The 54963-nt window shown below is 65.3% G+C and carries 56 protein-coding genes (2 of these 56 running past the window's edge); 18 read left to right on the plus strand and 38 right to left on the minus strand.

Translation table 11 applies throughout. The features are described from left to right. Window positions 1–1063, minus strand: the 5' portion of a protein-coding gene (locus ACIPXZ_RS06445) for an MFS transporter (RefSeq protein WP_400591494.1). The gene continues 167 nt to the left of window position 1, outside the view; 1063 of the gene's 1230 nt are visible here — the first part of the coding sequence; it begins with the start codon at window positions 1061–1063; the stop codon falls past the left edge of the window. Window positions 1064–1104: 41 nt separating this feature from the next. Then, a complete protein-coding gene (locus tag ACIPXZ_RS06450) occupies window positions 1105–1551 on the minus strand; it encodes a MarR family winged helix-turn-helix transcriptional regulator (protein WP_400591496.1) in 447 nt (148 codons plus the stop codon). 194 nt (window positions 1552–1745) lie between these two features. Between ACIPXZ_RS06450 and cycA the strand changes: the two genes are divergently transcribed. From cycA to ACIPXZ_RS06480, 6 genes are all read left to right on the plus strand, one after another. Beyond that, a complete protein-coding gene (cycA, locus tag ACIPXZ_RS06455) occupies window positions 1746–3200 on the plus strand; it encodes a D-serine/D-alanine/glycine transporter (protein WP_400591498.1) in 1455 nt (484 codons plus the stop codon). A 96-nt stretch (window positions 3201–3296) separates the two neighbouring features. Continuing rightward, on the plus strand, window positions 3297–4976 hold the full coding sequence (gene ptsP, locus ACIPXZ_RS06460) for a phosphoenolpyruvate--protein phosphotransferase (RefSeq protein ID WP_400591500.1): 1680 nt from the start codon (window positions 3297–3299) through the stop codon (window positions 4974–4976). A 63-nt stretch (window positions 4977–5039) separates the two neighbouring features. Further along, window positions 5040–5318: an HPr family phosphocarrier protein gene (locus ACIPXZ_RS06465; RefSeq protein WP_400591502.1), complete on the plus strand. Its 279-nt coding sequence runs from the start codon at window positions 5040–5042 to the stop codon at window positions 5316–5318. A 92-nt stretch (window positions 5319–5410) separates the two neighbouring features. Further along, window positions 5411–5830, plus strand: a complete 420-nt coding sequence (locus ACIPXZ_RS06470) for a helix-turn-helix domain-containing protein (RefSeq protein ID WP_400591504.1) — start codon at window positions 5411–5413, stop codon at window positions 5828–5830. 46 nt (window positions 5831–5876) lie between these two features. Further along, window positions 5877–6299, plus strand: a complete 423-nt coding sequence (locus tag ACIPXZ_RS06475; protein ID WP_400591506.1) for a hypothetical protein — start codon at window positions 5877–5879, stop codon at window positions 6297–6299. A 93-nt stretch (window positions 6300–6392) separates the two neighbouring features. After that, window positions 6393–6710 (plus strand): hypothetical protein, encoded by a 318-nt coding sequence (locus tag ACIPXZ_RS06480; RefSeq protein WP_400591508.1) that lies wholly within the window; start codon window positions 6393–6395, stop codon window positions 6708–6710. A gap of 28 nt (window positions 6711–6738) precedes the next feature. Here the strand turns inward: ACIPXZ_RS06480 and ACIPXZ_RS06485 are convergent, their stop codons facing one another. Then, a complete protein-coding gene (locus ACIPXZ_RS06485; protein ID WP_400591509.1) occupies window positions 6739–7959 on the minus strand; it encodes a PucR family transcriptional regulator in 1221 nt (406 codons plus the stop codon). A 231-nt stretch (window positions 7960–8190) separates the two neighbouring features. On the opposite strand from ACIPXZ_RS06485, the gene ald reads away from it, so the two are divergent. Beyond that, window positions 8191–9300 (plus strand): alanine dehydrogenase, encoded by a 1110-nt coding sequence (gene ald, locus ACIPXZ_RS06490; protein ID WP_400591511.1) that lies wholly within the window; start codon window positions 8191–8193, stop codon window positions 9298–9300. A 482-nt stretch (window positions 9301–9782) separates the two neighbouring features. Continuing rightward, window positions 9783–11465, plus strand: a complete 1683-nt coding sequence (locus ACIPXZ_RS06495) for an ATP-binding cassette domain-containing protein (protein WP_400591512.1) — start codon at window positions 9783–9785, stop codon at window positions 11463–11465. A gap of 91 nt (window positions 11466–11556) precedes the next feature. Here the strand turns inward: ACIPXZ_RS06495 and ACIPXZ_RS06500 are convergent, their stop codons facing one another. From ACIPXZ_RS06500 to ACIPXZ_RS06525, 6 genes are all read right to left on the minus strand, one after another. Next, entirely contained in the window at window positions 11557–12618 is a 1062-nt protein-coding gene (locus ACIPXZ_RS06500) for a Gfo/Idh/MocA family oxidoreductase (RefSeq protein WP_400591514.1), read from the minus strand. Between the two features lie 96 nt (window positions 12619–12714). Then, complete coding sequence (locus ACIPXZ_RS06505; RefSeq protein ID WP_400591516.1) at window positions 12715–14442, minus strand: ABC transporter family substrate-binding protein; 1728 nt, start codon at window positions 14440–14442, stop codon at window positions 12715–12717. Window positions 14443–14614: 172 nt separating this feature from the next. Further along, window positions 14615–16339 carry an ABC transporter family substrate-binding protein gene (locus ACIPXZ_RS06510; protein ID WP_400591518.1) on the minus strand — a complete coding sequence of 575 codons (1725 nt, stop codon included), beginning with the start codon at window positions 16337–16339 and terminating at the stop codon, window positions 14615–14617. A 55-nt stretch (window positions 16340–16394) separates the two neighbouring features. Further along, window positions 16395–18611 carry a dipeptide ABC transporter ATP-binding protein gene (locus tag ACIPXZ_RS06515; RefSeq protein WP_400591520.1) on the minus strand — a complete coding sequence of 739 codons (2217 nt, stop codon included), beginning with the start codon at window positions 18609–18611 and terminating at the stop codon, window positions 16395–16397. After that, the gene (locus tag ACIPXZ_RS06520; protein WP_400591522.1) at window positions 18608–19594 is read right to left on the minus strand and encodes an ABC transporter permease; all 987 of its coding nucleotides are present in this window, start codon (window positions 19592–19594) and stop codon (window positions 18608–18610) included. The genes ACIPXZ_RS06515 and ACIPXZ_RS06520 overlap by 4 nt, the downstream gene beginning before the upstream one ends. Beyond that, the gene (locus ACIPXZ_RS06525) at window positions 19594–20577 is read right to left on the minus strand and encodes an ABC transporter permease (protein ID WP_400591524.1); all 984 of its coding nucleotides are present in this window, start codon (window positions 20575–20577) and stop codon (window positions 19594–19596) included. The genes ACIPXZ_RS06520 and ACIPXZ_RS06525 overlap by 1 nt, the downstream gene beginning before the upstream one ends. 386 nt (window positions 20578–20963) lie before the next feature. Between ACIPXZ_RS06525 and ACIPXZ_RS06530 the strand changes: the two genes are divergently transcribed. After that, window positions 20964–21383: a universal stress protein gene (locus tag ACIPXZ_RS06530; protein ID WP_400591526.1), complete on the plus strand. Its 420-nt coding sequence runs from the start codon at window positions 20964–20966 to the stop codon at window positions 21381–21383. Between the two features lie 145 nt (window positions 21384–21528). Here the strand turns inward: ACIPXZ_RS06530 and ACIPXZ_RS06535 are convergent, their stop codons facing one another. From ACIPXZ_RS06535 to ACIPXZ_RS06555, 5 genes are all read right to left on the minus strand, one after another. Then, complete coding sequence (locus ACIPXZ_RS06535) at window positions 21529–21984, minus strand: GNAT family N-acetyltransferase (protein WP_400591528.1); 456 nt, start codon at window positions 21982–21984, stop codon at window positions 21529–21531. A 42-nt stretch (window positions 21985–22026) separates the two neighbouring features. After that, entirely contained in the window at window positions 22027–23592 is a 1566-nt protein-coding gene (locus ACIPXZ_RS06540) for a dihydrolipoamide acetyltransferase family protein (RefSeq protein ID WP_400591530.1), read from the minus strand. 23 nt (window positions 23593–23615) lie between these two features. After that, on the minus strand, window positions 23616–24596 hold the full coding sequence (locus tag ACIPXZ_RS06545) for an alpha-ketoacid dehydrogenase subunit beta (protein WP_400591532.1): 981 nt from the start codon (window positions 24594–24596) through the stop codon (window positions 23616–23618). A gap of 2 nt (window positions 24597–24598) precedes the next feature. Then, window positions 24599–25810, minus strand: a complete 1212-nt coding sequence (pdhA, locus tag ACIPXZ_RS06550; RefSeq protein WP_400591534.1) for a pyruvate dehydrogenase (acetyl-transferring) E1 component subunit alpha — start codon at window positions 25808–25810, stop codon at window positions 24599–24601. A gap of 163 nt (window positions 25811–25973) precedes the next feature. After that, window positions 25974–27104 (minus strand): histidinol-phosphate transaminase, encoded by a 1131-nt coding sequence (locus ACIPXZ_RS06555; RefSeq protein WP_400591536.1) that lies wholly within the window; start codon window positions 27102–27104, stop codon window positions 25974–25976. 153 nt (window positions 27105–27257) lie between these two features. Here ACIPXZ_RS06555 and ACIPXZ_RS06560 point away from each other — a divergent pair, with 153 nt between their 5' ends. After that, window positions 27258–27689 (plus strand): phage holin family protein, encoded by a 432-nt coding sequence (locus ACIPXZ_RS06560; RefSeq protein WP_400591538.1) that lies wholly within the window; start codon window positions 27258–27260, stop codon window positions 27687–27689. Here the strand turns inward: ACIPXZ_RS06560 and ACIPXZ_RS06565 are convergent. Both ACIPXZ_RS06565 and ACIPXZ_RS06570 read right to left on the minus strand, forming a co-directional pair. Next, on the minus strand, window positions 27640–29229 hold the full coding sequence (locus ACIPXZ_RS06565) for a hypothetical protein (RefSeq protein WP_400591540.1): 1590 nt from the start codon (window positions 29227–29229) through the stop codon (window positions 27640–27642). The genes ACIPXZ_RS06560 and ACIPXZ_RS06565 overlap by 50 nt on opposite strands. Before the next feature lie 7 nt (window positions 29230–29236). After that, window positions 29237–29611, minus strand: coding sequence for a hypothetical protein (locus ACIPXZ_RS06570; RefSeq protein WP_400591542.1), 375 nt, complete (start codon window positions 29609–29611; stop codon window positions 29237–29239). A 165-nt stretch (window positions 29612–29776) separates the two neighbouring features. Between ACIPXZ_RS06570 and purB the strand changes: the two genes are divergently transcribed. Continuing rightward, window positions 29777–31207 (plus strand): adenylosuccinate lyase, encoded by a 1431-nt coding sequence (purB, locus tag ACIPXZ_RS06575; RefSeq protein WP_400591544.1) that lies wholly within the window; start codon window positions 29777–29779, stop codon window positions 31205–31207. A 117-nt stretch (window positions 31208–31324) separates the two neighbouring features. Further along, a complete protein-coding gene (locus ACIPXZ_RS06580; protein WP_400591546.1) occupies window positions 31325–31543 on the plus strand; it encodes a hypothetical protein in 219 nt (72 codons plus the stop codon). A 71-nt stretch (window positions 31544–31614) separates the two neighbouring features. Here the strand turns inward: ACIPXZ_RS06580 and ACIPXZ_RS06585 are convergent, their stop codons facing one another. Together ACIPXZ_RS06585 and ACIPXZ_RS06590 are read right to left on the minus strand one after the other, a co-directional pair. Then, the gene (locus ACIPXZ_RS06585) at window positions 31615–31911 is read right to left on the minus strand and encodes a MoaD/ThiS family protein (protein WP_400591548.1); all 297 of its coding nucleotides are present in this window, start codon (window positions 31909–31911) and stop codon (window positions 31615–31617) included. Continuing rightward, complete coding sequence (locus ACIPXZ_RS06590) at window positions 31912–33024, minus strand: WD40/YVTN/BNR-like repeat-containing protein (protein WP_400591549.1); 1113 nt, start codon at window positions 33022–33024, stop codon at window positions 31912–31914. A 287-nt stretch (window positions 33025–33311) separates the two neighbouring features. Here ACIPXZ_RS06590 and ACIPXZ_RS06595 point away from each other — a divergent pair, with 287 nt between their 5' ends. Beyond that, the gene (locus ACIPXZ_RS06595) at window positions 33312–33638 is read left to right on the plus strand and encodes a metal-sensitive transcriptional regulator (protein ID WP_400591550.1); all 327 of its coding nucleotides are present in this window, start codon (window positions 33312–33314) and stop codon (window positions 33636–33638) included. A 26-nt stretch (window positions 33639–33664) separates the two neighbouring features. Continuing rightward, a complete protein-coding gene (locus ACIPXZ_RS06600) occupies window positions 33665–33907 on the plus strand; it encodes a heavy-metal-associated domain-containing protein (RefSeq protein ID WP_400591552.1) in 243 nt (80 codons plus the stop codon). Between the two features lie 93 nt (window positions 33908–34000). On the opposite strand, the gene ACIPXZ_RS06605 is transcribed toward ACIPXZ_RS06600, so the two are convergent. After that, complete coding sequence (locus ACIPXZ_RS06605) at window positions 34001–35026, minus strand: EamA family transporter (RefSeq protein ID WP_400591553.1); 1026 nt, start codon at window positions 35024–35026, stop codon at window positions 34001–34003. Window positions 35027–35096: 70 nt separating this feature from the next. Here ACIPXZ_RS06605 and ACIPXZ_RS06610 point away from each other — a divergent pair, with 70 nt between their 5' ends. Beyond that, on the plus strand, window positions 35097–35636 hold the full coding sequence (locus ACIPXZ_RS06610; protein WP_400591555.1) for a CGNR zinc finger domain-containing protein: 540 nt from the start codon (window positions 35097–35099) through the stop codon (window positions 35634–35636). A 27-nt stretch (window positions 35637–35663) separates the two neighbouring features. Here ACIPXZ_RS06610 and ACIPXZ_RS06615 read toward each other — a convergent pair whose 3' ends face one another. From ACIPXZ_RS06615 to dnaB, 5 genes are all read right to left on the minus strand, one after another. Beyond that, window positions 35664–36557: a cytochrome b/b6 domain-containing protein gene (locus ACIPXZ_RS06615; RefSeq protein WP_400591937.1), complete on the minus strand. Its 894-nt coding sequence runs from the start codon at window positions 36555–36557 to the stop codon at window positions 35664–35666. A 176-nt stretch (window positions 36558–36733) separates the two neighbouring features. Then, the gene (locus tag ACIPXZ_RS06620) at window positions 36734–37039 is read right to left on the minus strand and encodes a hypothetical protein (protein WP_400591556.1); all 306 of its coding nucleotides are present in this window, start codon (window positions 37037–37039) and stop codon (window positions 36734–36736) included. A gap of 104 nt (window positions 37040–37143) precedes the next feature. Beyond that, complete coding sequence (locus ACIPXZ_RS06625; RefSeq protein ID WP_400591940.1) at window positions 37144–37752, minus strand: hypothetical protein; 609 nt, start codon at window positions 37750–37752, stop codon at window positions 37144–37146. A 61-nt stretch (window positions 37753–37813) separates the two neighbouring features. Continuing rightward, window positions 37814–39148, minus strand: a complete 1335-nt coding sequence (locus ACIPXZ_RS06630) for an MATE family efflux transporter (RefSeq protein WP_400591557.1) — start codon at window positions 39146–39148, stop codon at window positions 37814–37816. Next, a complete protein-coding gene (gene dnaB, locus ACIPXZ_RS06635; protein WP_400591942.1) occupies window positions 39148–40497 on the minus strand; it encodes a replicative DNA helicase in 1350 nt (449 codons plus the stop codon). Before dnaB ends, ACIPXZ_RS06630 begins: the two co-directional genes overlap by 1 nt. A 545-nt stretch (window positions 40498–41042) precedes the next feature. Here dnaB and ACIPXZ_RS06640 point away from each other — a divergent pair. Continuing rightward, complete coding sequence (locus ACIPXZ_RS06640; RefSeq protein ID WP_400591558.1) at window positions 41043–41588, plus strand: hypothetical protein; 546 nt, start codon at window positions 41043–41045, stop codon at window positions 41586–41588. A gap of 62 nt (window positions 41589–41650) precedes the next feature. Here the strand turns inward: ACIPXZ_RS06640 and ACIPXZ_RS06645 are convergent, their stop codons facing one another. Then, the gene (locus tag ACIPXZ_RS06645; protein WP_400591945.1) at window positions 41651–42280 is read right to left on the minus strand and encodes an FMN reductase; all 630 of its coding nucleotides are present in this window, start codon (window positions 42278–42280) and stop codon (window positions 41651–41653) included. Between the two features lie 111 nt (window positions 42281–42391). On the opposite strand from ACIPXZ_RS06645, the gene ACIPXZ_RS06650 reads away from it, so the two are divergent. Beyond that, window positions 42392–42814 carry a DUF1801 domain-containing protein gene (locus ACIPXZ_RS06650; protein WP_400591559.1) on the plus strand — a complete coding sequence of 141 codons (423 nt, stop codon included), beginning with the start codon at window positions 42392–42394 and terminating at the stop codon, window positions 42812–42814. Window positions 42815–43002: 188 nt separating this feature from the next. On the opposite strand, the gene rplI is transcribed toward ACIPXZ_RS06650, so the two are convergent. From rplI to rpsF, 4 genes are read right to left on the minus strand one after another with little or no spacing between them, the layout of a single operon-like run. Then, a complete protein-coding gene (rplI, locus tag ACIPXZ_RS06655) occupies window positions 43003–43455 on the minus strand; it encodes a 50S ribosomal protein L9 (RefSeq protein WP_400591560.1) in 453 nt (150 codons plus the stop codon). Between the two features lie 17 nt (window positions 43456–43472). Beyond that, complete coding sequence (gene rpsR, locus ACIPXZ_RS06660) at window positions 43473–43712, minus strand: 30S ribosomal protein S18 (protein ID WP_026820365.1); 240 nt, start codon at window positions 43710–43712, stop codon at window positions 43473–43475. A 60-nt stretch (window positions 43713–43772) separates the two neighbouring features. After that, on the minus strand, window positions 43773–44387 hold the full coding sequence (locus tag ACIPXZ_RS06665) for a single-stranded DNA-binding protein (RefSeq protein ID WP_400591562.1): 615 nt from the start codon (window positions 44385–44387) through the stop codon (window positions 43773–43775). A gap of 57 nt (window positions 44388–44444) precedes the next feature. Beyond that, window positions 44445–44750: a 30S ribosomal protein S6 gene (gene rpsF, locus ACIPXZ_RS06670; protein WP_305995894.1), complete on the minus strand. Its 306-nt coding sequence runs from the start codon at window positions 44748–44750 to the stop codon at window positions 44445–44447. Window positions 44751–44977: 227 nt separating this feature from the next. On the opposite strand from rpsF, the gene ACIPXZ_RS06675 reads away from it, so the two are divergent. Beyond that, window positions 44978–45631, plus strand: a complete 654-nt coding sequence (locus ACIPXZ_RS06675) for a DUF1345 domain-containing protein (protein WP_400591564.1) — start codon at window positions 44978–44980, stop codon at window positions 45629–45631. Window positions 45632–45655: 24 nt separating this feature from the next. Here ACIPXZ_RS06675 and ACIPXZ_RS06680 read toward each other — a convergent pair whose 3' ends face one another. The 9 genes from ACIPXZ_RS06680 to ACIPXZ_RS06720 all read right to left on the minus strand — a co-directional run. Next, a complete protein-coding gene (locus tag ACIPXZ_RS06680) occupies window positions 45656–46960 on the minus strand; it encodes a M18 family aminopeptidase (protein ID WP_400591566.1) in 1305 nt (434 codons plus the stop codon). Window positions 46961–47057: 97 nt separating this feature from the next. Continuing rightward, entirely contained in the window at window positions 47058–47783 is a 726-nt protein-coding gene (locus ACIPXZ_RS06685) for a response regulator (protein WP_400591568.1), read from the minus strand. Further along, window positions 47776–49152, minus strand: a complete 1377-nt coding sequence (locus ACIPXZ_RS06690; RefSeq protein ID WP_400591570.1) for a sensor histidine kinase — start codon at window positions 49150–49152, stop codon at window positions 47776–47778. Before ACIPXZ_RS06690 ends, ACIPXZ_RS06685 begins: the two co-directional genes overlap by 8 nt. A gap of 5 nt (window positions 49153–49157) precedes the next feature. Beyond that, entirely contained in the window at window positions 49158–50063 is a 906-nt protein-coding gene (locus ACIPXZ_RS06695) for an ABC transporter permease (RefSeq protein WP_400591572.1), read from the minus strand. Window positions 50064–50071: 8 nt separating this feature from the next. Further along, entirely contained in the window at window positions 50072–51046 is a 975-nt protein-coding gene (locus tag ACIPXZ_RS06700) for an ABC transporter ATP-binding protein (protein WP_400591574.1), read from the minus strand. A 150-nt stretch (window positions 51047–51196) separates the two neighbouring features. Further along, entirely contained in the window at window positions 51197–52348 is a 1152-nt protein-coding gene (locus ACIPXZ_RS06705; protein WP_400591948.1) for an MFS transporter, read from the minus strand. Between the two features lie 30 nt (window positions 52349–52378). Next, on the minus strand, window positions 52379–53875 hold the full coding sequence (locus ACIPXZ_RS06710; protein WP_400591576.1) for a glycosyltransferase family 87 protein: 1497 nt from the start codon (window positions 53873–53875) through the stop codon (window positions 52379–52381). Between the two features lie 203 nt (window positions 53876–54078). Further along, window positions 54079–54216, minus strand: coding sequence for a hypothetical protein (locus ACIPXZ_RS06715; protein ID WP_400591578.1), 138 nt, complete (start codon window positions 54214–54216; stop codon window positions 54079–54081). A 691-nt stretch (window positions 54217–54907) separates the two neighbouring features. Continuing rightward, window positions 54908–54963, minus strand: partial view of a histidine phosphatase family protein gene (locus ACIPXZ_RS06720; protein WP_400591579.1) — the 3' portion only. 529 nt of this gene lie beyond the right edge of the window; the window shows 56 of its 585 coding nt (coding positions 530–585); its start codon lies off the right edge, out of view; its stop codon occupies window positions 54908–54910.

A 54963-nucleotide genomic window follows, 5' to 3' on the forward strand; every position in this document is an offset into this window, starting at 1 on the left:
CGAAGTTGTACCCGGCCGAGGCCACCGGACGCGGCGAGTCCGAGACCTCCATGGCCAGTTCGGTGAAGAGGGTGTTGTTCACACCCAGCAAGGCGCCGGAGATGATCACGAGGACGACGACGGCGGGCACGGAGTGCAGCAGGGCGGCCACACCGAGCCCCGCGAGCACGAGCAACAGCCCGGTCAGGGCCAGAATGACACTGCCCGTGGTGCCGATCCGCTTCTGCAGGATGGGGGCCACGAAGATGGAGCAGATGGCCAGCGCCACACCCCAGCCGAAGAACACCGCACCGATCCCGTAGGCGGTCATGTGCAGGATGAAGGGCGTGAAGGCGAGGATGGTGAAGAAACCGAAGTTGTAGAACAGGCCGGCGAGCGCCGTCGTGCGCAGTCCCGCGTGGCTCAGGGCCAGGATCGGGTCCCGCAACCGCACCTTCTTCTCCGGTTTCGGAAGAGTCGGCAGCATAAAGAAGAGCGCGATGAACGCCGCGGCCATGAGCAAAGCGGTGCCGAAGAACGGGGCGCGCCACTGCCAGCCGCCCAGCAGGGCACCGAGGAGTGGGCCGAGAGAGATGCCGAGGCCGAGCGCTGCCTCGTAGAGGATGATTGCCACCCCGGAACCGCCGGAGGCGACGCCGACGATCACGGCGAGCGCCGTCGCCACGAAGAGCGCATTGCCCAGACCCCAGCCCGCCCGGAAACCGACGAGTTGCTCGACCGAGCCCGAGAGGCCGGAGAGGGAAGCGAACACCGCGATGAGGCCAAGTCCGATCAGGAGGGTCTTCTTGCCGCCGATGCGGGAGGAGACGAAACCCGTGATGAGCATGGCCACCGCGGTCACCAGGAAGTAGCTGGTGAAGAGCAGGGAGACCTGACTGGGCGACGCCTTCAGGTTCTCGGCGATGGCCGGGAGGATCGGGTCCACCAGGCCGATGCCCATGAAGGAGAACACCGCGGCGAGCGCAGTGGCCCACACGGCCTTCGGCTGGCGGAAGAAGGAGGCTTTCTCCTCTTCCAGGACGGTCTGACTGTCGTGGATGGCATCATCCAGCTGGGTGTTCATTCTCGCTTCTCTCTCATCGACGTTTTCCGGGACAGGCCCGTCTATACGTCGCGCAAACGGTCGTAGATGCTGGTCAACACAGGAATCGCCGCCTTCAGTGCGGCACGGTCCGGAGCGTCGAGACGCTCGATCACCGCGGCGATGGCGCGGTTGCGCCGGAGGTTGAGGCGTTCGACCGCGTCCCAGCCCTCCTGCGTGAGCCGGACGACGACGGCGCGGGAGTCTTCCGGGTCGCTCTCCCTCCGCACGTAGCCGCGGCCTTCCAGGCGGGTGATCTGCTCGGTGGCGGTGGGAGTCCTGATGCCCAGGTTGCGGGCGATCTCGGTAACCCGGGCTCCGCCGTCGCCCAATTGCGTCAGCAGGCTGAGCTGAGTTCCCGTCAGCTCAGCCTCGCCCACGTCGAGACGGCGGGTGACGTAGACGGCCTGCCGGAGGGCCTCACGGAAGGTGCGGGCCAACTCGAGCGCCTCGTCCGATTCCTGTTTCATACTTAGGAATCCTAACAGTTAGGTGTCCTAACTTCAACCCTTCCGCACTGGATTTCCGCAAGGGACATCCGCCGAGACCCCCGCGAGAAGCGTTCGACATTTGTGGCGTTGTGGGAAATCGCGTTCGCGCTAGGCTATGAGCGGCAAAATGTTAGCCAGCTCACGTTGGCGGCATCCTGAACGAAGGGTCCAGTATGAGCGATCAGCACCAGTCCACCACCGTGGACACCCAGACCGCCCCCGGAACCGAGGGGACCTCCGAAGCGCACCTGCAGCGCGGCCTGAGCAACCGGCACATCCAGTTGCTCGCCATCGGCGGGGCCATCGGCACCGGTCTCTTCATGGGCTCCGGCAAGACGATCTCCGTGGCCGGCCCATCGGTCATCTTCGTCTACATGATCATCGGCTTCATGCTGTTCTTCGTCATGCGGGCCATGGGCGAGCTGCTGCTCTCCAACCTGAACTACAAGTCCTTCAGCGACTTCGCCGGCGATCTCCTCGGGCCATGGGCCGGATTCTTCACGGGATGGACCTATTGGTTCTGCTGGGTGGTCACGGGCGTGGCGGATGTCGTCGCCATCGCCGGATACGCGAACGAACTCATTCCAGGAATCCCCCTGTGGATTCCTGGCGTCTTCACCATCGCCATCCTGCTGGCCCTGAACCTGCCGACCGTCAAGGCATTCGGCGAAACCGAGTTCTGGTTCGCCCTCATCAAGATCGTCGCCATCGTCGCTTTGATCATCACCGGCCTGGTCATGATCTTCACCGGCTTCCAGTCCCCTGCCGGCACCGCGTCGTTCAGCAACCTCTGGGACCACGGCGGGCTCTTCCCCAAGGAATTCATGGGCTTCGTGGCGGGCTTCCAGATCGCCGTCTTCGCCTTCGTGGGCATCGAGCTGGTCGGCACCGCCGCCGCCGAGACCAAGAACCCGGAACGCAACCTCCCCAAGGCCATCAACGCCATCCCCGTCCGCGTCATGCTCTTCTACGTCGGCGCCCTCATCATCCTGATGTCCGTCACCCCGTGGACCGAGTTCATGGCCGGGCACAGCCCGTTCATCGGGATGTTCTCGCTGGCCGGCCTCGGCATCGCGGCCACCGTGGTGAACCTCGTCGTGCTGACCTCGGCGATGTCCAGCGCCAACTCCGGCATCTACTCCACGTCCCGCATGGTCTACGGCCTGGCCCAGGATGGCGATGCCCCGGCGGTCTTCGGCAAGCTGTCCCGGCGCAAGGTACCCCAGAACGCGCTCTTCCTCTCCTGTGTCCTGCTGCTGGCCGGCATCGTCCTGCTCTACGCGGGCAAGGACATCGGGGCGGCGTTCGACATGGTAACCACCGTCTCCGCCGTGTGCTTCATGTTCGTCTGGACCATCATCCTGCTCAGCTACCTCGCGTACCGGAAGAAGCGCCCCGAGCTGGCCGCCGCCTCGAAGTACAAGATGCCCGGCGGCGTCGCGATGGTCTACGTCGTGTTCGCGTTCTTCCTCTTCCTGATCTGGGCGCTGACCACTCAGCCGGACACGCTGACGGCACTGCTGGTGACGCCCATCTGGTTCGTCATCCTGATCATCGCCTGGCTGTATGTGCGGCGTTCTCCTCATCACCGCGCACGTCATGAGGCGTGGACACAAAGTATGCGCTGAGCGTCTTTTAGTGGGCGGGCCGACGGCCCGCCCACTAGTATTTCCAACGTGTTTCCACGCACATGAATCGTGTGAGTCGATAGGGAGTTGGACACCATGGGTTTCCAGGGAGTCGGGGTCAATCCAGGACGCGTGATCGCGCCCGTCAAGCACATGCCGGAGCCGCTCGCGGAACCGCCGGCCGGCGAGACCCTGCCCGCCGGAACGGATCCTGCGGAAGCGATCGCAGGTCTGAAAGCCGCAGCCCTGGCCGTCCATGACGAGCTCAAGGACCGTGCTTCCCGCGCACGGGAGGACGGCAAGGCGGTGCTCGAAGCCACCGCCTTGATGGCCAAGGACACCATGCTGATCAAGGCCGCGGGCAAGCGGATCACGGCGGGCACCGGCGTCGAACGCGCCGTCTGGGAGGCCGCCGAAGGCGTCGCCGCCCAGTTCAAGGCCCTCGGCGGCTACATGGCCGAACGCGCCACGGACGTCCTCGACGTCCGCGCCCGGATCGTCGCCCAGCTGCGGGGCGTCCCAGCCCCGGGCATTCCCAGCTCGGACACCCCGTTCATCCTGCTCGCCGAGGACCTCGCCCCGGCCGACACCGCCACCCTGGACACCTCCGTGGTCCTGGCTCTGGCCACCTCCGGCGGCGGACCACAGTCCCACACCGCGATCATCGCCCGTTCCCTCGGCCTGCCCGCCGTCGTCGCGGCCGCAGGTCTGGAAGCGATCACCGAAGGCGCTGAAGTCTACGTCGACGGCGCGGCCGGCGTCGTCGAGGACTCCCCCGGTGACACCGAGCGTGACGCAGCGGCCAAGTGGGCGGCCAGCGCCGCGACGCTCGCCTCCTTCGACGGCACGGGCACGACGGCGGACGGCCACCTGGTCCCGCTGCTGGCCAATGTCGGCAATGCCAAGGACGCCGAGGCGGCCGCCGCGCTCGGCGCGCAGGGCGTGGGTCTGTTCCGCACCGAGTTCTGCTTCCTGGAGCGGGACACCGAGCCCTCCGTGGAGGAGCAGGCCGCCGCCTACCGCGCCGTCTTCGCGGCCTTCGAGGGCAAGAAAGTCGTGGTCCGCACTCTGGATGCCGGCGCGGACAAGCCGCTGCCCTTCCTCACCGACGCCACAGAACCCAATCCGGCGCTCGGCGTACGAGGCTACCGCACCGATTGGACCACCCCGGGCGTGCTGGAACGCCAGCTCTCCGCGATCGCCCAGGCCGCGGCCGATTCCCAGGCGGACGTCTGGGTCATGGCCCCCATGATCGCCACCCGGCCCGAAGCCGCACACTTCGCCGGTCTCTGCGCGGCCGCCGGGCTGAAGACGCCGGGCGTGATGGTGGAGGTCCCCTCCGTGGCGCTCACCGCGGGCAGCGTGCTCCAGGAGGTCGAGTTCGCCTCGCTCGGCACCAATGACCTCACCCAGTACGCCATGGCCGCGGACCGCATGCTCGGTCCCCTCGCCGGGCTCAACGACCCCTGGCAGCCCGCCGTTCTGCGCCTGGTCCAGCTGACCGTGGAAGGCGCGAAGACCGCCGGGGACAAGGCCGTGGGGGTCTGCGGAGAGTCCGCCGCCGACCCGGCCCTCGCCGTCGTCCTCACCGGCCTCGGAGTGAACACCCTGTCCATGACGGCCCGCTCTCTCGCCGCCGTCGGCACCGTCCTGAAGTCGGTGACCCTGGCCGAAGCGCAGGAGCTCGCGTCCCTCGCGGTGAAAGCCCCGACCGCGGCCGAAGGCCGGGACGCCGTCCGCCGCCGCCTGCCGATCCTGGCAGACCTCGGTCTCTGACGAGCCCGATCCTGGAATTTCACCGGACCCTGACAGAACCGTTTTTCACGAAGGAGAAACCCCATGCCCGAACGCACAGCAGTCGTCGCCAGCGCCTCAGGCCTGCACGCACGCCCGGCCGCCATCTTCGCGGAGGCCGCCTCTGAGCTGGATGTCGAAGTGACCATCGCGATGGCCGGAGAGCCTGAGGACGAGGCCATGGACGCGTCGAGCATCCTCTCGCTCATGACCCTGGGGGCTGCCAACGGCGACACCGTCGTGCTGCGCGCCGAGGGGCCAGGGGCCGAAGAGGCTCTGGACAAGCTGGCCGCCCTGGTCGAGACGGACCTGGACGCCGAGTAGCCGAGCCTCCCCCTCTTCCTTTCATCGACTGCTCCGTAAGTGTCGTTTTGAGCCTTCAGAACGACACTTACGGAGCAGTCGATGCTTAGGCTGTGGTCATGACCGAGCCACGCACCACCGAAGCACTGCCCTCCGACGACGCCGCAGGGCTGCGTCGGGCTCTCGACGGCGGCCAGGACGTCACCGTCTTCGTCGACGGCACCGTCTTCCGGCTCCCCGACGCCGTCCGGGACACGGTCCTGGATCTGCTGGCACGACTGTCGAAGGGCGAAGCCGTGACCGTCACGAGCGACGACGGCGCCCGCCCGGCACCCGGCAGCGGAGGTGCCGAAGAACTCCTCACCACGAGCCGCGCAGCAGAACTGGCGGGCATCTCCCACACCTATCTGCGGAACATGACGGACCGCGGCGAGATCCCTGTTCAATACCGCGGCACGCACCGGCGCATCCGCCGAAGCGATATCGTGGCCTGGCTGCACACGCAGAGGAGCAGTGAATCGGCGGATGACTGAGCCCTCTCTCCGGCCGCCGCCATCGCGACAGAACTAGACTGGTCCCGTGCCCAAACTCTTCGGTCTTCACAATCTGCTCGGCGCCCTGGCGGCGCTCCTGGTGGGCATTCTGCTCGGCCTTCTGAGGGTGAACGGTCTGATCCAGGTGCTGTTCGTCGTGGTGGCCTACCTGGCCGGCTCCTTCCTGGCCCATGACATGTTGCGCAAACGGCGGGCCGCCCAGGAGCCCGGAGTCTCCGCGGCCGAAGAGCCGGACGAGCCCCGTTTCCACCACTTCGACACCCGCGCGATGGAACGGATCGAGGAGGAGCGACGTCTCTCGGAGCGCCGCGAGAACCACCCTCCAGAGCCGGAGCGGCAGCCGGAACCAAAACCGGAACCGGAAGAGCCGCCCGTGCAGCACTTCGATTCGCGGGCCATGCAGCGAATCGAGGACGAACGACGTGCGTCCGGCCGGCGGGACGACTGACGCGGGTCTTGCCGCAGTCCGCGCTCCCGTGGTCCACTGAGACCTCATCACGGCTCTCATCACGGTGGGAGCGCATCGCACGGGGGTGCACTCATGGCCGAACGCATCATGTACGTCCAGCTCAAGACGGGCTTCAACACGGACGCCGGACCGGCGTGGATCTCACGGGTCCGTTTCTCCAAGACCTGGCGGACCGCCTACTTCCAAGGACGGACACTGCGCCGCTGGAATTCCTTCGATGGGAACTTCGTCGACGTGGACACCGACGAGGAGTTCTGGCTTTCCGGACCGAAACGGGACCGCTCTGATGCGCGCTATGGCCGGGGCGTGCCGAGCGTCGACGAGGATGTCCAGCAGGAGTACGCGGCCTTCCTCAACGGCGCCGCCCTCCCGGGCCGCCAGCGCGGCTGACGCGGCGCCGTCGTCGTACTCCAGGCCGCTAGATCCTTGGCCGCTCGTGCCAGCGCGCCGCTTTCAGCGCCGCATGCAGTTCCAGACGCACTGAACCCTTCAGGGGGTCGGCACCGATGATCTGCCGGACCTTCGCCAGCCGGTTGTAGACCGTGCTGCGATGCAGGTGCAGCTCATCCGCGACGTCCTGGACGGTGCCGCCCGTGTCGTAGATCATCTCCAGAACCGGTCGCAGTTCAAGGTTGCGGTCTCCGGCCTCCAAGGCGGCGAAGTTGAGCGAACTCGCGCCTCCCCAGTCCATGGGGCCCTGTGCCGCCGTCGCAAAGAACTGATAGATCCCGGTGTCCCGGCAATCCACCAACTCGCCGAGCGCCGGTTCGACGACGCCGGCCAAGGCCGCCGTCTTGGACTCGCCGTATGCGCGGGGAAGGCTGCGCATCTCGGCGAACGGCTCACTGAGGCCCAGAACGATCCGGGGACGGCCTTGACCCGAGCGCTTGGCCATCTCCAACTGGTAGTGGACCAGCACCTGAGCGTGCACGGCACGGCCCTGCGAGGAACGGAACAGCAGGACCGAGTGGCTGGGCCGCCCCGCACTGAACAGCGCCTCCTGGACCCCTACCGTGGACTGCAGCGCCGCGTTGCGGTGTGTCAGGGAAGCCGCAAGGGGATCCTCCGGCTCATGACGCGCATCGGCGTCGAGCACGGTGATGAGCTGCCAGGGCCCCTTCGAGTGGACCTCCGGCCAGTTTCCCACGGCGGCGAGCGCCCCGCGCTCCCCTGCGCACGCCGACAGGAACTCCGACTCACGGCGTTTGCGCTGCTCGGATTCGGCGGTGTTGGACTCCAGGAGCAGCGAACCCAGCAGCTCGATCTCGTGGCGGACCTCCGACAGCTGACCGAGCACCGGTGCCGCGCTCAGCTCCTCCGGTCCCATCTGAACCCAGAGATACCCCACCCGGAATCCCCGCACCAGCAACGGAACACAGACCCTGCCGAGCATGCCCAGCTCCTCGTTCGCCGGGACCACGACGGGGCGGACCGCCGCCGCGATGCCGTGCGAGAGCTGCCAGACACTGACGTCCGGCGGAACGCGCTTGCTGAGCAGGAAGTTCACCCGGACACGGTCCGCCTGGTCCTGATTGGAGCTGTAGGCGACCAGCAGGCCGTCCAGGTCCTCAAGGGAGAGCCCTCGGCCGAGCCTGACCGCCAGCTGTTCGACAAGCTGTTCCACATCGGGTTGCTGCATGCTCTCCAGGGTAGTGGAAGGAACGCTACAGCAGGCGACACTTGCCGCCAGCGAATTCAACAAATGTAGATTCATGCTCCGGGAAAACCCCGGAATCACGCCGGAGTGGCAATGCCCCATCCTCCGGGTCCCTGTCGGCTGGCTCACACCGGACCTAAGCTGTTTGCACCAAGAAATTCCCCTGCCCGGCGGACCCACACGGACCCAGGGCACGATCACACGGAGCCTCACATGATCATCGGTGTCCCCAAGGAAATCAAGAACAACGAATTCCGCGTGGCCATCACGGCCTCCGGCGTCCACGAGCTCCGCCATCACGGGCATGAGGTCCTGATCGAGCAGGGCGCAGGCCTGGGTTCCGGCATCACGGACGAGGAGTACCAGTCGGCCGGCGCCACCCTGCTGGCCGGTGCCGACGAGGTCTGGGCCCGCGCCGACATGGTCATGAAGGTCAAGGAGCCCATCGCCGCGGAGTACCACCGTTTCCGCCAGGGCCTCATCCTCTTCACCTACCTCCACCTGGCCGCCGAGCCCGAACTGACCGCACGACTCGTGGAGTCCGGGGTCACGGCCATCGCCTATGAGACCGTGCAGGAGGGCCGCGCACTGCCGCTGCTGGCCCCCATGTCCGAGGTCGCCGGACGCCTGTCCGTCCAGGTCGGCGCTTCCTCCCTGCTGGCCCCCAACGGCGGCAAGGGCATCCTCCTCGGCGGAGTTCCCGGCGTCCGTCCGGCCAACGTCGTCGTCCTCGGCGCCGGAGTCGCCGGCACCAACGCTGCCGTCATGGCCATGGGTGCCGGCGCCGACGTCACCATCCTCGACATCAACATCAACCGCCTGCGCGAGCTCGACGCCCTCTACGGCGGCCGTCTGAAGACTGTCGCTTCCAACGCCTTCGAGATCGAGCGCGCTCTCGTTGAGGCCGACCTGGTGATCGGTTCCGTGCTGATCCCGGGCGCCAAGGCCCCCAAGCTCGTCACCAACGCCCTCGTCGCCAAGATGAAGCCGGGCTCCGTCCTGGTGGACATCGCCGTGGACCAGGGTGGCTGCTTCGAGGACACCCACCCGACCACGCACGAGAACCCCACCTTCCCGGTGCACAACTCGATCTTCTACTGCGTGGCCAACATGCCCGGCGCCGTCCCGAACACCTCCACCTACGCGCTGACCAACGTCACCCTGCGCTACGCCGTCTCCCTGGCGAACCTGGGCGTCAAGGCCGCCTTCGAGCGCGACGCCGCACTGGCGGCGGGCCTCAACGTGGCCGCAGGCAAGGTGGCGCACCACTCGGTCTCCACCGCCCACGGCCTGGAGCTCTCCGACTGGCGCGAGCTGGTCTGATTCTTCGGCCTTTCTCGCCTTCGCGGGTGGGAAGGAACAAAGCTCTGGCTGCTATCCCCGCATCCTGTGGGCAGCATTCGCTGCGCACAGGATACGGGGCCCCTTGACGCAGCCTGCCGCTTTGTTCCTCCCCACCCGCTTGCTTCAGGCCGACGAATTCCGGCCCGGTCCACCCCGTCCAGGCCATGGACGGTGGAACCCGACTGGTTTCTCGGAAAGAAAGACCCTGGGTTCCTCCTTCCCCTCGAACTTTCCCGGGGCGTCGATACGGGCCGGTGGTCCGGCGAGGCCCACACGACGGCGGGTGGCCACGGAGTGGTCGGCTTGACGCGAGGTTGCGGCCGGCGGCGTCAAGGGGCCCCGCGCCCCGAGCAGAGCGGTGGTCTCCACCGCCGCGGGGATAGCCGCCAGAGCAACCCCCGCGTCAAGCCGCCCACCTCGTAGAACCAAGCCCCCGCCGTCGTAACTCCTAGACTGAAACAATGGCCCATATCGACGTTGCCGGAATCGACTACTTTTTGTCGGACGGCACCCAGCTCCTCAACGGCGTGACCTTCAAGGTCCCGGACGGCACCAAGACCGCCTTAATCGGCCCCAACGGCACGGGCAAGACGACGCTCTTCAAACTCATCTCCGGAGATCTCAAGGCGGACGACGGCGTCATCGGCCGTTCCGGCGGCATGGGCATCATGCGGCAGTTCGTGGGCCAGGTCCGCGACGAGTCCACCGTCCGTGACCTGTTGCTGACGACGGCGACTCCCGCGCTGGCCGCCGCCGGCCGTGCGGTCGAGGAGGCCGAGAACGCCATGCTGGAGCACGACGACGAGCCGACCCAGATGAAGTACGCCCAGGCCATCGTCGACTGGGGCGACGCGGGCGGCTACGAGCTGGAGACCGTCTGGGACGAAGTCTGCATGGCCGCGCTCGGCGTGCCGTTCGACAAGGCGGCGCACCGCGCGGCGTCGTCGCTCTCAGGCGGCGAGCAGAAGCGCCTCGTACTGGAGGCTCTGTTCTCCGGGCCGGACGATCTCCTGCTCCTGGACGAACCGGACAACTATCTGGACGTCCCGGGGAAGCGGTGGCTGGAGGAGAAGCTCCAGGAGTCCAAGAAGACCGTGTTCTTCATCAGCCACGACCGCGAGCTGCTGAACAACGCCGCGGACCGCATCGTGACGCTGGAACCCGGCATCAACGGGGCGAGCGCCTGGATTCATGGTGGCGGCTTCGGGTCCTACGTCCAGGCACGGGCCGATCGGAATGCGCGCTTCGAGGAACTGCGCAAGCGCTGGGACGAAGAGCACGTCAAGCTCAAGGAACTGGTCGTCATGTACAAGACCAAGGCCGCGTTCCGCTCCGATATGGCCAACAAGTACCAGGCCGCCCAGACCCGTCTGGCCAAGTTCCTGGAGGCAGGCCCACCGGAGGCGCTGCCGCTGGAACAAAACGTCCAGATGCGCTTGCGCGGCGGACGCACCGGCAAGCGGGCGGTCGTCGCGGAGAAGCTCGAACTGACGGGCCTCATGAAGCCGTTCTCCACGGAGATCTGGTTCGGGGACCGCGTGGGCGTCCTGGGCTCCAATGGTTCCGGAAAGAGCCATTTCCTACGTCTGCTGGCGGCAGGGGGCACCGATCCGGACCGCGAGCACCTGCCCGTTTCGGACATCGAGATCCGTGAGGTCCCGCACGAGGGTTCCGTGAAGCTGGGGGCCCGCATCCGGCCCGGCTACTTCGCACAGACCCACTCCCGCCCGGACCTCGCCGGACGGACCCTCCTGGACATCCTGCACCGCGGCGACGAGCACCGTTCCGGCCTGGGCCGGGAAGCCGCCTCCGGAGCGCTGGACGCGTACGGCCTGGTGGCTCAGGCGGAGAACAAGTACGAGTCGCTCTCCGGTGGCCAGCAGGCACGTTTCCAGATCCTGCTGCTGCAGCTCTCCGGCGCCACGCTCCTGCTGTTGGACGAGCCGACGGACAACCTGGATCTGCACTCCGGTGAGGCCCTGGAGCGGGCCATCGAGGCCTTCGAAGGCACCGTCCTGGCTGTCACGCACGACCGCTGGTTCGCCAGGTCCTTCGACCGTTTCCTGGTCTTCGGTTCGGACGGCAAGGTCTACGAATCCGAAGAGCCCGTCTGGGACGAGAAGCGCGTGGACCGGGAGCGCTAGACCGGCCCGGCCTCACGCGAGAAGCCAGTTGAGCACAGTCCGGAGCCCGAACACTGTGCTCAACTGGCTTCTCGCGTGAGTGGGAAAGGGCTCACCGGGCGATCCGGCGGGCCTCCTCGATGAGCCGCAGGCCTGCCAGCGGCCCCGTCGCATCGGCCACCTCGACGGGAGCCGGGCCCTCGCCCCGCAGGTACCCGGCCAGGAGACGGTAGAACTCCTGGTACCGGCCCGGCTCGCTCAGCAGAGCATGGGTCTCCGTACCGTCACTCAGCGTCCCGGAGACCGCGTCAGGCTCCACCCCGAAGCCCTCGGACCCCGGCGTCATCCCTTCTGAAAGCTGACGCTCCTGTGGATCGAAGCCGTGCTTCACATAGCTGCCGCGGCTGCCACGCACATCGAACACCGGTCCGGGCTGCGCCGCGGAAAGCGTCATCGAGAGGTGACTCAGCACCGGCTTCGCGCCGCCCTCAGCGGCGTGCTCCAGGACCAGGAACGCGTCGTCGTCGGCGGGCTCACCCGGACGGCGCGCGGTGATCTCCGCGTGCAGCACGCGGGCCGGTCCGAAGAGCTGCAAAGCGCAGTCCACCAGATGAGTGCCCAGGTCGAACAGCAGCCCGCCGCCCTGTTCCACTCCGGCGGAGGCCTTCCAGGGCTTGGAGAAGCTCTGCGACCAGCGCTCCATGCCGGCATTGAAGCGGTGCACCTCACCCAGCGTCCCGGCGCGCAGCAAGCGCTGCACGGTGAGGAACGCGTTGTCCCAGCGCCGGTTCTGATAGACGGTGAGCTTCCTGCCGAGGCGGCCGGCGAGCGCCACCAACTCCTCACCTTGAGCACTGGTGACGGTGAAGGGCTTGTCGACGACGACGTCGAGCCCGGCTTCCAGCGCCGCTTTCGCCTGCGGGTGGTGCAGCTCCGGTGGGGTGGCGATCACCACCAGGTCCAGCTCTGCAGCCCGGGAGAGGACTCCTTCGAAGTCCGGGACGATGGAGGCCTCCGGATACCGCGCGGCCGCGCCGGCCGCCCGCTCAGGGTTGCCGGTCACGATCACGTCGAGACTGAAGCCCGGATCGTGGTTGATGAGGGGTGTGTGGAAGGCGCGACCGGCCAGGCCGAAACCCACCACCGCGGTTCGCAAGGGCGCTGTGTGCTGCATCCGCCCAGTATTCCAAGAGTGCGGCGGCAAGGACAGGGGCCGGAAGCCCTGACGGCTCCGGCCCCTGTCCCTGCGTTTCTCAGCGAGGCTGAGGAATCACTTGTGGGTGGATCCCTTCTCCCACCCGACGGTGCTCCAGTCCGCCGCCGGGACATCGCTCAAATTGGAGAACAACGTCGGGCCGTAGTTGGCCAAGCCCTTCCTGGCGAAAATGATCTGAGGACCGTTGTAGACCGAGCCCATGGTGAAGTACTGCTTCAGATAGTCCTTCTCCACGTCCATGGCGGCCTTGTTGCGCTGAGCATCGTCCGCGATGCCCTGCAAATCGGTGATCTTCTTGTCGAGCTCGGCATTGCCCAAGCCGTTGAGGTCCGTCTTGCTGGAGTAGAACTGCTTCACCACATCGGTGGAGTCGAAACCCACCGTGTAGCCGGTCATAGTGACATCGAATTCGCGCTGACCCAGAATCTTGCCAAGTTCTGCCTGGCCCACCTGATTGATGCCGGCGTCCATACCTGCCGCCTGAAGTTGCTTCTGGAAGGTCTGGACAGTCGCACTTACGGTCGGATCGTCCCCGAATGTGGTGATCTTGAAGGAGACCGGCTTGCCATCCTTCGCCATGATGCCTTTGTCATTGGGCGCGTAGCCTGCATCGGTGAGCACCTTCTTGGCGGCCGCAGCTCCCTGCTCCGCCACCGGCCAGTTGTCCTGGTAGTACTTCGAGAACGGCATCAGCATCATGGAACCGGAGTTCGGCTCCTCCCAGTTCAGGCCATTGAAACGCACTTTGCGGATGGCCTCACGATCGACGGCGGTGAAAATCGCCTTCCGCACCGCGACATCTTGAACAGCCGGACGTTTGGCATTGATGTTCAGGCCACCGGCCCAGAGACGCTGACCACGGCGAGCATCTGAATCCTTGGTCCCCTCGACCTGCTTGTAGCGACCCAGGGTATTGGCGCCGACGGCGTCGATCTCGCCATTCTTGAAAGCCGCGATGGTTGCGTTGGCCTCCATCTGGCGGAAAATCAGCTTGTTCAGGACCGGCTTGGCGCCCCACCACTTCTCATTGGGGACCATGGCAACCGTCTTTGCCGAGGTGTCGTACTTCTCCACTTTGAAGGGGCCCGCCATCCACTCGGGACGCATGTTGTCGACGAACGCGGAATTGAACAAAGCGGGAGTGTTGACTTTGGGGTGAATCAATCCCGGGAAGATGGAAAGCAGCGGGTACGTGGGCTTGCTCATGGTGACCACGACCTCCTTATCGGAGGTGCCTCGCTTCACCGACTCGATGAACTCATAGGCCCCAGGAGTCACAATGTTGTAGTCCTTGTTGCTGCCGTTGAGGACCTTCCAGGTGTTTTCGAAGGTCTTCCAGTCGATCGGCGTGCCGTCGTTCCAGGTGGCCTTGTCGTTGATCTTGATCACGATGGTCTGTTTGCCATCCTTGACCTCAGACTTGAAGTCCTCACAAAAATCTTTGTCGAGGGTCGCCTCCCCCGTGGGCAGAGCGGCCCAGCATCCGAACGCATAGGCCGCATTCACAGGGCTCAAGAGTCCTATGTTGTCCATGTTGTTGCCGTCATTACTGAAGCCATTGAAATCGGGGCCGATGTTTCCCAGGGCCAAAGTCAGCGCCCCGCCCTGCTCCAAATCCTTGGCGTCCTTGGGGTTTGTCTGGACCAGTTTGGCGACATCGCCGCCGACTCCTTCTGCACGCGCCGTGGCGGGTCCCTTGGCGTTTCCCCCGCCACCGCAGGCCGTCAGGGCCAGGGTGGCTGCCACCAGAGTGGTGACGCCGAGCGAGAATGACTTCTTCATGCGTTGTCCTTTCGGGGTGGAGCTGTCCGTCCTTGCGGGCGCGAGGACGGCGTCTTCCGCCGGATCCCGGACATCGTGGTGATGTCCGGGATCCGGCGGAAGAGATCCTCGAGCTCCCCCCTAAGGCCGGCCTGATGGCCGGGCACTCAGTCTCTGAACTCGTTGGTGCTGTTTACTTGTGGGTCGAACCCTTTTCCCAGCCGACGGTTGTCCAGTCCGGCACCAAGGTGTCCGTGACGTTGGAGAACAGGGTGGGCCCGTAGTTGGCCAGACCCTTGTGCACGAATTCGATCTGCGGGCCGTTGAGCAGCACACCCATGGTGAAGTACTGCTTCAGGTAGTCCTTCTCCACATCCATGGCGGCCTTGTTTCGCTTGGCGTCGTCGGACTCGGACTGCAGCGAAGTGATGCGCTTGTCCAGATCGGCGTTGCCCAGACCGTTGAGGTCGCTCTTGGTGGAGTAGTACTGGCTCACGGCCTGCGTGGCATCCGGCCCGACGGTGTAGCCGGAGATGGCGAGATCGAACTCGCGGTTACCGACGACCTTGCCGAACTCAGAGTCACCGTGCTGTGCGATAGTGACGTTCATGCCGGCGGCCTGGAGCTGCTTCTGCAGAGTCTGAGCGGTGGCAAGGAGAGTTGGATCGTCACCGAAGTTGGCGACTGAGAAGGTGACTTCCTTGCCGTCCTTCGCCATGTAGCCCTTGTCGTCCTGCTTGTACCCGGCGTCAGTCAGCACCTTCTTGGCAGCATCCGCGCCCTGCTCCGTGACCGGCCAGTTGTCCTGGTAGTACTTGGAGAACGGCATCAGCATCATGGAACCGGAGTTCGGTTCCTCCCAGTTCAGACCATTGAAGCGCACCTTGCGGATGGCTTCCCGGTCGACGGCGGTGAAGATCGCTTTCCGCACCGCCACGTCCTGCAGACCGGGACGCTTGGCGTTGATGTTCAGACCGCCGGCGAAGAGGCGCTGACCGCGGCGTACCTCGGAATCCTTGGTACCGTCCACCTGCTTGTACCGGCCGAGGGAGCGAGCGCTGACCGCGTCGATTTCACCGTTCTTGAAGGCAGGAATGGTGGCGCTGTCTTCCATCTGGCGGAAGATGACCTTGTTCAGGACCGGCTTGGCGCCCCACCACTTGTCGTTGGGAACAGCAGTCACCGTCAGAGCCGCCGAATCGTACTTCTCCACCTTGAACGGACCGGCCATCCACTCTGGGTGCATATTGCCGTTGAAGCCCTTGTTGAAGATCTCCGGAGTGTTCACCTTCGGGTGGACGATGCCGGAGAAGAACAGCGCCAGCGGGTAAACAGGCTGCTTGACCGTGACGACGACATCCTTGTCGGTGGCCCCCTTGGTCACAGACTCGATGTACTGGTAGGCACCCGGGTCGACGATGTCGTAGTCCTTGTTGCTGCCGCCCAGGACCTTCCAGGTGTTCTCGAAGGTCTTCCAGTCGATCGGCGTCCCGTCGTTCCAGGTGGCCTTGTCGTTGATCTTGATGTTGATGATCTGCTTGCCATCCTTGACCTCGGACTTGAAGTCTTCACAGAAGTCCTTGTCCAAGGAGTACTCACCCTCCGCGCTGGTGTTCCAGCAGCCGTTGGTGAAGGCGGCATTGATCGGGCCCATCAAACCGGTGTTGTCTGCGGAGTTGCCGGCGTTCGAGTAACCGTTGAAGTCGGGGCCGATATTACCCAGAGGCAACGTCAGAGTTCCGCCCTGGTCCAGGTCCTTGACGTCCTTCGGATCGGTCTGGATCAACTTGGATGTGTCCGCGCCCGATTTTTCAGCAGCAGCGGACTCCGGGCCTTTGGCCCCTCCCCCACCACAGGCGGTCAACGCCAGGGTCGCGGCCGCCAGAGTGGCGATGCCAAGGGTCACTTTCTTTTTCATGCTCTTCCCTTCCTCAGGTGCGAGGTAATGATGTCCCGTCATGGTCAACGAGGGGTCACGCCGCACTGTCCGACACGGAGTCGTTCAGCACCAGCATGTCCGCATCCAGCTCCCCCTCGGGGAAGAAGCATGCGAACTGATGGTCCGTCCCGCTGCTCTCCAACGGAGGTTCAAGGTCCAGGCACTTGGCCCGCTTGTCCTCTGGGAGAGCCGCGAAAATCGGGCAACGGGAGGCAAAATTGCACCCCTTGGGAGCATCCAACGGTGTTGGAAGGTCTCCCTTGAGGATGATGCGCTCCCGCGAGCGCTCCGCTTCAGGGTCCGGAACCGGAATGGCTGAGAGCAGGGCACGAGTGTAGGGATGTTTCGGGGAATCGAAGACGCTGTCCACGTCCCCGATCTCCACGATCTTCCCCAGATACATCACAGCCACGCGGTTGGAGATGTGACGTACGACTGAGAGGTCATGGGCCACCATGAGGTAGCTCAGACCGAGTTCCGCCCGGAGCTTGTCCAGGAGGTTGATGACGCCGGCCTGCACCGAGACGTCGAGGGCGGACACGGGTTCATCCAGCACCACGAGCTTCGGGTTCACGGCGAGTGCACGGGCGATGCCGATGCGCTGACGCTGACCGCCGGAGAACTGGTTGGGGAAGCGGTTGACGTGGTCGGGCTGCAGGCCGACGATCTTCATCAACTCCATGACCCGCTTCCGGATCTCCGCCTTGGGAGTTCCGAGGTTCTCCAGCGGTTCTGCAAGGACCTCGAAGACCGTGAACCGAGGGTCCAGCGCCCCCGTCGGGTCCTGGAACACCATCTGGAGTTCCTTGCGCATGCGCTGCTTCTGAGCCGTCGACGTGGCTGCCTTGGAACTCAGCCCGCCGATCTCGATCTCACCGGGCTGGTCCTGGCTGAACTCCATGATCTCCAGCAGCGTGGTGGTCTTGCCACAGCCGGACTCGCCCACAATGGAGAAGCACTCGCCTTCGCGGATATCGAAGCTGAGACCGTCCACGGCCTTGACCGTTCCGATGCGCTTCTTGAAGAGCGAGCCCTTCATCAGCGGGAAGTGCTTCTTCACATCCTTCAGCTCCAGGACCGCGGTGCGGTCCTGGCGCGGGATCCCTGCGAACTTGGACACCGGCACCGGAGGCGCCTGGAAGACCTCATGGACATCGACGTCGGCTCCCAGTGACTCAAGCTTGACGCAGGCGGCGCGGTGGCCGGCGTCGTCGGGGACAAGACGCAGCGGCGGCTCGGCACTCAGGCACTCCGGTCCGGCCAGAGGACACCGAGGGGCGAAGGAACAGCCGCTCGGTTCCTTGATGAGGTTCGGCGGCATGCCTTCGATCGGCACCAGTGACGCGTCAGCCGCCACGTCCACACGGGGCACCGCCCCGAGCAGACCCATGGTGTACGGCATCCGCGGCGCGTAGTAGAGCTGGTCCACCGCGCCAGTCTCCACGGGCTTGCCCGCGTACATCACCATGATGTCGTCCGCCATGCCGGCCACCACACCCAGATCGTGAGTGATCATGACGACGGAGGCACCGGTCTCGTCCTGGGCCTTCTTCATGACCTCCAGCACCTGGGCCTGGATGGTGACGTCCAGCGCGGTGGTGGGCTCGTCGGCGATGAGGACACGGGGATTGTTGGCGATCGCGATCGCGATCATCACGCGCTGGCGCATGCCACCGGAGAACTCGTGCGGGAAGGACTTCAGCCGGGCCTGCGGGCTGGGGATGCCCACCAGACTGAGGAGCTCGACGGCGCGGGCTTCCTTCGCCCGGCGGCTCATGGTGGGGTTGTGCACCGTGAGCGCCTCGACGATCTGGGTTCCCACCGTGAAGACCGGAGTGAGCGAGGAGAGCGGGTCCTGGAAGACCATCGCCATCTCGTTGCCACGGTACTTGCACATCTGCGCGTCGGAAAGGCCCAGCAGTTCCCTGCCATGCAGCTTCACCGACCCGCTGATCTCAGCCGTTTCCGGCAACAGACCCATGATGGCCATGGAGGTCACGGACTTGCCGGAACCGGATTCGCCCACGATGCCCAGCGTCTTGCCCGGAAGGAGATCGAAGTCGACGCCACGGACGGCGTGGACCGCGCCGTTCTCGGTGTTGAATCGCACGTGAAGGTCGCGGACGGAAAGCACGGGTTCACCCGCGGCGTGCAGCCCGGCCACGTTCAGCCGCTCGGCGATGTCCTGCTGTCCGGTGCTGGTGCTTTCGCTCACGGCGTCTTCCTGGGAGAGGTTTTCGGGAGTGCTCATGCTGCCGCCTCCGCGTCCTTGACACGGTTCCGGCGCGATTTGCGGACCTTGCCGACGGAGCTGGAGCTCGGGTCGAAGGCGTCGCGCAGGCCGTCATTCATCATGGCCATGGAGCCGGTCAGGGCGAACATGGCGAGCAAGGGGAACCAGAACATCCACGGGAAGCTGGTGACCTGCTGGCTCGCCTGCCCGATCAGGACACCGAGGCTCATGTCCGGCGGCTTGATGCCGATACCGATGAAGGAATAGGCCACCTCGGAGAGGATCGCCAGGGTGACGCCTCGGGTGATCTCCAAGACCAGCAGGGAGCCGATGTTCGGGATCAGGTGGTTCCAGACGATCTTCCAGGTGGAGACGCCCATGTAACGGGCGGCCTTGACGTAATCCCGCTCGATCAGGGACATCGAGATCGACCGGATCAGACGGGCCGCGCCCATCCAGCCGAAGACGAGCAGGACGATGGTCAGGGTGAACCAGCTGGGCAGCTTGTCCTTCAAGTCCCCGCCATTGCCACTCGTCACGACAGCGACCACGAGCAAGGACGGCATCATGATGAGCGCTTCGAGGATGAAGAGCATCACCTTGTCGACCTTGCCGCCGTAGAACGCCATGACGCAGCCGTAGACGGCGGCGACGAGCATGGAGCCCACACCCACGATCAAACCGATCAGGATGGAGGTACGGATGCCCTCCACCATGAGCGCATACAGATCGATGCCGGCCTGCGTGGTTCCGAAGAAGTGATCCGCGGAAGGGCCCTCACCGATGAAGGCGGGGTCGATGTCATTCTTGGTCCACGGGGTGAAGAACTGGCCCACCAAGGAGAACACGAGAAGCAAGACGAAGAGCACCAAGCCCGCCACAGCGGTCCTGTTCCGCAGGAATCTGCGGAGGATAATCATGCCTTTCGCGATGACCACACCGTCATCGGTCTTGAGCGCGTCGGCCTCGGCCTCAGGGGTGATTGCGTCGACTGTCGACATCACGAAACCCTCACTCTCGGGTCAACCAGGGTGGTGGCCAGATCGGCGAGGATGGCGCCGACGGCGAAGATCACCGATCCATAGGCCAGGGTGGCCGTCGCAGCATTGACGTCCTGCTTGCCGATCGCGTCAATGCTCCAGAAGCCGACACCCGGCCAGGCGAAGATGGCCTCAGCGAAGAAGCCGCCCGCGAAGATGGCGGGAACGGTGAACGCGATGCTCTGGGCCACAGGGATGAAGGACACGCGGAGCGCGTGCCGCCGGATCGCCTGGTTGCGGGAGAGGCCCTTGGCGCGAGCAGTACGGACGAAGTCGGCGTTGACGTTGTCCAGAAGGTACTGCCGCTGGGCGATCTGGTAGCCGCCCCAGCCGATCAGGGTGATCGCGAAGGTCGGAACCACGTAGTGCGCCACCAGGTCCACGAAGGCGGGCCAGCCCGGGTCCATGCCCGGCGTCGAAATGCCGGTGACGAAGAAGATCTGCTGCCCCGTGGTGTCATTGATCCAGATGGCCCCGAGCTGCACGAGGAAGTAGGCGATCGGTGCCGGGATGATGTACGTCAGGTAGGAGTAGGACGTGATGATCCGGTCCGAGGCCTTGTACTGGCGGGCGGCGGTGAACACGCCCAGTGCGACGCCGATGATGAGCGTCAGAAAAATGGCGGCGATGAAGAGGCGGGTGGAGACCCAGACCCGGTCGCCGAAAGCCGCGTTGACGGAACCGCCGGCCGGGCTCATTCCCCAGTCCCAACGGGTCACGATCCCCGTCAGCCATTGCACGTAACGGTCCCACGGGCTCATGGTGGGGTCCAGGCCCTTGAGAGTCAGCGAGTGCACCACCTGCTCCGGAGTCGGCCGCGGGATCTTCTCCTGTTCGATGAGGCCCGGTTTCATGGTCGACACGGCCAGGAAGTACCCCGCCGAGGTGGTCAAGAAGATCATGACCACGTAGGTGGCCATGCGTTTGAGCAGATACTTGATCACTGGCGTCCGCCCGTTCCAGCTGCTGACGGCGCAACTGAGGGCGTCCGGCTACCGCGCAAGGCAGGGGCCGTGAATGGTTGGTGCACGGGGTTTCCTTCCTGACTGCCACAGAAGCTTGTAGCCCCCCTGTGTGGCTCGTCACATTTTCACCGGAAAAGTACCACGAAGTCGGCAGTATGAAGTGCCTCTTTCACTCCTCGGCTACCAGATCGTTATCTGGCAATCCATCAGTAACACATGAAATGGACAGCCGGATGTCCGGGTTGTAAAGTACCCGTTTCACATCTTCAGCCTGTCCCAGCGGCTCGCAGCCGGGATGCACTTTTCCCCCGGGGCGCTCACGTCTACAGTTATCTGGACTACCAAGCATCCACAAAGGAGCGGATATGTCCGGAATTGTCATTGTCGGTGTCGACGGCAGCGAGACCGCAGCACGCGCGGCCGGGGCCGCCTACAAGCTGGCCCAGGGCCTGGGTGCCCGCCTTCACGTGATCACCGCGTTCGACAAGGACAACGTCGAGGTCTTCGGCAGCGGAAGCGACACCTTCATCATGTCGGATGCCGACGACGCCCAGCGAGTGGCCAAGCAGGTCGCTGAGAGCCTCGGCACCGACGTCGAGTACCTGTCCTCCCGTGGCCGCCCTGCCGAAGCCCTGCTGTCCGAAGCGGAACGCCTCGGTGCCGATGTGATCGTGGTCGGCAACCGCCGCATGAGCGGCATCGGCCGCGTCCTCGGCTCAGTGGCCAACAGCGTGGCGCACAACGCCCCCTGCGACGTCTACATCGTCAAGACGGACGCAGAGTAGGGTTCCGCCGGGTTCGGGCCGCAGGGCCCGGCTCCGGGCGGCCCAGCAACCAAGCATCACGACGGCGGCCGGTCACCTCAGGTGACCGGCCGCCGTCGTCGTCTTCACTGCATCGCGGAAGCGCGGCTCAGGGTTCCGTGACCACTCAGGGTTCTATGACCATGTTGTACGTCAGGAAGGGCGTGCGCGTGGCCAGGCGATCGTAGACCGCACGGGCCCGGTAGTTGTCCTCCGCGGTGATCCACCGGACGTGGTCCCACTCCTGGGTTCGCGCATACGTGCGGATGCTCTCGAAGAGCGCGTCGACCACGCCGCTTCCCCGGGCCTCCGGATCGATGAAGAGATCGTCCAGATATCCCGCGACGACACCCAGTGTCGGACGCACCACCGGGCGCAGATGGGCCATACCGCGCAGTGCGCCCGGCGCATCGGAACGCTCGGCCACCAGGCCGCTCAGACGGCCGTCCATGAACCAGGACCAGACGCATTCGAGATGCTCCGGCGTCAGCTCACGGTGATAGAAGGTGCAGTACTGCTCGAAAAGGGCGGCCCACTGCTCCTTGTCGCGCTCCTCAAGGGCGCGGATGTTCCACGAAGTCATGATTTCCCCCGTCAGTCCAAGAACGACTCAGTCCGAAACAGCTCAATCCAGCAGCAGAGCCGGCTCCTCCATGATCGCGGCGACATCCGCCATGAATCTCGCGGAGAGGTCTCCGTCCACCACCCGGTGGTCGAAAGAACCGCCCAGCGTGGTGATCCAACGCGGGATCACCTCGCCGGAGACCACCCACGGCTTCTGTTTGATGGTGCCGAAGGCGACGATCGCCACCTCACCCGGATTGATGATCGGAGTTCCGGTGTCGATGCCCAGGGCGCCGACGTTGGTCACCGTCAGCGTGCCGCCCCGCATGTCCGCGGGAGTGGTCTTGCCCGCCCGCGCCGTGGTGGCCAGCTCGTTCAGGGCCACCGCCAGCTCCTTGAGGGAGAGATCCTGCGCGTCCTTGATGTTCGGGACCAGCAGGCCCCGCGGCGTGGCCGCCGCGATGCCGAGGTTCATGAAGTGCTTGACGTGAATCTCGTCCCCGTCCGGACCGGACACCCATTCCGAGTTCACGCTCGGGTTGCGCGCTGCGGCCCAGATGACGGCCTTGGCCAGGATGAGCAACGGGGAGACCTTGATGCCCTCGAAGTCACGGGACTTTTTCAGACGTTGAACGAACTCCATGGTCCGGCTGGCGTCGATGTCCACGAAGATCGAGACGTGCGGGGCCTGGAAGGCGGAGTCCACCATGGCCCGGGCGGTCGCCTTGCGGACACCCTTGACGGGGATCCGCTCGATCCGGCGTTCCGGGCTCTTCGCCTGCGGCGTCCAGAAGGTGCCCGCCTGAGCCACTTCCTCTTCGCGCTGGGCCTGGTAGCTGACGAGGTCCTCCCGCGTCACTTCACCGCGGGCGCCGGTCGGGGTCACGAGCGAGAGGTCGATGCCCAGATCCCGCGCGATCTTCCGGACCGGCGGCTTGGCCAGGACCCGGTTCACCAGACCGGTGAGTGCTCCCCCCAGCCCCGACTTCTCGTCCTCAGCCGCGGATGGGACCGCCGTCGAAGGTGCGACGGACGACGGCGCAGGCGGAGTCTGAGCCGACGGTGCCGCAGCGACAGCCCGGGTGGCCGGTGCCGGGACAGACTGCGCAGGGACCGATTGCGCAGGGATGGATTGTGCGGCGACGACCGGGGCGGATACGGGCGCAGCCCCGGATGCCACGGTGTTCCGGCGCGGCCGACGCTTCACCGCATCGGGCTTGGGCCCGGAACCGACGAGCGGGCCCACGTTCTCCTCGCCCTGCCCCGGCTCCGATTCGGCCACCGTCTCCGCCGAACTCGCTACCTCGGTGCCAGATCGCTCATTCTGCGCGCGATCCTGCACCGAGGTAGCGGGCTCGGCCGGGGGTGCGCCGCCGTCGTCGGCCGCACCGGAGCCCACCGAGATGATGGGAGTGCCGACCTCGACCGTCTTGCCCTCTTCCACCAGGAGCGCGGTGACCTTACCCGCGAACGGTGAAGGGAGTTCCACCAGCGATTTCGCCGTCTCGATCTCGCACAGAACGTCGTTGATGGCCACGGTGTCACCCACCGAGACCTTCCAGGAGACGATCTCGGCCTCGGTCAGGCCTTCGCCGACGTCCGGGAGGGTGAATGTCTGAGTGCTCATGATTTCCCTAAACTCCGGGGCCCTCAGTAGGAGAAGGCGCGGTCGAGTGCTTCGAGGAGCCGGTCGATATCCGGCAGGTAGTGCTCTTCCACCTTCGCCACCGGATACGGCATGTGGAAACCGCCGACCCGGATGACCGGGGCTTCCAAGCTGAGGAAGGCCCGCTCGCTGATGCGGCTGGCGATCTCCCCGCCGATGCCCCCGAAAGTGGGAGCCTCATGCGTGACGAGCAGGCGTCCGGTCTTGCGGACGGATGCCTCCACAGTGTCGAAATCGATGGGCGAAATGCTGCGGAGGTCGATGACCTCGACGCTGCGCCCGTCCTCGGCGGCGGCCTCCGCGGCCGCCAGGGCGACCGGCACGAGCGGGCCATAGGCCACGATGGTGGCGTCCGTGCCTTCCCGTACGATATGCGCACTGAACGGCTCCGCCGAGGTGCCAGGGTTCTGAACGTCCACCTCGCCCTTGAGCCAGTAGCGCTTCTTCGGCTCGAAGACGATCACGGGATCCTGACATTCGATGGCCTGGCGGGTCATCCAGTACGCGTCATGAGGATTGGACGGAGTGATGATCCTCAGCCCCGCCGTATGGGCGAAAAGCGCCTCGGGAGACTCGGAATGGTGCTCGATCGAGCCGATGCCTCCACCGTAGGGAATGCGGATGGTCACCGGGAGAGTCACGGCACCGCTCGTGCGGGCGTGGTACTTGGCCAGCTGCGTGGTGATCTGATTGAAGCCAGGGAAGACGAAACCGTCGAACTGAATCTCACAGATGGGACGGTATCCCCGCATGGCGAGGCCGATCGCCGTGCCGATGATGCCGGACTCCGCCAGTGGCGAATCCACCACGCGATCCTCCCCGAAGTCCTTCTGCAGACCGTCGGTCACACGGTAAACGCCCCCGAGCGCTCCGATGTCCTCGCCCATGAGGAGCGTCTTCTCATCCGCAGCCAGGCCCGCCCGCAGGCCCTCATTGATGGCCTTGGCGATGGTCATGGTGGTCATGCTCAGCCTTCACCTGCGTTCTGATCGTTGACGAAACCCGCTTCGTACTCCTGGAACCAGCGCAGTTCCTCCTGCACCAGCGGGTGGGCCTCCGCGTAGACGTGCCGGAATGCGTCTTCCATAGCCGGGGCTTCCAGCTTGGCCACACTCTGCCGGACGTGATCGGCCAGAGCCTGGCCCTCGCGCCGGACCTCGTCGAAGAAGTCGTCGTCCGCGAGCCCCTCATCCCGGAGATAGCTCTCGAGCCTGTTCAGAGGATCCTTGGCACGCCACTGATCCTCCTCCTCACCAGCGCGATACTTCGTGGGGTCATCGGCAGTGGTGTGGGCACCGAGGCGGTAGGTGAACGCCTCGATCAGCACCGGTCCCTCACCGCTCCTGGCATGCTCCAGCGCCCACTGAGTCACGGCATACACGGCCAGGACATCATTCCCGTCCACCCGAAGGCCCGGGAAACCGTAGCCCTGGGCGCGATGAGCCAGCGGGATGCGGGTCTGCACGGCAGTCGGCACGGAGATCGCCCAGTGGTTGTTCTGGCAGAAGAAGACCACGGGCGCCTTGTAGCTGGCCGCGAAAACCATGGACTCGTGGACGTCACCCTCGCTACTGGCCCCGTCGCCGTAGTACGCCATGACGGCGGACTCCTCCACGACCTCACCCTTGGCACGGGCGGCCGCCGCATCGCGCTGCACACCCATGGCATAACCGACCGCGTGGAGCGCCTGGGCGGCAAGTACCAAGGTGTAGATGTTGAAGTTCTTCTCCTGCGGATCCCAGCCGCTGTGTGACACGCCACGGAACAGGCTCAGCAGCTGAGCCATGTCCATGCCTCGAGTCAGAGCAACACCGTGCTCCCGGTAGCTCGGGAAGATGAAGTCCTCTGCTCGGCTGGCGTGGCCGGAGCCGATCTGCGCCGCCTCCTGCCCGGTGAGCGGGACCCAAAGAGCGAGCTGGCCCTGGCGCTGCAACGCCGTCGCCTCTTGATCGAAACGACGGGTCACTGCCATGTCCCGATAGAACGCGCGGAGCTTCCCGGCGTCCAAGGCTTCGACGTAGGCACCGAAGACAGGATGATCGTGACGGCGGCCGTCACTGTCCAGAAGCTGAATCATCGGCTCTCCTCCGGGTTCCGTCCGGGGGTCCTGATGATTCTCGGGATTGTCGTCAAGTTCCTCGTCGTTGAACTCGGTGGTCGGCAGTTGCCCTACGCCCATGCCGTCTCCTTAGTTTCGATCCGTGGATATGGGAATGAATCGATATATTCCACAAGCGGAATGAATTCCATTCGTGGAATATGTCGTGTCCGGGGTCCACTGTATCCGGACTTCAAGGGCTGAGGATATTAAGACGTGAACGCAGAGGCATACACGGTAGCGCTCAGGCTCCGATGAACTCTTCGCACAGCCCGATGAAGCGGGTGTTCGCCTCGGGCTCGCCGATACTCACCCGTACCCCCTCGGGATGGAAGGCCCGGACGGACAGCCCGTGGGTCCCGGCCAGTTCAGCGAACTCGGCGCTCCGCTCAGCCAGCGGAAGCCAGACGAAGTTCCCTTCGGCCTGCGGAATCTCCCAGCCCTGAGCACGGAGGGCCGAAGCCACCCGCTCACGCTCGGCCACCACGGAATCAACCCTCTTCAGGACTTCGTCCAAGTTGTCGAGCGAGGCGATCGCTGCCCGCTCCGCCACCTGCGAGACCGCGAAAGGTGTTGCCGTCACCCGGAGATGCTGAGTGATCTCCGGGTGGGACACGGAGTATCCGACGCGCAGTCCGGCAAGTCCGTGGGCCTTGGAGAAGGTCCGGAGCACCACCACATTCGGATAGCGGGCAAGGAAATCGAGGCCCTTGACCGCCTCAGGGTCCCGGACGAACTCGACGTATGCCTCGTCGATGACCACCAGAACGTCCTGTGGCACCTTGGCCAGGAAGTCATGAGTCTCCTGGGTCCGCAGCACGGGACCTGTCGGATTGTTCGGCGTGCAGAGCAGGATGATCCTGGTCCGGTCAGTGATGGCCTCGGCCATGGCATCGAGATCGTGACGTCCGTCTGCGAGCAACGGGATCTGAACACTGCGCGCACCGGCCACCCCGACACAGATGGGATAAGCCTCGAAGGAGCGCCAGGCATAGAGGACTTCATCCTGGCTGCCGTCGTCGTTCTGTCCCGCGAAAGTGGAGATGATCTGCACCAGGGCCCCGAGGCTGCCCGCCCCGGTCACGACGTCTTCGGCCGGCACCGAGAACTCCCGGGCGATTCGCTCACGCAGTCCCGTGACCAGCGGGTCCGGGTACCGGTTGAAACCGTCGAACCCTGCCACGGCTTCCCGGACCTGCGGAAGCGGTTCCAACGCGACTTCGTTGGAGGACAGCTTGTAGCTCGTGAGCCCCTCCAGTACGCGCGGCGGCTTGCCGGCAGAGTACTTGGGGAGCAGTCCCACGGCGGGGCGGGGGAAGACTTCCTGGGCGCTGCGCTCCGGCGCGCCAGACACGGGCGACTCGTTCAAGCTCATGATGACAAGCCTAATCCCCCGCCGTCGACGGGTCCGGTGTCCTTCCAGGCCATTCGCCGCCGCACACGGGTCCCCGGTTCCCTGACCGGTGTCCCACCGCCCACGCAGTGTCCACTCAGCCTCTTCAAGCCGGGGTGTGTCAGCATGGGATGCATGGGGAAGTTCCTGATACGTCTACTGGTCAACGGATTCGCGCTGTGGGTGGCCACTTGGCTCCTGCCCGGCCTCACCCTCTCGACGGGTGCCACCAAGGATCTGGTGGCCGGCGCAGCCCCTTCGGCCCCTGCCGACACGCTGGGCAGCGTGCTCGCCTACCTCTTCATCGGCCTCATCTTCGCGGCGGTCAACGCCTTGGTACGGCCGATCGTCCGCATCCTCTCCCTTCCCGTCACGATCCTCACGCTCGGCCTTTTCACCTTGGTGATCAATGCCGCGATGCTCTACCTGACCTCATGGCTGTCCAGCTTCACACCGGTGCATTTGAACATCGACAGTTTCTTCTGGACGGCCGTCCTGGGTGCGCTCATCATCAGCATCATCTCCGTGGTGGCGGACCGTCTCTTCGACCGAGACCGGGAGCGCTAGGACTCGGACAGTCCATTCCGCGGGCCCCTTCGCCTGGCGCCTGGCTTCGATTCTCCGGGAAAGGGGTCCGGCATTGCGTGCCCGGTGCCTCGTCCTCATGGGCGGTGTACACCGTGCGCGAGGAGCGGACCCGTCCATCCCAGGAGCTGTCGAGTGCCCCGGCGCCCAGGACATCCGTCAGAACCTCAAGGTGACGACGAACCTCGGGGCTCCTGCTTCCTTCGATGCGTTCCGCGGCCGAGATGTACTGTTTCAGCGCATGCGCGTGGTCGACCTTGTCCAGGGCCTGTAAGGGTGTCACCAGCTTGGCCGCCCTGAACGCCGCCTCATCGCGACTCGTAGCCATAGTCGAGGTCCACGAACCGAGCGTCTCGCGTGGCCCGTCAGGAAAGACCACAGTGGTCATCTTGCCCCGCACCGGATTGGACCGCGTGTCCAGGGAAGGAACGATGTCGTCCCGGTTCTCCACGGCAAGGACGCTCGCATCGACTTGCGGAAGGAAGCGAGCGACTGGTGCACCGGCGAGGTTGAGCGCCCGGACAGTGTATTTCGTCGTGAACTCCGGCATCGCTGCGAGTGATGCCACATGAATGCCGCCTTGGCTGTGCGCGTTGATGACGAGCTGATCGGACTTCGTGACACCTTCCCGTTCCAGCGCCGTCAGGATGGCCGTCTGGGTCTGGGTCAGATAGCGTTCCTTGGTGCCGGCCTGAGCCATGCCGTCGATGTTCCCCCGTATGTCATTGCTGGTCTTCCAGGAATCCAGTTCCCACAGCTGGGTACCGGGAACGCTGACGACCACAGCCCAGTGCCCATCCTTGCGCCGGTATTTGTCCACGATGATCGAGGAAAGCGGGACCGGCTCCGCTCGTCCGCCGTTCCCCACGTTCCGGAACGGCTCTCCCTGACCATAGGCGTCAAGCACTGAGCGGAACCCACTGGCCAGCGTGGAGCCGGCTGACGGGGGCGGAGGTGCCTGGGCCGATTGCGCCGAGGTCACGACCAACCGGCTCGCCAGGACCTTCGCACGGTCCGTACCACCGCCCAGCCGGAACAGCAGCTCGGTGAGAGACGCGACGTCGTCTTTCTGACCCATCGCCCGCAATTGGCCCCGGTAGGCCTCGAGAAGCAGTGGTTGCCCTCCGGTCACCAGCAGGCCCAGGAACCACGGAAGCGCAGGCAGAAAAGACTGCAGACCGGCCCCCAGGCCTCCGATCCGTGCGACCGCGCCCCTTTCCTCCTCCTCGTAGCTCAGCGCCGCCTCCCGGGCGGAGCCTGCCAGCAGTCGGAGACGCGAGACCAGGTCATCGAGGCCAAGGCCCAGGAGATGCAGGCTCAAAGAGCAGTCCGGCATGCCCCGGCTCCGCTGAGAAGGAACGGCGTCCAGCACCGTCGTCGAACGCCCCATGACCTCCCGCCTGATCCGCCAGACGCGTTCTGCGACGGCGCCCACCCGGGTGGAGGCCGCCCTGATCTCCACGGGGTCCACATTCAGCGTCTCGTGGCGTCCGTTGACCCAGATCTCCTCCTCCGGATTCATGCTGTGCTCATCTCCCCTGGTACCACGGGCCATCAACCCGCGAACTGCGTACGGAGACGGCCTCCGCACTTCGGAGTCGTTCCATCGCCAGACGATGCTGTTCGTCATTCAGCCACCGGGCCTGCGCCAGAGCCAGGCTTCGCAGCGTGTCCAGCCGGCCCAGTGTTTCGGCCGCCTGACGACGTCGTTCGTCCAGGGCGGCGTGGAAAGCGCGGCCTGCCGTCGAGGTCCAATGAGAGACGTCGACCCCGCCAAGAAGCGCCAGTGCATCCTCCAACTCATGGCGCTGCCCTGCCAGATAAGCGGCCAAGGCCTCCAGAGGAGCGCCTGCCTGCTCCGGGGGCTCAAGTGGCGATGGTTCGGAACGGAAGGCGATCGGCATCCGGGTCCCTCCTGTCGGTCATCGAACTGTTTTGTCCTTCGACGGTAAAGATGCGCAGCGGACCAGATCGCCCCCTGCTCCGCCATGTGGACAGCTGAATTCCAGGCTTCTCCACATGGCGCCGGGAGGATGAGTCGCCCTTGGTCTCCGTGAAAGAATGGAGCCATGGCTGAAACCACTGCTCGCATCCCGTCCGGACGTCTCTCCCTGGCCGGAGGCGAGGACCGCATCGCCCTGGGCCCCCTGGACGGCCGCTACCGTGCCGCGGTGGCTCCCCTGGTGGATTACCTGTCGGAGGCCGCCCTCAACCGCGATCGCGTCGCGGTCGAAGTCGAATGGCTCATCCACCTGACATCGCAATCGGTTCTGCCGGGTTCCTCGCCGCTCAACGCGCAGCAACAGGAACAGCTCCGTGCCATCGTCACCGAGTTCGACGCCGCTTCGGTGTCCGAGCTGGCCGAGATCGAAGCCGTCACCGTGCACGACGTCAAGGCTGTGGAGTATTACATCGGCCGCCGCTTGCCGGCCATCGGCATCGAGTCCTTGACTCCTATGGTGCATTTCGCCTGCACTTCGGAGGACATCAACAATCTCTCGTACGCCCTGGGCATCAAGGGAGCCGTGGAGGATGTCTGGCTTCCCGCGGCCCGGGCGCTCGTGGAGAGGATCTCCACGATGGCGGAGGAGAACCGTGAAGTACCGATGCTGTCCCGCACGCACGGGCAGCCCGCCACCCCGACCACCCTCGGCAAGGAACTCGCCGTGGTCGCTCATCGCCTGACCCGGCAGCTGAACCGGGTGGCCGGCACCGAGTACCTCGGGAAGATCAACGGCGCCACCGGTACCTTCGCAGCGCATGTCTCCGCTGTCCCAACCGTCGACTGGACCGCGGTCTCCCGTTCATTCGTCGAAGGTCTGGGCCTCGGCTGGAACCCGCTGACCACGCAGATCGAAAGCCACGACTGGCAGGCCGAGCTGTACGCCGACATCGCACGGTTCAATCGCATCCTGCACAACTTCTGCACGGATGTCTGGAGCTACATCTCCATCGGTTACTTCGCACAGATCCCGGTGGCCGGCGCCACCGGTTCATCCACGATGCCGCACAAGGTCAATCCCATCCGCTTCGAAAATGCCGAAGCCAATCTGGAGATCTCCTCCGGCCTGCTGGATGTCCTGGGCTCCACCCTGGTGACCTCTCGTTGGCAGCGCGACCTCACTGATTCGTCGTCCCAGCGGAACATCGGCATCGCCTTCGGCCACTCCGTCCTGGCCATGACCAACGTGGTCAAGGGACTGAGCCAGCTGAAGGTCTCGGAGAGCGTTCTCGCCGCGGACCTCGATCAGAACTGGGAAGTCCTCGGCGAGGCCATCCAGACCGTCATGCGCGCCGAGGCCATCGCCGGCGTCCCCGGGATGGAGAACCCTTACGAGCGCCTCAAGGACCTGACCCGCGGCCACCGGGTGGACGCCGAACGCATGAAGGAGTTCGTCTCCGGCCTCGGACTCTCCGATGCGGCCCGGGACCGGCTTCTGGCCCTCACCCCGGGAGGCTACACGGGAGTCGCCTCCACCTTGGTGGACTACCTGAAGTGATACCTCGGCGCCACTGAGCGTCATCAGTTCCTCATGAGCTTCTTACCGTGAGGAAACGCGGTCGCAACACCTCCGGGATTGACTGGATTCATCCAGAGACGATCCCGGAGGTGCGCCATGAACAGCCGAACCCGTATCAGTTCACTGCATCAACTGCGACGCGGCGACCATGTCGAAGCCGAACGGTTCCGCACTCTGCCCAGGCCACCGTTCATCCGCCGAGGCAGGGTGCAGGACATCGCGCCAGGTCTTGGAGTCGTATGGATCCGCGACGCGGACACGGGCCAGCGCCGAGTTCTGGACTCGCAGGACTACCAGCTATGGCGCCTCAGCTGAACGGAACTGACCCGGCCCGACTGCACTCCCGACGGATAGACCCGGCGTCCCGGCCCGGCCTGCAGAAGGCTTCACCCGCCTGCCACGGACTGCATCACCAGCAGCTCGGAGCCGTCCGGGACCCTGGTCTCCAGACCTTGCAGGCGTCGTACTTCGTCCGGCCCCAGATACACGTTGACATGGCGCCGAAGCGCACCGGTCTCGTCCCGGAGCCGCCTCCCCAGACGCGGGTGCCCGGCAGCCAGGGAGCTCAGGATGACAGCCACCGTCGCCGGCTCAGAGTCCGCCGGCAGCTCGACCGTCAGAGCCTCCGCATCGTCCACCAAAGGCCTCAGAACCCCCGGAATCAAGACTGAGAAGCTGGGCATTCACGCCTCCGGTGCGTCACTCGGGCGCTGCACCACGGCGGCCCTGACACACAGCACATCCGGAAGGTGCGAGGCGATCTCCTGGAACGTCCCGCCCTCGTCGGCACTGGCGTAGACACTGCCGCCACGCGTACCGAAATACACGCCGACGGGTTCCGCCGTATCCAAGCCGGCCGCGTCCCGCAGGATCGAGTTGTAGTCCTGTTCCGGAAGTCCGGAGTCCAGCATCTCCCAGTGGTCACCGGCGTCGCGCGTCCGTCCCACCGCAAGGTGTCCATCGACCGGGATCCGTTCGAAGTCGGCCCTCAGGGGTATCACCCATGCCGTGCCGGTGGTTCGTGGGTGGCTGAGCATGACGAACCCGAAGTTGGCGGGCAGTCCGTTCTCGATGGAACTCCAGCTGTCCCCGTTGTCATCCGTGCGGAACACACCACCGTGGTTCTGTGCGTAGAGCCGCTCCGGACGTTCGGCGTCGCCGGCGATCTTGTGGACGCATTGGCCGAATTCGGGAAGCGGATCGGGCATGAACGACGCCGTGATGCCCCGGCTCCGGGCTTCCCAGCTCGCGCCGCCATCGAGGGTCCGGTACACGCCTCCGGTGCTCATGGCCACGTGGACGGTCCGGCCGTCGCGTCCTGGCACGATCGAGTGCACGGCACCTCCGCCGGCACCCTCACCCCACTCCGGCTTATGCGGGTGCTCCCAGAGGGCACGGTTCAGTTCAAAGTGCTCACCGCCGTCGTCGGATCGCCAGAGCGAGATCGGCTCGACGCCGGCCCACACGACGCCCGGCCGGTCTGAACGATCCGGTTGGAGCTGCCAGATCCGTTCGACGGCGGCCTCATCGCCTTCCGGGAAGGCGATCCCTCCGCCTTCCGGTTCGGTCCAGCTCGCCCCCAGATCATCCGAATGCGCAACGGTCGGCCCCCAATGTTCCGACCGGATCCCGACCATGATCCGGGTCCCGTTCCTGGTGTCGATCCCGATGCTCGGAATCTCGGTCATCAGAAAGTGCGGTCCATCCAGTCGCCAGTGCTGCCGGTCGTCACTGTGCGCGAGCCAGAGGCCCTTCTTGGTACCGATCGCCACGAGGTACTGCGTCGCCGTTGACATGATCCCATGCAAGCACTGCCGCCCGACTCCCGCAATGGTGCGGAAATCCACGCCTTGCATCTCCGCATTTGCGGATCAAAGAGGCCGCCGACGCCATCAAGAAAATCATAACGAATTAGTAACCTTCCAAAGTGGCGAAAACAGGTCGCTAGCCTATAAACTCGATCCAGCGACGAAGAAGTTGCCCCTTATTCTGCCCCGGAACGCGTATCCCCCAATGACGCGTTCCGGGGCTTTCCAATTCTCAGCCCCTTGTCTTATACCCCCTAGGGGTATACCCTCAAGCCATGAGTGACACTCAGGTCCACGAGCATCCGCAATCCCATGGCTACTCCGCCAACAAGGAGGCCTATCAGCGCCGCCTCAAGCGGATCGAAGGCCAGGTCCGCGGGATCGCACGCATGGTCGAGGAGGACAAGTACTGCATCGACATCCTCACGCAGATCGCAGCGGTCAATAAGGCGCTGCATGCCGTCAGCCTCGGCCTTGTCGAGGAACACCTGGGTCATTGCGTGGTCGGCGCCGCAGAGGCGGCCACCGACGAACTGCGCGACGAGCAGGTCACTGCCAAGGTCAAGGAAGCGACCGACGCCATCGGGCGCCTGCTGCGCTGAGCCCATCACCCACCGAAGGAGTCCCCATGAACACCCCAGCACCCCTGATCACCACCCGGCTCGCCGTCTCCGGGATGACCTGCAGCCACTGCGTCTCCTCGGTCACGGAAGAGCTCGAGGCCATCACGGGCGTGGAAAAGGTCGACGTCGACCTCAACGTCGGGGGATCCTCCACGGTCACCGTCTCCTCGCGGGAGGCGCTCTCGCCCGAGGAACTCGGAGAGGCCATCGCCGAGGCGGGCTACACGGTGGTCGCCGAGCGCGCCTGAGAGCTCCCGAACGCGAGGGGTGAAGGCCGGCCACCACCCTCCGCCGTCGTCGTGCCCGCGCTCAGGCCCGACATCCGGCCGCCGGGCGGAAATTCAGACGCCGGCCTTCTCGCTGGGCTGCTCTTCCGGCCGTTCATGGGCGGCCGGAACCGCCTCGGCCACCATGGCGGACTCGTCGGCGAAGTCGGGATCCTTCAGCTCGTCCACCCGGACCAGCAGCACACCGATGACGATGAGCGCACCGCCCGCGATCTGGATGAGTGCGGGCAGTTCCCCGAGCAGTAGCCATGCCCAGAGAACAGCGAAGAGGACCTCGGTCAGCGAAACGAAGGACGCCACCTTGGACCCGAGCGCCCGTGCGGCATAGATCCCCGAGACATACGCCGCGACCGTGGACAGCAGGACGAAACCGGTGAGCGAAATCCACCACGGCATGGCGACGCCGCCCAGGTGAACCTCCGAGAAGACGAACTTCAACGGCATCAACCCGCTCAGCACGACTGCCCAGAGAGCCACGGCACCCACCACGATCCCGCCCGCTGCAAGGACGAGCGGCGGCAGATCGTCGTTCTGCCGGGCGGTGATGAAGAAGTAGACCACCAGACACACCGCAGCGGCGACGCCCCAGAGGACGCCCACGAGATCCACACGGGCACCTCCGAGGTCCAAGACGAGCAGGAGGCCGACGATGGCGACGAGCGTCCCGCCGATGGTGAGCCAACGCGGCGCATGCCGCTTCACCAGCCAGAACCACAGCACGATCATCACCGGCGCCAGGTACTCCAGAAGCAAGGCGACCCCGACGGAGAGCGTCTGCACCGCATTGAAGTAGAACAGCTGGCATGCCGCCACGCCGAACAGACCGAAGAGCACGATCGTCATCCAGTTGTCACGGACCTGGTGCCATTTGCCCCGCAGGGCGATCAGAGCTGGAATCAGAAGGACCACTGCGGCGCCGCTCAGGCGCATCGCGACGGCGGCACCGGGGGACCAGCCCATCTCCAGCAACGACTTGCCGAAGGAGCCCGAAGTGCCGAAAACGGCAGAGGACAGCAAGGCGACGGGGACGCCCACAAAGGCCGCGGGCGCCCGGCGCGGAGCAAGAGTCGTTGAGGACATGGCAAATTCCTGTCAGGAGTAAAACGTGCTTTACTCATGACGGTAGCCGGAGACTATGTAAGGAGTCAATATGATCTTTGCCCATGACACCGAGTCGGCGCTGCGAACCACCGTGAACCTGATCAACTCGGCGGCCAACGGCGCGGAATTGTTGCCGGATGACGAAAGCCTGACGGAGTTCCTCGCCGCTGAGCTGTTCTACGGCTCACGGACCCATGACCGGGAGGAGCTGGAATCCGTCTACGGCCTCAGGACGGCCCTCAGGACGCTCTGGACGGCCAGTGAGGATGAAGCCGCGGAACAGGTGAACAGCATCCTCCGCGAGGCCCGTGCGCTGCCACAGCTCATGAAACACGACGGTCTCGACTGGCACCTCCACGCCACGACCCATGCCGCGCCCCTCGCGGACCGTATCGGAACCGAATCGGCGATGGCCCTGCTGGATGTCATCCGTTCGAAGGAACTCTCACGCCTGCTCCTGTGCGCAGCAGACGACTGCGACGCCGTCGTACTGGATCTGAGCCGCAACCGCTCGAAGCGGTTCTGCGACACCGGCAATTGCGCCAACCGGACGCATGTGGCCGCCTATCGGGCCCGGCAGAAGTCCTGAGCGGACCTCCGGTTCAGCGCCGGACGTTCAGCGGCCGACTTTGCCCATGAGCGAAGCAATGGGCCGCAGGAAGACCGGCCTGGCCAGAAGCCATGCCCCCGCCATCACCACGAGGGACGCCACGAAAAGCCAGAAACCGAGCCAGTCCTGGCCGTCATGATTGCCGTACATGTGATTCAGATTGCGCAAGGCGCCGGTGGCGAGCACCAGGAAGACGTGCACCACGACGAAGGCCACGAAGTAGATCATGACCGGGAAGTGGACCGCCCGGGCCACCTCGAGCGGGTAGACCTTGTTGACGGCGGCCTTCTTGGGCCAGGCTCCGGACATCCGGATACCCGTCAGGAGCGCCAGCGGCGCCGCGATGAAGACCGTGAGGAAATAGGTGATCAACTGCAAAGAGTTGTAGTTGACCCAGCCGTTCTCGGTCGGCCAGTCGAGCGAGGCGTACTGGATGCCGGCAGACACCGCATTGGGGATGACGTCCCAGCTGGTGGGCACGATCCGCACCCAGTGGCCGGTGGCGAAGAGCAGCACGATGAAGATCACGCCGTTGAGCACCCACAGCGCGTCCAGGCAAAGGTGGAACCACAGGTCCAGGGAGATCTTCTTCGGCGGGTTCTTGGTCTTGATCAGGCCCTTGTTATTGCGCGTGAAATAGGCGGCGGGACGTTGCACCGTCCGCACCTGGATGCCGGTCCGGACGATCAGGAGCAGGAAGAACGCGTTGAGAAAGTGCTGCCAGCCGAGCCAGAGCGGGAGACCCTCCTCTGTGCCCTGCGGAAGCTCCGCATGGCCCGGGTAACTTCGGATGAAATCCTGACCGGCGGTGGTGGAGCGGAACCAGATCGCCAGGAGGACGAGGACGACGGCAGCGAGGACCACGGCGCCCGTGACCACGAGTGTCTTCCGGGACGGCATGGCCAGCATGGACGAACGCTTGTTCCCTGAGGCACCACCTGGTCGGCGGGGCGTCTTGGAGGACTGGGGGGCACGGGACATGGCCGGGACACCTCATCTGTTCTCGGCGCACAGGGTCGTGGCGCCATGCTGGTCTGCGGGGTGCAGTCAGTCTAACGAGTGGGCCGGTATCCGCCCTAGTGGGACGACTCTTCGCCGTCTTCCGAGTTCTTGGACGTCAGATTGACACCGGAACCTTCGCCCAGATGGGGCGCATTGTCCTTGTGGGTCAGCGAGAGCATCGCCGCGATGACCAAGGTGACGATGAAGGCGATGCCCGCACCGGTGAACGCCAAGTCGAAACGGGGGGTCTTGGCACTGCCGCCGGAAGCGAAGATCAGAACGGCGAAGAAGGCGACCACGGCCCAGAAGGCGGAGAACAGCAGGGGACCCTTGATGGACGACCGTACCGAACGCTGTTCCTGCGGGTTCTTCTGGCCCACTGTCCACTCCTGCTTCTCAATCCGTTCACGGCGCGCTTCCCCGGCCCCACCGTGCGTGCCACTCGTGGTGGCGACATCTGCTTCTACCTGCCGTAGAACCTTTACTAGTCTACGCTCCCGGCCACCGCCGGCTGTGCCCGGAAGTCATGGCGCAGCGAGAGACTGCCGAGTGCCCAGAGCACACCGGTGAGCACGGCCCCGCCGCCCGCGACGCCGAGCAGCGCGTGAGCGCCCAGGGAGATGAAGAACGGCAGGAGAAGTGCAGTACCCAGGGCCACGATGCCTGAGATCAGCCAATCGCGTCCCAGGACCCTCGCCTCGTCCGAGGAACTCCGCTTGAGCGACAGCCCGACTTCCACCGCCCCGGTCAGCGCCAGGCCGGCCGAGAGCGCCAGCGTCACGCTGGCGTCCGTGGCGGGATTGACCACCAGGACGACGACGGCGGCCAGCAGCTGGGCAACGGCGGCCACCCTGAGCGGCAGGCGCGATGCCGTTGCGGCTCCCGCCGAGAGCCACAGAAGCGCTGCGGCACCCACGATCAGGTACGCCACGGCCGCGAATTCGTAGACTGCGAAGCTCGGGCTCGTCCAGAAGATGGTGAGGGCACCGAAGGCCAGACACACGAGAGCGCGGATCAGAAGGGGAAGCCAGAGCCTGCCCGTGCTGTCCGGGATTCGGCGTTCCGGCTCGTTCTGGGGGTTCTCCTGCTCCATGGTCACGCCTTCCAGCTTAAAGCCGACATCGGCTCAGGCCGAATCGGGACCGGCCGGGCCGTCATGCCGGCACGCCCACAACCATCCAGCGATCGCCCCGGGCACGTACACCCAGAGTCAATGCGCGTGCGGACATATACCCGAGACCGAATGCAGCCCACAGCCAGAACAAGCCCCAAGGCCCTTCGTGCGGTGCCAGGAGGTGAACGGCCAAGAGCATGGGCGCGTAGATCAGCACGTTCACCACCCCAGCGAGGGCCAGGTACCGCGCATCCCCGGCCCCGATGAGCACCCCGTCCAGCACGAAGACGAATCCCGCGATGGGCTGGCTGACGGCCAGGACCCAGAGAGCCGCGATGAGGGAATGGTGCACCTGTTCATCCGTTGTGAACAGCCATCCGATCCAGGGTGCCGCGATGGCCAGAAGGACACCGGTGACCACCCCGAATCCCAGGCCCCAGCGCATCATGGTCCGGGTCAGTTCCCGCACCGTCTCCAGAGCGTGGGCACCGAGTTCCTTGCCGATGAGCGCCTGGGCCGCGATGGCCAGCGCGTCGAGGGCGAAGGCGAGGAAGCTGAAGAGCGTCATCGCCAGCTGATGGGCAGCCAGATTCACCGAACCCTGGGAACTGGCGATGAAGACTGTCGCAAGGATGGCCAGCCGCATCGACGCCGTTCGCAGCATGAGCCAGGAACCGACCTGAGCCAGAGCCATGACCCCCGGCACGTGAGGAAGCATGGAGACTCCCAGCCCGGAGGCCCTTCTGGCGACCATGACGATGTAGACCAGGGCCATGAGCCACTGCGCGATGCTGGTTCCGAGCGCGGACCCGGCAACGGACATGCCAGCGCCGTAAACCAGAATCCAGTTCAGGACGATGTTGATGCCGAAACCCGCGCCTGCCACGAGCAGCGGGGTGCGGGTGTCCTGAAAACCCCGCAGCACGCCGGTGCCCGCATAGACCAGCAGCATCGCCACGAGGCCCGGGAGGGACCACAGAAGGTACTCGACGGCGAAACCGAGCACCGCGCCGTCGTCCGCTCCCATCAGCGCCAGCAACGGCCGAGCGGTCCAGAAGCCCAGCAGCGCCAGAACGATGCCGAGCGCACCGGCGAGCCAGAGGCCGTCACGGCCGGCCGCGAGGGCCTTGGCGGGCTGCCCGGCCCCGACGAGCCGGGCGACGGCCGGAGTCGTGGAATAGGCGAGGAAAACCATGAGCCCGACGGCGGCGTGCAACACCGTAGTGGCCAGGCCCGCACCGGCGAGTTCGGCGACGCCGAGATGACCGATGATGGCCGAATCCGCCAGCAGGAACAGCGGCTCTGCGATCAGCGCCCCGAAGGCAGGGACTGCGAGCCGGAGGATCTCGCGGCCCACGCCGGCGGGACGCGGCATCAGAACCCTTCCTGCTCGGCAGCCATGTCTTTGAATCGCGAGTACCGGCCCTGGAACGCCACCACGAGATCCTTCGTGGGACCGTTACGGTGTTTGGCGATCAGGATGTCGGCCTCTCCGGCACGCGGGGTCTCCTTGTCGTAGACCTCCTCACGATGCAGCAGGATGACCATGTCGGCATCCTGCTCGATCGAGCCGGATTCACGCAGATCGGACACCATCGGCCGCTTGTCCGTACGCTGCTCAGAGCCACGGTTCAGCTGGGACAGCGCGATCACCGGAACCTGAATCTCCTTGGCGAGAAGCTTCAGGGCACGGGAGAACTCGGAGACCTCCTGCTGGCGGGATTCGACCTTCTTGCCGCTGGTCATCAGCTGAAGGTAGTCGAGGATGACCAGCTTCAGGCCGTGCTGCTGCTTGAGGCGGCGGCACTTGGCACGGATCTCCATGAGCGTCATGTTGGGGCTGTCATCGATGAACAGCGGCGCGTCATTCATGCTGGCCATGCTGCCGGCGATCTTGTCCCACTGATCCTGTTTCACCGTCCCTCGCCGCAGGTCCTGAAGATTGATCTCGGCCTCTGCGGACAGCAGACGCATCGCGATCTCATTCCGGCCCATTTCAAGGGAGAAGAAGACGGTGGGCAGATTGTTGGCGATCGCGGCCGACCGTGCAAAGTCCAGGGCGAAGGTCGACTTACCGACGGCCGGGCGGGCCGCGATGACGATCATCTGGCCGGGGTGCAGGCCGTGGGTCAGGTCGTCGAACTCACGGAACCCGGTGGGGATGCCGGAGATGCCACCCGTCTGGGTTCCGGCCGCCTCGATCTCGTCGAGCGTCGGTTCCATGACGTCTTTCAACGCCACATAGTCCTCGGTGGTGGTGCGCTCGGCGACGGCATAGACCTCCGCCTGGGCCTGGTTGACCAGGTCTTCCACTTCGCCGTCCTGGCCGTATCCCAGCTGGACGATCTTGGTCCCCGCAGTGATGAGGCGCCGGAGCACTGCACGCTCGGCCACGATGTCCGCGTAGTAGTTGGCGTTGGCCGCCGTGGGGACGGTCTGGAGCAGTTCGTGCAGGTAGGCCGGGCCGCCGATCCGGTTGATCTCGCCGCGTTTGGTCAGCTCGTCCGAGACCGTGACGGCGTCGACGGGCTCGCCACGCGAGTCCAGATCCAGGATGGCGTCGAAGATCGCCTCGTGAGCCGGGCGGTAGAAGTCTCCACCCCGCATGACCTCGCTGACGCTGGAGATCGCGTCCTTCGAGAGCATCATGGCCCCGAGTACGGACTGCTCTGCGGCGACGTCCTGCGGGGGCGTCCTCGCATCGTCCTGACGCGGGGTATCCATGGCTTCCACTGGGACTACGGACACGATCGGCTTCCTTCTCCTGCTGCTTTCATCACGATGATTCTGTACCCCGGCACTGACAAGAGTTTCCAGGGATCACCGGCTCCGGAACGGGTGCGGTCTCGCAACGGGTCGAGAGCGGAAAACCGGGTCCCGCCAGGACGGCGTCGCCGTTCCCGGCAGGCAGGCCCGCTCCGCTGGAACGACACCCGGGCCGGCTCGACACGCAGGGGGTACCACGTCACGCTAGCCGGGTTTTCCACAGACTCCAAGCCGAGTTTTCCCCACTTCTGTGGATAACTTGTGGACGGTGGGCATCCACTTGTGTGAATCGCCGAGCAGCTTGTGGGTAAGTTTTGGCAGATGAATCAATAATGACGCTCTGACATGGGAAAACGTCGTCTACAGCGTGTGGAGGGAGATTTTTCCGCACTATTTTTAATCCACAGGACAAGCTCCTTCCTGTGGAAAACTTGCATCCAGTCGAGGCTTTTACCCCTGAAGGTCCCGCTGACCAGAGCGCCCTTCTGGAATAGGCTGGGGCCGTGGAACCTCTGTTGATCCCGCTGCTCATTCTGGTCGTCGTCGTCGCCCTGGTCCTTGTCGTGGCGCGACGCTTGGGGCGCCCGTCGGAACCGCGGGTCGAGCAGGACCCGCGCGAGCTGGCCAGGGAGGCCGCCGGGCGACTGACGGTCGAACAGCACCGGGCCCTGTACTCCCTCATCGCCCGGGAGGAGTTCATGGGAGCCATCCGTATCTACCGCGAGGCCACCGGTGCAGGTCTGCGCCAGTCCCGAGACACCGTGCTGGCGCTGGCGAAATATCCTCAGCCGTTTCAGGCTCCCCGGGTCCAGGACTCCACCGGGGACGAAGACGAAGACTCACCTGAGGTCTTCACCTACCGGTACCGCGCCATCGTCAATCGCGGCGACACCACACTCGAAGTCAGCAGCAATATGCTCAACGACGCGATCTACGGGCGTATCCAGGATCTCGCCCGCTCAGGGGACCGGGAGACCGCGGCACGGCTCCTGGTCCGCCACTCCACCATCACCCTGGAACATGCCCGCGAGTTCGTGGACCTCATCTGAACCATCGGGCCCGCCGAAGTCTCTCCGGGAAGACCGGAGTATCCCGCCGGGAAAACCGGCACTCAGGCGCTCGTGATGCCCGCCAGCAGCTGCTCGAAGGGCAGGGAGACCATGTCATCCTCCCGCTCGCGCGCAGGGGCCTCCACGACCATCTCAGCCAGCTCCCGGCCGGCACGCGCGATCCTGTCCGCCAGCAGCCCGCCATGCCCGGCGTCGTCGGCCGCCCCCCAGTCCTGAGGACCGGCGAAGACCATCGTGGGGACCAGGCGGGAACGGAAGTATCCGAAGAGCGGACGCATCGCATAGTCCAGCACCATCTGATGACGATCGGTTCCAGCCGTCGCACCGAGGAGCACAGGGGTTCCCTCCAACGCCTTCGGGTCGATCACATCGAAGAAGGATTTGAAGAGGCCGCTGAAGCTGGCGCTGAACACGGGGCTCACCGCGATCACGGCATCGGCCGTCTCAACGTCGGCGATCAGTTCGGCCAGGCGAGGGGCCGCGAAGCCCGTCACGAAGTTGTTCGCCACATCCACCGCATAGTCGCGCAACTCCACCACTCGAACCTCCGAGGCCGAGCCCAGCTCGGTCAGCGATTCCTCGGTGGCCACCGCAAGCCGGTCCGCAAGGAGGCGACTGGAGGAGGGCACGCCGAGACCGGCTGAGAGGACGACCACCTTACGGGGCCGCACTGCTGATTCCATCTGATCCACACTCCCATAGTAGATGCATTTGCATTTACTTTCATTAACGCGGTCCGTCCGGATCTATTCCCCACCCCCACAAGATGCTTGGATGGGCCCATGGAACCCGTCATCGCACCTCCCGGAAGCTCGCCCGTGGATGAGCTCATCGCTTCCCTCGAGACACCTGCACAGCGCGCGGACACCCAGACCCTCGTGGAGCTCTTCAGTGACCTCAGCGGCCAGCCTGCGGTGTTGTGGAGCGGAAGGATCATCGGCTTCGGCGAGTATCACTACCGCTATGAAAGCGGCCACCAGGGCGACTCACCAGCTCTGGGCTTCTCACCGCGGAAGGGCAAGTTCGCCCTGTACGGACTGCTCGCAGAGGACGGCGCCGAATCCCTTCTCCCTGCGCTGGGCAAGCACCGGAGGGGCGTGAGCTGCCTTTATGTGAACCGACTCGCCGACGTGGATATCGCCACGCTCGGAGAACTCGCCCGGCGAGGCTACGCACACACCATGAAGGAACTCCACAGGCCCTGAACGTCCCGGTGCTGAATGGGACATGGGTCTGGGGGCTTAAATGCCGAGTGGCGCCTCATCCGAAGATGAGACGCCACTCGAAGTCCAGCACTGCCGGGGCCGAAACCGTGGTTTCGATGACCCCTGCTTACTTGCGCAAGTGAGCTGGCCCGAAGAATCTCGCAGAGCTCGATTCTTCGGGGCCCTGCTTACTTGCTGGCCACGACCTCCAGGTTCACCACAGCGGTCACGTCGTCGTGCAGACGAACGTTGGCGGTGTAGGAACCGGTGGACTTGATGTGAACCGGCAGCTGCACGGAGCGCTTGTCGACCGAGCCCAGGCCTGCGGCCTCGACAGCGGCGACGACGTCGCTCGGCTTGATGGTGCCGAAGAGGCGACCGGCAGTGCCGGCCTTGGCCTTCAGGACGACCTTCTTGGCGTTCAGCGCGGCGGCCTGGGCCTGAGCGGCCTCGAGGCTTGCCTGCTGGCGGGCAGCGCGAGCAGCCTTGATGCTCTCGACCTGCTTCTCGCCACCGCGAGTCCAGGTGAGGGCGAAGCCGCGGGGCAGGAGGTAGTTACGGGCGTAGCCGTTCTTGACCTCAACCACATCGCCAGCGACACCGAGACCGGTGACTTCCTGGGTAAGAATGAGCTTTGCCATGGTAGTGATTCCCTTCCTTAGCCGCGGCCAGCGCCGGAGTAAGGGAGCAGAGCAACTTCGCGGGCGTTCTTGATAGCCTGAGCGATCTTGCGCTGTTCCTGAACGGAAACACCGGTGACACGGCGGGCACGGATCTTGCCACGGTCGGAGATGAACTTGCGCAGCAGTGCGACGTCCTTGTAGTCGATGACGGTGATGTCAGCGGCCTTCAAGGGGTTGGACTTTGGTTTGGGCTTACGGATTTCAGCCTTAGCCATCGTGGAGCTCCTTTTCCTGGGAGCCCGTGGAGTGATCCACGGGATGGTGAATGTTGTGGTTTAGAAAGGCGGTTCGGAGTCCGGACCGTTGCCCCAGCCTTCGGAGACACCCGGGGTCGCCCACGGGTCATCCTGCTGCTGGGACTGGCGCGGCTGCTGCTGGGGGCGGTTATTGTTACCGCTCCAGCCTCCCTGATTGCCACCGGAGTTACCTCCGGAGGAACCGGCTCCCGAGTTGCCCCAGGAGTCGCCTCCGCCATTGCTGCCGGACTGGCCGCCGTTCCAGCCGCCGCCACCCTGACCGCCGGAGCGCTGGGTGCGGTTGACCTTCGCGTTGGCGTACCGGAGGCTCGGGCCGATCTCATCGACCTCAAGCTCCATGACGGTGCGCTTCTCGCCTTCCTTGGTCTCGTAGGAACGGCTCTTCAGTCGGCCGCTGACGATCACGCGCGTGCCCTTGGTCAGGGACTCTGCGACGTTCTCGGCGGCTTCCCGCCAGATCGAAGCGCGAAGGAACAGGGTTTCCCCGTCCTTCCATTCATTCGACTGGCGGTCAAAAGTCCGCGGGGTGGAAGCGATGGTGAAGTTCGCCACCGCCGAACCGGACGGCGTGAACCGCAGTTCGGGATCGTTGGTGAGATTTCCAATAACGGTGATTGGGGTTTCGCCTGCCATCTGCTTCCTCCTGGGTTTTCCTGCGAGAAATTGGAGAGGACCGAGTGGTCCGCAGAATTACTCTGCGGAGACCTTCTGGTCTTCCGGACGGATGATCTTGGTGCGCAGCACGGTCTCGTTGATACCGAGCTGGCGATCCAGTTCCTGAGCGGTAGCGGGGGTCGACGTGAAGTTGACCACTGCGTAGATACCCTCAGCCTTCTTCTTGATTTCGTAGGCCAGGCGGCGACGGCCCCAGATGTCCACCTTGTCGACGGTTCCACCGTCGGTGGTGATGACATTGAGGAACTTCTGCAGCGACGGCTCAACGGCGCGGTCTTCGACCTCGGGGTCGAAGATCACCATCAACTCGTAAGGACGCATATGTGAACCCACCTCCTTTGGGCTGAACGGTTACGGTCTCTCCGTAACAGGAGGTTCATTGCGATGTGTCTGCGACCGGCCCCCGTTGGGAGGGCAGGGCATAACACAGACTTCACAATATTAGTCCATCCCACGCCTCAAGCCTATTCGGGGTCCGGGCGACGCAATAGAGCACTCTCGCCGCTTGTGGACAGAGAAGCCGGATCCAACGGCGATAGCCTGGGGCAATGACCCCTTCCAGGCCCCGGCATCGGGCCCGTCTCCGGATCGCCATCATGTTCCTCGTCGGCGTGGCGACGGCGCTCCTCACCCTCGTCAGCGGCCACCCCACCGAGGCGGTCGCGGCCGGCTGGGCGGCCGCAGCGGCGTCGTACGTCCTCTGGGTGCTGAGCCGGACACTGAAGCTCGACGGCGAGCAGACCCGCGCGCATGCCACGATCGAGGACCCCTCGCGCCCCGTGAGCGAGGTCCTGGTGCTCAGCGCCAACATCGCATCGATGGTCGCCGTCGCCGTGCTCATCTTCGCCTCGCACCAGAACTCCGACCAGCCGGAACGCATCCTCGACGCGGCGCTCGGATTCCTCACCGTGGCCCTGTCCTGGATGCTGATCCACACACTCTTCACCCTGCGCTATGCCGAGCTCTACTACAACGGGGAGCAGGAGGGCGGGATCGGCTTCAACGGACAGAAGGAGCCCCCTCGGTACACGGACTTCGCCTATCTGGCCACCAGCATCGGGATGACCTACCAGGTCTCCGACAACACCATCGAGACCAGCGCCATCCGCGCCCAGGCGCTCCGGCACGCGCTGCTCTCCTACCTCTTCGGCACCCTGGTGCTCGCGACCACCATCAACCTCGTGGTCAGCATCGCCTCCTGAGCACTCCTGAGCGGAGGGCCTTCCTCAGGCCACGGTGCGGAAGAACAGCTCAGTGGCGCGCGACAGGCGGAACGGGTCCTCGACGCCGCACATCTCGCGAGCCGAATGCATCGACAGCAGCGGGACGCCCACATCGACGGTCCGGATGCCCAGCCGCGTGGCGGTCAGGGGTCCGATGGTCGAACCGCACGGCACATCGTTGTTGGAGACGAACTCCTGGTACGGGACGCCCGCGGCGGAGCAGAGACGAGCCCAGAACGCTGCGCCCGTGGCATCCGTGGCGTAGCGCTGATTGGCGTTGATCTTCAGAAGCGGACCGCCGTTGAGCAGCGGACGATTGGCGGGATCGTGACGCTCCGGATAGTTCGGGTGCACGGCGTGGCCGGCGTCGGCTGAGAGGCAGAACGACGCCGCGAAGGACTGCCGCCGCTGGCTCAGCGAAGCGCCCAGGCCGTCGGAGATCCTGCTCAGCACATCCTCCAGGATCGGGCCGCAGGCGCCCGAGCGGGAACCCGATCCGATCTCCTCGTGGTCGAAGGCCGCCAGAACGGCGATCGGGCCCTCGGCGGGCACACCGGACGAGGCATGAGCGATGAGCGCCACGAGGCCCGCATGGGTGGCGGAGAGGTTGTCGAGCCGTCCGGAGGCGAAGAACTCCTCTTTGGCCCCGAAGACCGCCGGAGTCTGCGTATCCGCCACGACGACGTCGTACCCGCCGATCTGCGCGGGATCCACCCCGCCACCCGGCACGGCTGCGGCCAGTACTGCCAGCACATCCTCCTGAGCCGGATCACCCAACCCGAGGACCGGGTTCATGTGGTGCTGCCGGTCCAGGGTCAGCCCGTCGTTCACGCCGCGGTCCAGATGGATGGCCAGCTGCGGGAAACGAAGCACCGGGCCGGTGGCCGTCAGGTGTTCACTGCCGTCCTGCAGCACCAGACGCCCGGCCAGACGGAGCTCGCGATCCAGCCAGGAATTGAGCAGCGGGCCGCCGTACACCTCCACACCGGCCTGCAGCCAGCCGAAACGACCGGTGGTGGGACGCGGCTTGAGCTTGAACGACGGCGAATCCGTATGGGCGCCAAGGATGTTGAACGGCGTGGTGGGGCCCGCACCCTGAGGCGTGACCCAGGCGATCAGCGCACCATCTCGCACGATGTAGAACGCGCCGGGCCCGCCTTCCCAGGGCTGGCGCTCGTCCAGAGCGGTGAAACCGGCGGCGTCGAGACGCCGGGCCCCCTCGTGGGCGGCATGGAAACTCGACGGCGAGGCGCTGACGTAGGCGCCCAGGTCCTGGATGTGCTCGTGTGCGGTGGCAGTGGAAGACATGCCTCCAGGCTAGTCCCCTCCGCCTGCGTGCTCAGTTGTGGCGGGTCTTCGCCCGAAACGCCCGCCACAACTGAGCACGCAACCGGAAAAGGGTCCGCTAGTAGTCCGGGTTGCTCGGAACCACCAGGCCGGTTTCGTAGGCGTACACCACGGCCTGCACACGGTCTCTGAGGTGCAGCTTGGCGAGAATGCGGCGCACATGCGTCTTCACCGTGGCCTCGGAGAGGAAGAACTTCAGGGCGATCTCGCCATTGGTCAGGCCCTCTGCCATCGCAAGCAGCACCTCTGTCTCGCGCGGAGTCAGCTCTTCCAGCATGGGGTCGCGGGGGAGCGGCTGACCGTCCGGCTGCCGGTGCGCGCCGCGCACATAGGTCTCCAGGAGACGCTGGGTGACACGCGGAGCCACGACGGCGTCGCCGCTGGCCACCACGTGCACCGCATGGATGAGTTCCTCCGGCGCCACGTCCTTGAGGAGGAACGCCGAAGCCCCTGCCTGGAGGCCCGAGAAGGCGTACTCATCAAGGTCGAAGGTGGTCAGGATGATGACCCGGGTCTCCGGATGGGACGCCGCGATCAGACGGGTGGCCTCGATGCCGTCCATGCCTGGCATGCGGACATCCATCAGCACCACCTGCGGTTTGAGCGCCGCCACCTGACGGATGGCCTCCGCCCCGTCCGACGCCTCGCCCACCACCTGCAGGCCTTCATCGCCTTCCAGCACCAGGCGGAAGCCGACCCTGAGCAGCGGTTGGTCATCAACCAGAAGGAGCCTTACAGGTCCTCCGGGGGAGGGCTCCGTGGCCCTCGTCGTCTGCTCAGCCACGCTGTCCTCCGGATTCGTCGTGGTGCATTTCATCATCATGGTGCGGTTGATTCGTCGTAGTGCGGCCGTCCGCAGTACGCGGTTCCGCCGCACGGCGCGGTTCAGCCGTGTAATGCAGCTCGGCCGTGACCAGCCAGCCCCCACCGGTCAACGGCGCGGCGGCCACTGTGCCACCGTACATCGCGGCACGGGCGCGCATCCCCGGGATCCCCTGGCCACTGCCCAGCGTTCCCGGCGCCGGGGCCGCACCCACGCCGTCGTTCATGACCCGGATGGCCACCAGACCGGGCGTATGGTCCACGAGCACCTCCACCCGGGAGAGTGCGCGCCCGTAGCGCAGCACGTTCGTCAGGGACTCCTGGACGATGCGGTAGACGGACAGCCGGAGCGTCGTGTCCGCGGGCAGGGACGCTCCGCTGTACGTGAATGTGAGGGGGAGCCCGGCGGTCCTGAACCCCGACACCATGCGTTCCATATCGCCTTCGGTCTCCAAAGGGGCGAGCGGTGCCGCATCGTCCTCCCTCAGGACACCGAGCACCCGCCGGGTGTCGGCAAGCGCCGCCCGGCCCGTGCGGGACAGTTCACCGAGAACCTGGCCGGCCCGTTCGGGATCCTTGCGGAGCACGGTGGAGGCGCCGTCGGCCAGCGACACCATCACGGTGAGGGAATGCGCGACGACGTCGTGCATCTCGCGCGCGATCCTGCTCCGCTCCGCCGAGCGGCCCCACTGGGTGGACTGCTCGGCCCAGGCGGCGATCGCGGCTTCGTAGCGCCGTCTCTGGCGCACGGCGATCCCGAAGCCGACCGCGATGATGCAGCTCAGATAGGTGGTGAGGACGATCGACAGCCGCAGCGCGACGTCGCTGACCTCCGGCTGATTGTTGGTGAAAGCCTGGGCGTACTGCGCCGCCGTCGTTCCGAAGACGAAACGCCAGATCAGCGGAGCCGGACCCACCAACAGGGCGATGACAGCCACCCTGCGCCTGTAGTTCGTCCCCACGGCATACAGCGCGAACCAGAGACCGGCACTGAGATTCGAAGCCCAGAGATCGGCCAGGGCCAGAAGCAATTCCAGCACCATGACCACGGCGAAGACCACGAGCGGCACCCGGCGGCGGAAGAACAGGGCCGCCGCGATGGCCACCACGAGCAGGGGAGCAGCCCAGTTCCCCTGGACGATCTGGGAGATGACGGTGGCCAGGGAGAGCAGAAGATAGGAGAGGACGACCACCACGTCCATCACCACGGGATGCGCGACGAAGTAGCGCCGCACGGCACCACGGTGCCGTGCATTGATCTCCGCCAGCGTCAACGGCGCAGGCGCCGCCCCCTGAGGGGACGACGCCGCGCCACGGTCCTTCTGCTTCACTGCGCTCAGACGTCCCGCGTCTTCAGGGCGATGAGCGCCGGGATCGCCAGGATCAGAACCCAGCCGAGAAGCACGAGGCCGCCGATTCCGGGGTCCAGCATGCCGTCGACATGCCCGATGGCGAGGAAACGGCCGCCGGCCTGGCCCGGGAAGTAGTCCGGGACATACTTCCAGAAGTCACCCGGGATCAGCTTGATGAAGCTGGCCGCGAAGTCGAGGATGAACATGAGAGCCACGAGGATCGTCACGGCGCCGGCGGAATTCTTCAGCAGCGCGGCGAGCGAGAGCCCCATGACGGCGACGGCGGCGACGTACAGTCCGCCGGTGAAGACACCCTGGACGACGCCGTCGGTGCCCCAGCCGAGGTCGAAGACCGACTGGTCGGCGAAGATGCCCATCGAGATCAGGAAGGTGACGGCACCGGTGATGGTGGCCAGCACGTAGCCGATCACCGCGAGGATGATGGCCTTGGCGAAGAAGACCGGCAGGCGCTTCGGGGTTGCGGACATCGTGGAGCGGACCATGCCCGTGGCGTACTCGCTGGAGAGGAAGAGCACCGCGAGGGAGCCCAGGACCAGCACGGCGATCTGGAGGCCGGCGTTCGGGAGGTTGTAGAGCTCGATCCCGGATCCGCCACCCAGGCCGGCCTGGAGTTCGGCGCCCGTGGGCTTGGCCCCGTGCTGGCTCGCCTGCTCGATCATCTGGGCGAAGATGGTGTGCCGGACCCAGGCGGTCAGCGCTCCGACTCCGACGGCGGCGACGGCTGTGCAGGCCAGCAGCCAGATCGTGGAGCGCAGGCTCCAGAACTTGATCCATTCACTGCGGAGCAGGCCCAGGAAGCTCCAGCTCCCGCCTTCGGAGGCGTTTGCTGCGACGGTGTTGTGCGCGGTGTTCGCGGTCTGTGTGCTCATCACTGTCCTCAGTTCCGGGGAGCCTGGTTGTCCGCGCCACCGGCGGGGACACCCTGGTGGTGGGTTGCGTTGGCCATGGAGAAGTCCGACTGGTACTCAGCCGCTCCGCGCGTCAATTCGAAGTACGCCTGCTCCAGCGAGGCTTCCTGCGGTGTGAGTTCGTACAGCAGGATCTGCCGTTCGAGGGCCGTCTGAGCGATCCGGCGGGTGTCCAGACCCGCAACCTCGAGAGTCTCGTGCGCGGACTGCGTCACGGAAACGCCCGGGGCGGCCAGTGCTGCGGCGAGTTCGGCGGACTGCGGTGTGCGGACCAACGCCTTCTTCTGCTGCACGCTGGAGATCAGTTCCTGCACCGACATGTCTGCGATCAGCTGGCCTCGGCCGATCACCAGGAGGTGGTCGGCGGTCTGGGCCATCTCGCTCATGAGGTGGGAGGACAGGAAGACGGTCTTGCCCTGGCCGGCCAGGTAGCGCACCAGGTTGCGGACCCAGTGCACGCCTTCGGGATCCAGTCCGTTGACGGGCTCGTCCAGGATCAGGGTCTGCGGGTCGCCCAGCAGGGCGTTCGCGATTCCCAGGCGCTGTCCCATGCCGAGGGAGAACCCGCCGGCGCGCTTCTTGGCCACCTCGGTCAGGCCGGTCATGGCCATGACTTCGTGGACGCGGGAGACCGGGATTCCGTGGGTCGCCGCCATGGCCCGCAGATGGTTGTAGGCGCTGCGTCCGGTGTGCACTGCCTTGGCATCCAGCAGGGCTCCGACTTCCTTCAGGGGTGCCTTGTGCTGCGCGAAGGGCTTGCCGTTGACCGTCACGTGCCCCGCGGTGGGGCGGTCCAAGCCCATGATCATCCGCATGGTGGTGGATTTACCGGCCCCGTTGGGGCCGAGGAAGCCGGTGACTCTGCCGGGCTGGACGGTGAAACTGATTCCCGCCACGGCTGTTTTGGGCCCGTAGTGCTTGTACAAGCCTTCTGCCTGGATCATGCCTGGTCCTCGCCTGTCGATGGGTGCGGCCCGCGCGGCCCATCGTGAACCGGCCTCCGCCTTATATCCAGGCTATCCAGGACCCCTCCGGATGGCTCTCCCCCTGAGGATGATTCCACGACGACGGCGGTACGCCTTCGGGCGGACGCGTCAGTCCTTCGCAGGGTTGCGTTCCACCGTGAGCGGTTTGGCGGCCGAGGCCAGGACGGCGGCGACCAGGATGGGGATGCCGATGAAGAGCAGGGCGTTCCTGACGCCGAGGTGATCGGCGAGGAACCCGAGGACCGGCGGCCCCGCGAGGAAGGCCACGTAACCGACGGTGGAGACGACGGAGACGCGTGCCGCCGCATGCCGCGGGTCGTCGGCCGCCGCGGACATCCCCATGGGGAAGGTCAGGGCCGCACCCGCGCCCCAGAGCACGGCGCCGAGCACGGCCAGCCACAGATCCGGGCTCCAGCAGTACAGAGCCAGGCCGACAGCCGCGGTCAGCATGCTGCCGCGAAGCACGGCCACCCGGCCGAAGCGGTCGATGAGGCGGGCTCCGAGAACACGGAACAGGGTCATGCCGGCGACGAACACGGCGAACACCAGGGCCCCCGTCGATTCGCTCTGATGAAGCCCGTCGACGGCTCCCTTGGCGATCCAGTCGTTTCCGGCACCTTCACTGAGCGTGGCACCCATGACGACGACACCGATGAGCAGCGTCCGCATCTCCTTCCAGGCGAACAGCTTCCCGCCCGTCGGCGCTTCGGCGGCGTCGTGCGGCGTATGCGGCAGGAAGTAGCGAGGAGCCACGAGACCCATGACGAGCACCAGAACCGCTATTCCGAGCATGTGCACCGGCAGACCGATGCCGATCGCGGAGAAGGCCGCGCCCAGCATGGCCCCCAGGAAGGCGCCACCGCTGAAGGCGGCATGGAACTGGGGCATGATGGTGCGGCCGAGCTGATGTTCGACGTCGGCGCCCTCGATGTTCTGGGAGACGTCCCAGAGCCCGATCCCTCCGCCGATGAACACGAGGCTGATCCCGGTGACGGGTACGGAGTGCAGTGCCAGGCCGAGTGCCACGCCGCTCGCGGCGAGGGTGATGAGCACGCTGGCCAGACGGATGGTGCCGGCCACACCGATCCGGTTCACACACCAGCCGGCACTCGGGAGCGCGACGAGCGAACCCACCGCCATGCACAACAGCAGCCCGCCGATCTCGCCCGGCGAGAGGCTGAGAGTGGCCGCCACAGCCGGAATCCGTGAAGCCCAGCTGGCGAAGATCAGGCCGTTGATGGCGAAGACCACGAAGGTCATGATGGTTGCGGAACGGAGCCGGGTGTTCACTTAGCGAGCCTCGTGATCTTCTCTCGGGTGCATGGTCCCCTGCCCGCTGCTCGGGCGCCAGGGCAGTACTGAGTGTCCTCGCGGCCCGGGATCTATCCGGAATCTGTCGGGACTGCCGTCGAAGACTCCTCCTTGAGGATCATCGACGGCACCGGCGCGCACGATGTCGTCGTCGGGGTTCATCATGTCCCAGAGGACACGCACCATAATGTAAGCGCTTGCGCCCGCATGCAGCAAGACGGCACAGACGTAGTACGGGACATCGATGTTGTGTTGCGGGCCGGAACCACTGGTCCCCGCCGCGAGATACATCCAGATCGCCGCCCAGTGCACGAGCTCGGCCGCCTGCCAGATCAGGAAGTCCCTCCACACGGGCCGGGCGAGCGCCACGAGGGGGATCAGCCAGAGGACATACTGCGGGGAGTAGACCTTGTTGCACAGCACGAAAGCGGCGACGAGCAGGAAGAGCAGCTGGGCGATCCGCGGACGCCGCGGCGCCGTGACGGTGGCGAAGCCGATCAGGAGACAGAGCACCGTGAAGGAGACCGCCACCCCCACGTTCACCGCGGCCGGGCTCAGCGTGGGCTGGCCCAGGCGGCCCGCCACGATGTTCCACGACTCCCAAAGGGAGGAGAAGCCCGCACCGCGGCTCCCGGAGAAGTCGAAGAAGTACCGGAACGCCTCGGGGTTCAGGAGGGCGAACGGCAGATTGACCACGAGCCAGCTGACGACGGCGGCGATCGCCGTGCGCAGGAAGGGTGCCGGGCGGCCGCTGCGGATCGCCAGGAACAGGATGGCCACCAGCATCAGCGCCGGATAGAGCTTGATCGCTGCCCCGAGCCCGATCAGCACCCCGGCCCACACGGTCCGTCCGCGCGCGAAACAGAGCATGGCGACGGCCAACGCGAACACGGCCCAGAGATCCCAGTTGATGAAACCGGCCGCCACGATCCCCGGGGCCAGGGCGACCATCGCGGCGTCCCACGCCCTGCGGCGCGCGAGCCGCGCCGTGACCAGGACGGTGCCGATCCAGAGCACGATCACCAGGAAGGCGTTGAGGTCGAAGTACTCGAGCGCCCGCTGAGCCGGGGCCAGTGATGCGGGGACCCCCAGTGCCGTCACCGCAGCCACCAGGCCGAGCAGCACGGGGTACTCGAAGTGGACTCCCGGCGTGAACACGGGAAGAGAGCCGTTCGCGAACGCCTCCCCGCCCAATAGGGTGGGGAAGTCCGAGTAACACGTGGCGTAGTACTGCCCCGCACCGCCCCAGCCATTGCTCCGGCAGTAGGACTTGGCCGCCAGCGCTATCAGGGCGGCGAGAACAGTCAGCATCACGAGAACGCGGTCGACCGTGAAGAAACCGGGAGTGACGACGCCGGGTGCGGTCCTGGAACCCAAAGGCCCACCGACGGCCTCGGTCCACCGTGCCAGCAGAGAATCCGCCCGGGTGGGCACCACCAGCCGGCTGCGAGTGCGATGACGCCGCTCCTCTTCCATGCAACGAGCCTACCGGCCGTTCCCCACCGCCAGCAGGGCCCGCACCTTGCGGAACCGGCCTCCAGAGAGGGGATTTACGATGCCGGGACGCACGGAGGACTCCGGGCGTCTGCTACACCCGGAGTCCTCCGTATTCTCAGCCCATCACCACCATGCGTCTGGCGATGGGATGCTGTTGCCGCAGAGCCGTCCAAGGGAACGGGTCAGCGGATGGCGTTCATCAGGTGCAGCTGGACGAACACGTCGTCACGGGTCTGCTCCAGAGTCCTGGTCGTGAACTCCTGGTTCTTCAGCCGATTCTGCTGCTGGAAGACCAGGGCCTCTTCTGGGAACTGCTTCATGAGGGCACACCCCCTTTCGCGCTGAGTGTCTGAAGGTCCTGGGCCGGATGGCTCCAGGATGTGGATGGCGTTCCGCCGACACGCTTCTCGTGTCCAGACGGAACGGACCGGGGGTCGTCAAGAATAGGGATGATCATGATTCCTCATTGTTTTTGGGCGCGGTGAATTACCGGTGGAGTGATCAAAAGAATTCTTTTCCCAGGCGTGGGGAAACCATAGGAATCAATTCAATGAGAATTCACTGGAACACGACGGGTGCGAGTGATGAAAACAGGGCTATGCCCGGCTGCGTTCAGTGAGAAGCCCGACGAAGGGGCGGCCAACCATCCCGGTTGAAAGAGACGGATCCCGTGTGGTGACGGGATCCCCGCGCAGACCTACGCTGCGTTAAGACGCCGAGGCCGGGAGGTTGCCGCTCCACCGAACGCGTGCACATCCGTGTACAGTGCGGTGTTCTTGATGATATTCATTTCGCAACCTCCTTTTCTCTTGACGCCGATAGGGACCGACCCGGAGGGTTCCACGCTCAGCACTGCCGCAGGAAGCATCCTCTGGATCTTGTGCCCTCCAATCGGTGGGCACGTTTAACAACGTACAGGATGTTTTCAGCAATTGCCAACCCCATACGACGATATTCCTGAAATTTTTCCGGAATATCTTCGCCCGTCCCCGGGCGATGGAATTCGGAGCCCTAAAGACCCCAGGAAACGACGGCGGGAGTCCTCTTGTCCCAGCCGAGAGTGCACA

The sequence above is a fragment of the Arthrobacter sp. NPDC090010 genome (assembly GCF_044748305.1).
Taxonomy (GTDB): Bacteria; Actinomycetota; Actinomycetes; order Actinomycetales; family Micrococcaceae; genus Arthrobacter_E.

Excerpts from the sequence above, each read along its gene's own strand:
- ACIPXZ_RS06545 (WP_400591532.1), bottom strand. The coding sequence starts at position 24,596 with ATGACCACCATGACCATCGCCAAGGCCATCAATGAGGGCCTGCGGGCG.
- rpsR (WP_026820365.1), bottom strand. The coding sequence starts at position 43,712 with ATGGCTAAGGCTGAAATCCGTAAGCCCAAACCAAAGTCCAACCCCTTG.
- ACIPXZ_RS06450 (WP_400591496.1), bottom strand. The coding sequence starts at position 1,551 with ATGAAACAGGAATCGGACGAGGCGCTCGAGTTGGCCCGCACCTTCCGT.
- pdhA (WP_400591534.1), bottom strand. The coding sequence starts at position 25,810 with ATGGGCGTAGGGCAACTGCCGACCACCGAGTTCAACGACGAGGAACTT.
- ACIPXZ_RS06585 (WP_400591548.1), bottom strand. The coding sequence starts at position 31,911 with ATGCCCAGCTTCTCAGTCTTGATTCCGGGGGTTCTGAGGCCTTTGGTG.
- purB (WP_400591544.1), top strand. The coding sequence starts at position 29,777 with ATGGCTGAAACCACTGCTCGCATCCCGTCCGGACGTCTCTCCCTGGCC.
- ACIPXZ_RS06680 (WP_400591566.1), bottom strand. The coding sequence starts at position 46,960 with ATGTCTTCCACTGCCACCGCACACGAGCACATCCAGGACCTGGGCGCC.
- ACIPXZ_RS06705 (WP_400591948.1), bottom strand. The coding sequence starts at position 52,348 with ATGACCTTCGTGGTCTTCGCCATCAACGGCCTGATCTTCGCCAGCTGG.
- ACIPXZ_RS06520 (WP_400591522.1), bottom strand. The coding sequence starts at position 19,594 with ATGTCGACAGTCGACGCAATCACCCCTGAGGCCGAGGCCGACGCGCTC.
- ACIPXZ_RS06615 (WP_400591937.1), bottom strand. The coding sequence starts at position 36,557 with ATGCCGTCCCGGAAGACACTCGTGGTCACGGGCGCCGTGGTCCTCGCT.
- ACIPXZ_RS06560 (WP_400591538.1), top strand. The coding sequence starts at position 27,258 with ATGGGGAAGTTCCTGATACGTCTACTGGTCAACGGATTCGCGCTGTGG.
- ACIPXZ_RS06580 (WP_400591546.1), top strand. The coding sequence starts at position 31,325 with ATGAACAGCCGAACCCGTATCAGTTCACTGCATCAACTGCGACGCGGC.
- ACIPXZ_RS06625 (WP_400591940.1), bottom strand. The coding sequence starts at position 37,752 with ATGGAGCAGGAGAACCCCCAGAACGAGCCGGAACGCCGAATCCCGGAC.
- ACIPXZ_RS06595 (WP_400591550.1), top strand. The coding sequence starts at position 33,312 with ATGAGTGACACTCAGGTCCACGAGCATCCGCAATCCCATGGCTACTCC.
- ACIPXZ_RS06465 (WP_400591502.1), top strand. The coding sequence starts at position 5,040 with ATGCCCGAACGCACAGCAGTCGTCGCCAGCGCCTCAGGCCTGCACGCA.
- ACIPXZ_RS06650 (WP_400591559.1), top strand. The coding sequence starts at position 42,392 with ATGGAACCCGTCATCGCACCTCCCGGAAGCTCGCCCGTGGATGAGCTC.
- ACIPXZ_RS06495 (WP_400591512.1), top strand. The coding sequence starts at position 9,783 with ATGGCCCATATCGACGTTGCCGGAATCGACTACTTTTTGTCGGACGGC.
- ACIPXZ_RS06590 (WP_400591549.1), bottom strand. The coding sequence starts at position 33,024 with ATGTCAACGGCGACGCAGTACCTCGTGGCGATCGGTACCAAGAAGGGC.
- ACIPXZ_RS06505 (WP_400591516.1), bottom strand. The coding sequence starts at position 14,442 with ATGAAGAAGTCATTCTCGCTCGGCGTCACCACTCTGGTGGCAGCCACC.
- rplI (WP_400591560.1), bottom strand. The coding sequence starts at position 43,455 with ATGGCAAAGCTCATTCTTACCCAGGAAGTCACCGGTCTCGGTGTCGCT.
- ACIPXZ_RS06600 (WP_400591552.1), top strand. The coding sequence starts at position 33,665 with ATGAACACCCCAGCACCCCTGATCACCACCCGGCTCGCCGTCTCCGGG.
- cycA (WP_400591498.1), top strand. The coding sequence starts at position 1,746 with ATGAGCGATCAGCACCAGTCCACCACCGTGGACACCCAGACCGCCCCC.
- ACIPXZ_RS06605 (WP_400591553.1), bottom strand. The coding sequence starts at position 35,026 with ATGTCCTCAACGACTCTTGCTCCGCGCCGGGCGCCCGCGGCCTTTGTG.
- ACIPXZ_RS06570 (WP_400591542.1), bottom strand. The coding sequence starts at position 29,611 with ATGCCGATCGCCTTCCGTTCCGAACCATCGCCACTTGAGCCCCCGGAG.
- ACIPXZ_RS06500 (WP_400591514.1), bottom strand. The coding sequence starts at position 12,618 with ATGCAGCACACAGCGCCCTTGCGAACCGCGGTGGTGGGTTTCGGCCTG.
- ACIPXZ_RS06480 (WP_400591508.1), top strand. The coding sequence starts at position 6,393 with ATGGCCGAACGCATCATGTACGTCCAGCTCAAGACGGGCTTCAACACG.
- ACIPXZ_RS06665 (WP_400591562.1), bottom strand. The coding sequence starts at position 44,387 with ATGGCAGGCGAAACCCCAATCACCGTTATTGGAAATCTCACCAACGAT.
- dnaB (WP_400591942.1), bottom strand. The coding sequence starts at position 40,497 with ATGGATACCCCGCGTCAGGACGATGCGAGGACGCCCCCGCAGGACGTC.
- rpsF (WP_305995894.1), bottom strand. The coding sequence starts at position 44,750 with ATGCGTCCTTACGAGTTGATGGTGATCTTCGACCCCGAGGTCGAAGAC.
- ACIPXZ_RS06530 (WP_400591526.1), top strand. The coding sequence starts at position 20,964 with ATGTCCGGAATTGTCATTGTCGGTGTCGACGGCAGCGAGACCGCAGCA.
- ACIPXZ_RS06700 (WP_400591574.1), bottom strand. The coding sequence starts at position 51,046 with ATGATCCAGGCAGAAGGCTTGTACAAGCACTACGGGCCCAAAACAGCC.
- ACIPXZ_RS06540 (WP_400591530.1), bottom strand. The coding sequence starts at position 23,592 with ATGAGCACTCAGACATTCACCCTCCCGGACGTCGGCGAAGGCCTGACC.
- ACIPXZ_RS06565 (WP_400591540.1), bottom strand. The coding sequence starts at position 29,229 with ATGAATCCGGAGGAGGAGATCTGGGTCAACGGACGCCACGAGACGCTG.
- ACIPXZ_RS06555 (WP_400591536.1), bottom strand. The coding sequence starts at position 27,104 with ATGAGCTTGAACGAGTCGCCCGTGTCTGGCGCGCCGGAGCGCAGCGCC.
- ptsP (WP_400591500.1), top strand. The coding sequence starts at position 3,297 with ATGGGTTTCCAGGGAGTCGGGGTCAATCCAGGACGCGTGATCGCGCCC.
- ACIPXZ_RS06715 (WP_400591578.1), bottom strand. The coding sequence starts at position 54,216 with ATGAAGCAGTTCCCAGAAGAGGCCCTGGTCTTCCAGCAGCAGAATCGG.
- ACIPXZ_RS06675 (WP_400591564.1), top strand. The coding sequence starts at position 44,978 with ATGACCCCTTCCAGGCCCCGGCATCGGGCCCGTCTCCGGATCGCCATC.
- ACIPXZ_RS06485 (WP_400591509.1), bottom strand. The coding sequence starts at position 7,959 with ATGCAGCAACCCGATGTGGAACAGCTTGTCGAACAGCTGGCGGTCAGG.
- ACIPXZ_RS06630 (WP_400591557.1), bottom strand. The coding sequence starts at position 39,148 with ATGCCGCGTCCCGCCGGCGTGGGCCGCGAGATCCTCCGGCTCGCAGTC.
- ald (WP_400591511.1), top strand. The coding sequence starts at position 8,191 with ATGATCATCGGTGTCCCCAAGGAAATCAAGAACAACGAATTCCGCGTG.
- ACIPXZ_RS06515 (WP_400591520.1), bottom strand. The coding sequence starts at position 18,611 with ATGAGCACTCCCGAAAACCTCTCCCAGGAAGACGCCGTGAGCGAAAGC.
- ACIPXZ_RS06695 (WP_400591572.1), bottom strand. The coding sequence starts at position 50,063 with ATGAGCACACAGACCGCGAACACCGCGCACAACACCGTCGCAGCAAAC.
- ACIPXZ_RS06610 (WP_400591555.1), top strand. The coding sequence starts at position 35,097 with ATGATCTTTGCCCATGACACCGAGTCGGCGCTGCGAACCACCGTGAAC.
- ACIPXZ_RS06710 (WP_400591576.1), bottom strand. The coding sequence starts at position 53,875 with ATGGAAGAGGAGCGGCGTCATCGCACTCGCAGCCGGCTGGTGGTGCCC.
- ACIPXZ_RS06535 (WP_400591528.1), bottom strand. The coding sequence starts at position 21,984 with ATGACTTCGTGGAACATCCGCGCCCTTGAGGAGCGCGACAAGGAGCAG.
- ACIPXZ_RS06510 (WP_400591518.1), bottom strand. The coding sequence starts at position 16,339 with ATGAAAAAGAAAGTGACCCTTGGCATCGCCACTCTGGCGGCCGCGACC.